This window comes from Pantoea sp. GM01 (assembly GCF_000282675.1).
Classification (GTDB): Bacteria; Pseudomonadota; Gammaproteobacteria; order Enterobacterales; family Enterobacteriaceae; genus Pantoea; species Pantoea nemavictus.
In genome coordinates this window covers 114,442-168,242 of sequence record NZ_AKIU01000029.1, presented here as the reverse complement: position 1 = coordinate 168,242, position 53,801 = coordinate 114,442, and the positions used below count along the sequence as shown (strand labels likewise).

Here is a 53,801-nt window from a genome sequence, read left to right as displayed (position 1 = left end):
CAGGAAATGCTTGTGAGATATCTTTCTCAATCTGTACATCCTTACCATTAGCAAGAACGTTCTCTATGCTATTACCATAACCATCAGGTCGACGGTCTATAGCATTAAGGTCTGATGCGAGAGTGCCTCGATGGTTTGTTCCAATTAGCGCGGAACCGGTATTCTTTGCTAACTGGATCAGAACATCAGCCGCACTTCCTGACGGAACAGGTACACCCACAGGCTTGCCACCGACAAAGCCAATTACTTTCCCCTCGAGTTCCGTGATTGAGGGAAGCGGTGCAACATAGACTTCAGGCACACGAAGAGTTTTGTTTAGGCTCGCCGTGTTGACGCTATCTGTATAGGCCTTAGTCGATGCATCCTGCGGGTTTATCGGATCTCCAAGATTAGCGATACGGTTGCCCTGAGCATCATAGTACTTCGCTATCCAAGACGGCTTACGAAGAGCTAAGCCAAACACAGATAAAGCCCGCTGCACTAGCATCGTCAGATAATCGAAGGCGTCTTCATGCGTCTCCGCAAAGAATTTACCCTGATTTCTTAGATCTGTTTCCTGTACGGCAGGCAAATCACGATCCAGGGATATTTGCCACCCAGTAGCCAGGGCGGAGTTCAGCACAACACTACCCCCACTGACCAGCCCAACACCGGTGATTGTGTAATCAGTACCCAGCACCAGCGTGGTCAGCAACCCATCCGGATTGCTCGCGGTTACTACCATGTGACTATCTTTAAGGATGCGGAACCGGTAAGGGAATACTGTGGTAGTACCATTGCCATCATATTGTTCGTGGTTAACCACTGTTGAAACGGTCATCTCGCTGACTCCTGGTGTGTGATTTATCAGCAAGTTTACAGCATTCGATCCTTATATGGATAATTGGTAATTGAACTTTTTGGCAATGGCGTCAATAATTTTCGCTTACATATGCATTCAAATTCTTGCGGAATTTACTGGATATATATACAGTTTATTCAGGAGGGCGTTTTCAATGAAACCAAACGGCACATACCATTACCCCGGCAGCGATGCCTATACGGAAAATTTGTACACGGATGATGGGCTTAGGAGACTTGCCAGTGATTCAAAAATCATCAGGCTTCTGGAAGAGTTAGAGCAGCGGGGAAACAATATTGGTGGTGCGCGGGATGAAGTTAACGCCCTACTTAACTATGTTAAGGATGCAAGAAAGATTAAGGGTGAGATGGTTACTCATCTGGAATATTTGCTGGATAGCGCAAAAAAACTTTGAAGCCTGGTAATTATCCGTCCCTGTTTACCTGCAGCGGTAATAACGCCAACAGCCTCCAAAAGACAAAGCCCGCAATGCGGGCCGTCTGTCAGTTGCAATAGGTCGTTCCACCTATCTGGTTGCAGGTCGTCGTGCCGCCGTGACCATCGTTGATGTACGTGGTACCTCCGATCTGATTCATTGTTGACCCATCGCTACCGTAAGTCGTTCCACCAATCGAGTTGTAACTTGTGCTATTCCCATTCCCATCATTGACGTACGTTGTTCCGCCAATGCTGTTCATGGTTGACCCGTCACTACCATAGGTAGTGCCTCCTATCTGGTTGTATGACGTTCCATCGCTACTGTAAGTGGTTCCGCCGATCTGGTTATACGTCGTCGAGCCCAGTGAGGAGAACGATACAGCCGCCAGTAAAACTAAAATTACTTTCTTCATTTTAATTGCCTATAGCTTTTTGCAAGTCCGGCGCGTCTCCAGGGGTAGTGTCGCCCGGTCTCCACCAGTAGGTTTGATTGAAGTTCTTTTTGGAACGCTGCTCGACCTTGCGCAGATATCCAGGGGAGAAGTATTCCTGCATCTGATTAAAGATCATATGGTCAAGCGCAGCTTTAGCGTACCAAAGATTGGCGCCGGGTATTAGCCCCTTACCTAACTTAACAAGGTCGCCTCCTGTCTGCTCTGGTTTCCCTTCCACAGCGTTTAGCGGGATGCCCTGGCCCAGCTTAACCACATCATCAATAAGCCCCGCCACCGGCCCAAGCATGGACGCCAGCGCGCCGCCGCCGTAGCGAGTGTGATCCGACAAGAGGAAATCGCCGTACAGACCAAGCCCACCGCCTTTAAGCAACGCGCCTAGCCAGAACTTACCGGCATCCTCTCCTGCCATAGCGCGAGGGTTGCGGCCTGATGCCATATCATTCAGCTGCTGCGACAGCGCACCAAGCATCGTGGTGCTGGCGATGAATGCGGCGATATAAGCTGCGCGGCCACCCGCTGACGGCATACCCATCGCGCGCGCGTAGTGGCGCATGACCACGGAGATCGGAAACGACTTGAACAGGAATACGCTGCGCGTCAGCTCGCCCTTCCACGTGCCGCGCTGTAACCCGCCACCGGTTACCATCTGCTCGCGTGCGCCTGGGGTGATCACCGCCATATCCACTTCTTCCGCCACCGCGCCAAGTAGACGGCGCATCGCATTAAATTTCACGCGTTCCGGCACGCCGAGGTGCGCGACCTGAGAATCAGGAATGCGCATGATACTTTCCGGCGTCAGCATCGTGTCATTGCCCTTGCCCCAGTCTTCGCGATCGGCAAGCTTCCACACGCTCCAGTCAGTATCTGTTACGCCTTTGCTTTTGATGATGCGGAAATCGTCCGGTGATAGCTGTGACATGTCACTATGGCGCTGCACTACTTCGCCCAGGGTGCCCATCATCGTGACGCCATATGCGCGCTTGTGTGCGTCAGACCACGCTGTCAGGCCGCTGGCACGCATTACAGCCGTTGCTGCCCAGCGCGAGTGCGATGGCCCCATGTTATCCATAGCCCAGCGGTTAACGCTTCCCAGCAGAGACTCCATAGCAAGACCAGCTCGACGCGCGCGCGCCAGCTCGGTGCGGTTTGCCGGGTTCATGGCTTCCAGCTGATTCTGGAAAAGCCGGTTCATCGGGAGATTGGTGACTTTCGCTGAAAGGTACATGGTGCCGAGATCGGAGAAAGACGCCAGAAGCGCTGAACCCAGGCGGCTCGCCACCATCCAGTTGCGGATATTGTCAGACCAGCGAGCGATGTGAGGATTGGCGATCGGCTGCGTTTTACCTGCAATGAAGTTGTACAGGTTCTCTGTGCTGTTGGATAGCCGCTTAACACGGCCGGTTCTTTCGGGATTGGCTTTGGCAGATTCAGCCGTGAACTCATCCAGCATTGAACGGAACACGTGATCCGGGTTCGGTCCATAGGTTTCAACCAACGCGATGTCTTTGCTGATGCCTTCCAGGTGACCAACCATTACTTCCCATAGTGAACGATCGCCGTATTGCTTCTGATACTCGAGGTATGCGTCACCGTCTTTAAAGTGAATCTGGCGCGATGCATTGCCGCGGTTAGCACGCGAACCTGACAGGCGCATGCCGGTATCGCTAAGCTTGTTCAGCCCGCCCGTGGCAATCGTCGTATATGCCTCGCCGAGGAATGCCATTACTTCGGCATCATTCATCATCTCGCCGTTTTCTTTGACGTAATACTTGCGATCAAGCTTGCCGATCACATCACTCGCCCACTGCTCCTGCGTTACGCGTCCGACCTTCTCCATTGAATGGTGTTGCGGCACGCCCCAGTTTTCCAGAAAACCAACATCGCCACCCGCATCATTAAAGCGCCGGCGCAGCAGCTCGGTTACATCGGCCCACGCCTTTGCACCTTTTTTCGCTTTAACGTTGCCAGTGTCCTGACCACGGATTTCATAGACCAGATCGCGCACACCAGCTTCATCTTCGAAGAGATGGAAAAAGCGCGGATCCACCGCTTCAAACGCTTCCTGAATTCGGCTCAGCGCATAATCACGGGTAGCCTTGCCGCGAGATTCCACAGACAGAAAGTTTGATCTGCCGTCAGCATGGAACGCAATTGTGCGGTTCAGCGCTTCAAGCTTTCCATCCCTGCCCTGATAGGCGTTAACGAAATCATCCAGGCGCTTGCGGGCAGCAATAGTCAGCGCTACGCGGCGCTTCTTCAGCGCGGCTTCCTGCAGTATCTCATCTGCAGCTTTCTGTCCGGACAGGCGCAGGCGCTCCGCATCGGTCATGTTTCGCCATGACGCCGGATCGTCACGGGCAATCGTGCGCATATTGCGGTAGATGCGGTCTTCGATATTCTGAACTTCCTGCGCTGTCAGCTTACGGCTGGCGGCTTTCTGCACGGCGTTGATACATTCCTGACGCATTCTTATCCCCTCAAGAAACAGTTAACGGCAACATCGTAAAGGCTGGCATCCTGCGCCGCCTGCTCACTTTCGCGGTTGGCTTCATCAAGCAATTCACGCGCGCTGCGCACCTGCGCATTTCCATCCGCATCAATGACGGTGATGTTCATATCCGGTGATGTTGCCAGGGTTTCTTCTGCATAGCGATAGTCAGGATCCTCTGCGCGTGCACCAGGTTCTGATGCATTACGCTGCGATGGCGCCGGTGCTGAGCGAGAGTTCTCCGCCAGTGGTGCTGTCTGAGCGGGTGAAGGTTCAGCACGATTAACATCAGGTGTGCGGTAATACGATAATGCCTGGGCATCGAGTTCAGCAGCTGCCTGTTCGCGTCGTGCCAACTCTGCCCGCGCTTCAAAGAAAGTGCCGCCGGGTTCATGTTCTGCCAGGGTATTGCGCGCATCGGTAAGGCGAGAGGTTGAATATTCGATGCGCTGATCAACATCACGCAGCCTCGCTTGTTTGTCAGCGCGTGCGCGCGACAAGTCTCTGCCACTTCCTGCCGGTTGCTCGCTGAGAATAGCGGCGCGCTCTGCATTCATGTTTTCCAGCAGGCGCTCACTGTTGGCAACTTCCGATTCCCACACCTTCCGATCGCCACGTGAAAGCATCTGTGAAGCCTGATCTTCAAGCATGCGGGTTTCAGCCAGGCGCGCCGTTGAGCCTTCATCAGCGCCCATCAACGCCTCATTAATCGACTGCGTGATTAAGTTACGGCGTCCGAGTATCTCATTGAATGATGCATCAGCGGTGATACTCGCCACATCCACCGGTTGCCCCTGACTCAGATCCCGCATTGCCTTCTGCAGCGCCTGAGCATGTGCATTACGTGAAAGCACGTTAACCGGTACGCCGGGAGCAATATCAACTTCAGCATGCTGAGCCGCATTCATGGACAGCGCCGCGTCAACATCGCCACGCGAGAACTCCGGAGCCGCCACCGATTCGCCGCGCGCGTTAATGAACCGGCCGATGCCGCCGAACGCGACGCCCATCACGGCATCAATCGCCAGCGCCTGACGGTCGAACACGTCGTACTGCGCCGCCATATCCTCATAGCCGCCCTTACGCAGCGTTGCCGCCGTGGTGCCGCGCAGCGCCATACCCATCGCAACGTTTGTACCCGCCGCATAAGCAACATCAGGAACGGCACGAGCGGTAGCAGCCGCGACATTACGCAGCGTGCTCTCGCCTGTTCTGGCAAGCTGCGCGCCGATACCTTCACTCAGCGCACCGCCAGCACGCAGGCCGATGCTCATTGGCAACAGCGTGCCAACCCCGGCGGTAATGCCGTGCGCCAGCGCCACTTCCTGCGCTGTCGATACATCAACGCCGTCAGCCCGGAGGCGTTCAAACTCAGAGAAACCCTGCAGCCCGCTGACCACTGCTGCGCCGCCGACTGGACCGCCCAGCAATGTGCCAGCCACCGCCTGCGAACCCATATCAAACAGCCCATAGAGGATCTGCCCAGCGGTGCCGGTAGTGCCCGCGTCGGGTGTCAGGCGTCGAACCTGCTGTTCAGCAAGCTTGCGCTGGTTTGCCGCGAAGTCGGCTGATGTGTCTTTCACGCCAAAGGTGTCGCTGACAAACTTAGCCGCCGGGCTAATAGCGGTGTCGATCGCCCCCCATAAAGCTTGATCAGGTTTTGCTACGAGACCCGAGTAAATTCCCGCGCCAGCAGCGCCAAACATGTTGTCGAGCATGCCAACATCATTACTGCCCATGCGGACCGGGTTAGACGCGGCCGTGTCCATCAACTGGTTCTGGTTCGAGGTGTTCAGTCCGAAATAACTCATTGTGGAATGTCTCCGCTGAACCGCTGACGCTTACGCTGCAGATCCAGAATCACCGGCTGCCCGGTGTTGTCCTGTAAATATCCTGCGCCCAGTTTGATCAGGTATTGGCTGTCGCCGTAGCTCTGCAAACCGTACTGGCCCGGTGGTGCTTTAATGCCGGCGCCGGTTACCTGGTCTTTCCACGCAGCATCAACAGCGCCATCAAACTCCGTTTCGCCCATGCCCCACGGAAGCATCACGCTGCCCTGCCCGTTGTAGTCATAGATTCCGCCGGTAGAAACGGCCATCGCCTGCTTAAAGCGGCTTGTGTCGTATTCGCCAGTGATATCGCCTTTGCGCTGGCTCAGGCCTGCGTAATAGTCGAGAGCGGTCTGATATGCCATCTCCGCGCCCTGCGCATCGCCTGCGAAAGCGTCACCCACGTAGCTGGCGAAGTCGGCGCGCATTTCAGTGTCTTTCGGCATTGGCAAACCTTTTACCGCCTGCTCCCCTTTAACCTTTTCACCCTTACGCGCTTTGTTGCCCTCAAGGATCGTCATTGCTGCATCAGAAGGATTCACATTCACGTCAGAGGAAAGCAGGTTTTTCTGCGCGGTGATTGCGCCTGGCTTATCCATAATTATGCCCGCCACCGCAGCGGTAGGCGCTGATTCGCTAACCTGCTGCAACGCAGCCATGTAGGTTCGCTTGTCGCCAATGCTCTGACGCATGGTGTCAAGGTATGCCACCTGCTGGCTGATCGGCGCCTCTTTGAAAATCTGCCCAAGCTGCGCGGCCTCTTCTTTGCTGAAAACCTTTAGCGGCGTGCCGTACTGCTGCGAGATTTGCGGCATCATGTTAGCGCGCTGTGCCAGCCCGGCGCCAAACTGCTGGACGTTACCAACAGAAACCGGATCAAGTATCTGCTGCTGCTGGGCATAGTTTACCGGGTCGGCCTGCCGCGCTTTATTCACATAGTCCACCGCCTGCGTCAGTGAATCGTAACGGCTGGCAGCTGCTGCATATCCTTCGCCCGGAACGGGTTGACGATCCTGCAGCAAAGCCTGCTGTGATGAGAACGGCAAATTCTGCACCGCGCCAATATCTGACCCAAGTTGCTGCGTATGGCGGAACTGGTCATAGTTCTTCATGCCATCGGAATAGCCATAAGCCTGAATGAACTCGGCCTGACCCGGTGCGTTTGGATATTCCTTGCCGCGCATGTAAGCGGCGGTGGCATCTTTCAGCACGCCTTCCAGTTGCCCGCGGTATTGCGCGCGCTGCTGGTTGCCGATCGCTTCAGCCTGACGCATGAACTTGCCCTGGTCTTCTGTGTTCAGCGCATCAAACGCGGACATCCCGGTCAGGCGCTTCATTGCGTCCTGCGCCGGAGGTAAAGAACTTACGCCCAGCGCAGCCTGCAGCCCTGATGAAATCTGCGCGTCAGTGTAATTACTCTGTCCATTCTCCTTTTTAATGATGGCTTTAGACAGGCTAGTTAGCGTGCTGATGTCGGTGAGATCAAGGCGCGTGTTTGGCGGAACGCCAAGAGCACCCGCAACATCCGCGATATATTTGTCGGTCTTGTTTTCGTTTGGCGGCGCCCAGCGGCTAATGATCTGCTCAACGGTGTTGTAACCCTGGCGATCATAGGAAAGCAGGTTGCGGCCCAGCGCGCGAATGCCGTGCTCAGGCGTGGCAAACTTCACGAAGTCGCCGTCATCGCCAGTCTGGCCTTCCCATTTAGAACCAGACATGCGGATGTTGCCGGGATTATTATTGCGAATGCCGCGCGCATCCCCGGTGCTGCCGCCGGCATCTACCGAAGGGACACGCATTGCGCCGCCCACGTCCGCCGGTTCGCCGTTCTGCTGGATGAAATCCACATAGCTTGCGCCGATCTGATTCTCGACCGCCTGCCGCGCGGTAGCCTCTTTGAACTCAATTTTCTTGGCCTGAATCTGTTCCGTGCTCCAGCCATGCGCCGAACCGTATTCATCGATCTGGCTGAATATCTGCTTATTGGCAGCGACATATGCCTGATTGTCACTGTAGAGCGATGACGCCGATTTAATGCCGGTGTTAAGCGTTGCCTGAAACTGGTCGTTCTCATACTGCTGTGTCTGACCGATTTCATAGCGCAGCGCCTGACGCTTATATCCCATGCCCATCTCGTTGATCTGCGCCATGAATTGCGGGCGCATGCCTTCCGGGATCTGCTGTGATAGCTCATCGGCTTTACTCCGCAGACTGGCGAGCATTGGCTCAGCCTGACCAATCGCATTCTTGCCGGTCTTCGTCATCAGACCGGTGTCAGTATTATTGAACTGGTCATCGGCGAAAGCCTGGAATTGCTGCATGGCTTCCTGCTGCTTAGCAACGTTAGCTCTCTGGATGCTCTCACCGAGAAGACCCGCAACCTTGTTGCCGATTTCACCGATTGCTCCACCGAAGTTAAGCGGGGTCGTCTGCACATTAACCTGCGGCGCCGGTAATCCCTGATCTGAGGTCTGGCGCTGGTTATACGTAGGAACTGTTGGCATTCATCGATCCTCAGAATGTGTAGCTGTTGCTGCCATAGCGCGAATTTTGCAGGCTGCCGAAAGCGTTCGAATTATTGCTGGCTGCACCCCCACCGCTTGACGCCATCATGCTGCTACCGCCTGCGCTGCTGTAAGCACCGAACGCGCTGATTGCACCATTGAGCAGCGTTAAACCGGCCTGCTGGTTGCCAAAGGACGTGAAGGCAGATGCCTGTGATCTGTTGCCTGCAGCCTGCGCCTGCAAACCATAAGCCTGACGCTGCGCATTGTTCACATTGGTCAGGGCATCAAGCTCGCCCTGCTGCGCTGTATCAGCAAAAATATCCACCGCCGTGCCGCCACCCAGGTCGATGCCATTAGTTGCCAGCGTGGCCGCCTGCGTTCCCTGTAATTGTCGCGCCCGTGCGCGTGCCTGCGCCGCCTGTTCGTTGCCAGCGTTGACTGCTGCGTCGGCTGATTTCTCCTGCACGTCAGCGTTATATTCCGCCAGGCGTGACTGATATTTAGAGTTCTGTCGCTGGCTGTAAGCAGACGCGGCCGCCGCCGCAAGCATGGCTACACCAACTGCAACTGGTCCGCACATTATTTTTTCTCCATGGTGAAGCGATGAAACGGGATGCTGTTCGGGCCTACGGGTGCAGGTTCATCGAGTTTGAACCCCATCCAGTGCAGCCACTGCTTGGCGGCTACGTTGCGGGAATCAACATAGTTTTCGAGGCGTGGATAGGTTTCGAGAATGCCGCGCAGCAGCGGGCGACTGTGCCGGATGAAGGCGCGGGAATATTTATCCAGGCGATCGGATGCAACCAGCCAGGGGGTGCCGTAGCCAGTCAGTATGCTGGCAGGCGTTACACCGAAGATGCTTACTACTTCGTCATTCGCAAGACCTGCCCAGCAGCCGGTCGAATAGCGCAAGCCGTAATCAAGCACCTGCTCTGGAGACAACCCCCAGCCTGATTCGAACTCAGCAATATCTGCCTGGCGGATGTGTGGCAACAACTCGGCGACATGCTCTGGTGTTGCTGGAATAACCTGAACCTTTGGCATCAGCGGCCTCCTACGGTGACGGACGGGATAACGGCCAACACTGACAGAGGTAAAGGATCTGTCTGGCGGATATAGACGCGACCGCCTTTACTCCAGTTCGCATCAATTGCCAGATCGATAACGCCGGTGGCGTCTTCTACGTGCTGATCATAAAACTCAAACTCCCGCTGTGGATATTCAAAGAGTCGCTGCCCATCGGTACCGGCAAAAACGCCGCGGCTGGCGTTCACCACCAGGCTAACCTGCGAGATGATCATTTTTTTATCCAGCAGCGTTTCCTGATTGTTGATGTTGATATCGAGCGTTTCGAACTCGGCAGTGATTGGCAGGCCAACATGCACAACGGATCCGGGAGTATCGAGCGTGATTGAACCGCCGGTGACCACTTTCTGAGGTTCAACATTTCCATCGGAAAGCACGTTCAGTGTCTTCCCCTCAAGGTGTGCAAGCCCGCTGAATTTTGCGCGAGCTAATGACCAGTTCGAAGTGGCCACGCTCTGCAATGCCAGCGGCACATCACGGTTTGGCTGCACGCTGACAGCGTTGCCACTGACGTAGCTAAGAATCTGCAGGCGCAGTGTCTTATCAATGATCGCTCCGTCTTCGGTTTCGGTGTATGGCAGATGCACGGCATCGCCCACGCTAGCGGCAGTGAATAGCGCCGCGCCCGACACTGTCAGCGTCATAGGGGTTGTCCACTTCCAGTCTCCGGTGCTGGATAGTGTCATGGTGCGCGCTGTATCAGCGTTGCGTCCGTCATAACTCAGCCCGCAATCAACAAAGAAAGCGTCCTGATCGTCGTTAAACTGGCGGCTGTTGAGGCGTTCGATGTAGCGCTTCGTCACACCGTTGACAGTGCGCTGCACGCTGAAATACACGCCGTCTTCAGTGCCTTCGCTGATGCTGCAGGTCGATTCGAACTTGCCATCTGAGGGCTGCGGCGCCCAGGCAAACACCTGCTGATCACGCAAATAAGTCAGGCATAGCAACATTCCGTCATTACGGATTGCCCAGGCGGCTGAGTACGGCACCACCGTAAACGACCAGTCCACCAGTTGATAACCCTGAAACAGGTGGTTTGACAGCACGGTCAGATCGCTACCCTGATACCCATCAACGTCAAACGAATAGGCAAGGTCGCGAACCACGCTGCCCTTGTCCTGGATGAATAGCGCAATATTGCTCACGATGATTGGTGGCGTAGAGCTGGCACCATCAGCACCCTGCGAGCTAAACGAGAATGACGCTGGTGTCAGCACCTTATTCTGATCGCCGGTAACCTGAAACTGTCCGCCGGATGTCAGCGCCATTAGTGAACCGACATCAATCAGATGTCGAATCTCATTCACCTGCCGGCCTGCATAGGTGTAGATGATGCGATCGTCATCGGTGACCGGACTGTTTTTACCAAAGTCTTTGTAGTCACCCGAGCGACTGCACCACACCGTCTGAGGAAACGCTTTAGACGCGGCGAAGATTAGACGCTGCTGATAATAAACGACCGTTCCGGGATAGCCGTTCACGCTGTTCCATGCGTAACGCGCCCACTTGTATGACGCCTTGGTGCTGCCCACGGAATTGGATGGGATGCGGGAAATTACCGTGGCGGTGGCGCTCAGTCCATTACCTGCAACAGCAGTGATGCGGCAGATGCCAAACCCTGAATGCAGGTATTCCCACTGAATGCCGGTGTCATCATCTCCTGTTCCACCCCACCCATCCCACGCCATACCTTCGGTATGAGATGGTCGTAGCGTGCCAGTTTTGCCAGCCGTGTTAGCACGGTAGTAGCTGCTGTCTGCTCGCCTCACATCGTTAATAGCGGTGGTTTTGCTGGTCTCCCATACAGGCACCGAGTCAACAGCTGGCTGCTCAAGATAGAAAAGCTTGCCCACCTGCTCAGCACCGAAGATAGCGCTACTGGCCGTCAGGGTAATCGTTCCCGTTTCACCGCTCGCGTAAACCGTTTTGGTATCATCAATGTTGATATCTTCGAAAGGCCCGCTCTTGGTCACCACCTCGACGATCGCCCAATTGTCATGCGCGAAACGCTGCAGTTCCCGCGGAGCATACGATGGGTGACAAATAGTCATCACGTCAGCTGACTGCGTGAATTTCAGGTTAAACAGGTCTGCTTCCTGATAGGGCGTTGCCAGCTCATATACAACATTGCTGCTGGTCAGCACCTGCCCGCCGTCTTTATAGACGCGCATGTACAGGTGCCCGAACTCGAGCGCGTAGGTCTGCACCGTCGAGAACTGGAAAGGGATCAGGCGACACTTACGGTTTGGATATTTGGCCTCGGCAATGAAGCGTGTGCCCGGGCGGTTCTCAATGCCGCCATACTGGCGCACGATAAAATTACGGCAGCGGCGTAGCGCCACTGAATACTTGGCGAGGTCAACGCGACCGTATACGTTTGGAGAAATCTCACCGCCGGCGAACGACGGCTGAATCAGGCTGTTAGCCATCAGCTCAACCTCGCGCTGGTAAATTCGCTTTCCGGCTCTACCGGTTCCTGGCTTTCATTCATCGAGTGGCTGCCCGCGCTGCGGATGATCTGCGCATACATGGTGAGTGCGTTCTGCACCAGCGTCGGCGCGGAGGCCAGCGGCATCCCGATTTCTGCGGCGAGCTTCCATGCAAGCGCGCTGCGGAACAGTGCATCAAACATGTTCGGATCCGTCACCTTCGCCACGTATTTCAGCCACGCATCACGCTGATCGGTGTAAATTAGGCGGCCGGTGCCATCACTGTCGCTGCCAACTTCATACTGGATTCGCATGCGCTCCGGTGCATTACGCATACCGGGCACCATAATTTCAATTATGCGCAGTCCATCAGTCGGATAACGATAGGCAAACTGCCAGTCTCCAGGCGCATCACCGGTATCTGCCAGCGCCACGCGCTTAGTGGCAAAATTCCAGTTGAAGTCAGACAGCACTTCTTCGCGCGCAGAGTCGTAATGCAGATCGCAAAGACCAGCCTCTTTACTCTGCTCGCTCAGGCTGTTGATGGTGCGACTGTTGCCGAGGCGGCTCAGCGCGATGTTGCAGATCTCGATGACGGAAGCCACAGTGATTCTCCTGAAAAAGAAGGGGCCAACCGGCCCCTTGCTTATCGCCGGTCAGAGACCGAGTTCTTTTCGCTTCTCAGCGATTTTCTCGCGGAGGGTTTCAGCTTTGGTGTTGTGATGCGGCTTATCGTTAAAGAGCGCTTCGTACTCTTCGCGGAGCTTGTCCAGATCGTCATCACCCGGATTGTCGACTTCACCTGGCTGCTGTGATGACGGGTTCGGCACAACGGCCTGCGCTGATTGCCCTTTGCCTTTGCTCTCTGCCTTCTTCTTCGCAGCTTTCGCTGCTTCGTTCAGTGGCTCCAGCGCGCTGCCCGGCTCACCGTCATATTCAACTTCTGAGCCTTCCGGCCACAGGTTGTTATTGATGTGAGAGAGGCGCAGAACGCGATACTTTGCGGTTTCCTGTGACATTTACGCGCCCCTTAACCAGTGATGCGTGAACGGATTGGATACGGTGAGTTGTTATCCACGTCCAGGTTAATGCCGGCGGTGAACGCACCAGCGGTCAGCGGGCCAGTACCAACGGCGTAATTCATGCGCAGATAGCGCTGAACACCCTGTGGTACTTTGGTGGAATACACGCGTTTACCCGCAGTCAGAGCAGACAGCGCCAGATCACCACTTGCGGTAAGCGTGGTCCATGAGCTGTTATCTGCACTCGTCTGCAGCTGGATGTTCACCGTGGCCGCACCTGCAGCGGTGGCTGTGGTGTTCACGTTGACGAACAGCTCCAGAGGATAACCAACGCCGATATCACGGCGGGTGCCGTCGATCGGACCGAGGTCGATAACATCAGTCGAAGCAGCAGTTGCGGTAACCGCCTGCGCTTCGGAGAACATCAACAGTTTGTCGAGGATCATCTTTGTTTCTCCATGCATGGGCCGTTGCCAGCCCACCAGTTAATGACAGGCGTTAAACAACGCGCGCTTCTGTTTCCAGAATTGCGTCAGTTTCACGGATTGGCACACCACGGAACGAAGTCCACCATTCGCCCTCAGTCTCTTTTACGCTCAGCGCCAACGATGCTTTGTCGAGCGACTGCAGATCCAGAGCCTGGCCAATGGTTCGGTTCATGTAGAACACAGGCTTACCCATGCCACGGTTAGGGATGCGATGCAGCGCTTTAACCATCAGGCTGACAATGTTTGCTGCAGCTGCTGGCGTTGACAGGTCGCTAACATCGATGTTTGCGATACGAACGACATAGCGCCAGTCGCGAAGAGTCAGGCCGTTATCCCATTTGTAATGGGTACGATAACCTTCATACGGGTTGTTGTTGGCGTCGCGCAGCGTCTGCTGGCCTTTGTCTTCCATGTTGAGACCAGCCTTCTGACCTTTCGGGAAGATGCCGTGAACAGTGTTCTCACCCCACACCACCAGCCAGATCGATGTGTTATCTGTGCCGGTGCCGCCTGCATCGATAATGTTCTGACCGTTGCCTGCGGTTTTGCTGGAGTAGCGAGAAGACAGGCCCATGAACTGCTGCGGGTTGACACTGGTGTCACCGTAGAACAGTGTCTGTGCCATCTGCTGGTTCATCGCTTCGATGAAAGCCCGATCCTCAGAAAGACGGAATTCAGCAGTATTGCCATTCAGATCCGCCAGGGATTTATCCACTTCCGCATAGCTTTCCAGCATGCCGATAGAGTCAGTAATCTGGACGGTGGTTGATTTGCTTGGTTGCACACCGTAGTTCAGTAGGCGCCATGTCGCGTTTGGCAAACCAGAGCGAACAGTCGTGCGGTGGCCAGTTGGCAGATTGCCTTCGACAATCAGCATGTCTTGCAGGATCGGGTTGGTCTGAGACAACAGCTCAGTAATCTTATCGATCTTGCCATTCGGATCTACGCGCTTACCCCAGTCAGCCAGCGTCAGCGCAGTTAAGCCTTTAACAGCCATGGTTTATTTCCTCAGTTTTTGCCATAAAGAACGTCGGCCGCCGAACGCTGGCCTTTCTCGTTTGACGTAACCAGGGTGTCCTCCGACATGGCCCGGCCTACGTTTACCATCAGGCGGATGAGCTCAGGGTGATTACCCAGGCCGCTCTCCTCCAGATAAGTGCGCAATTCAGGGTTGGCGAACTTGTCCATTGCCTGCTTTGCTTTTTCCAGGTTGGCCGGGAATTTCTCCCCACCAATCTCTTTGTCGTCTTTAGCTGCTACCGCCCATTCAGCGGTTTGCTTCTGCCAGCTCTCAGCCTGCTTGGCGATGAGCTTCGGCATTACTTCTTTGCCATACAGATCAACCAGCTTCTGCGCCTGCTCCTGATTCAGGTTCAGTTCGCGAGCGATTGGTTCGAAATGTTCCAGCGCTTCTTTGTCGAGCTCGCTGCCTTCGGGTGCCGCAAATTCATATTTCTCGGGCGCACCTTCTGGCTTCTTCTCATCCGGTTTCTTCTCACCGTCTGGCGCCTTCTCTTCGCCTGGCTTGCCTTCGCCTTCAGCATCAGGCTTGCTTTGTTCGCCTTCTGCGCCCGGCTGGTTTTCACCCTGTGCGCCATCGGTGGTCTGAGTCGTTGCTGATTGCTCTGCACCACCGGCTGCGCCGCCAGCATCACCGCCAGCAGGTGCCTCAGCAGAAGCAGCTTCTGACTGGTGGCGGATGAATAACTTGCGAAATAACGCGTTCATAAAACCTCTTTACACGATGGTTAAGTTGGTGAGCGCACCCGCTGCCACCGTGCTGGTGACCTTGCGATTTGTGGTGCCGATGGATAGCAAAGCGTTGTTCGTTACAGGCACGCTGTTCTGCACCTGTCCGTTGATAAGCGGCGCGACGGTCGCATCAAGTTTCAGCACCAGCGCACCGTTCACGATGGCAATTTTGTGCGTTCCCGATACGGCTGCACCGGCGCTGTTCTGCACGGTGATGGCATCGCCGTCGGTCATTAGCTTTTGATTCGCCGCCAGCACGGAGCTGTCACCCATCACCATTGCCTGGAAGAAGTCGTAGCCGCCCTGTGAGTTAGGCGAGTTACGGATCTGAACCACGCCGTAAGGCTGATATCCCTGCTTCAGCAGAGGCGGGATCATTGCTTCCAGCTCTGCAATTGAAGAGGTACGGACAAACTTGATATCGGTGTACGGCATCAGGATTTTTCCTCGTCTTCTTTGGCTTCTTTCGCCATGGTCATGTACAGATCAGGACAGTGCGCCATCACATCGGAGAACAGGCGAAGGCCTTCACTGCGGCGGCCTTCATTGAAATTGGTGGCGTTGTTGTCGCCAGTGAACGAGATGGAAAACACGCCGGCAGAATCCAGAAGTTTCCAGATAACACGGCGACCCTGTTGACTTCCCATCACGTGAATCAGGTCATCTCGGGTACGATCTGCCAGGTTCTTACGCTTCTGTTCGGCATCCTGCAGCGCCTTGTCATCGTCAAAATCGGTCATTGCTGCGCACCACCCGCCATAGCTGTCAGCGCGTTCTGCCCTTCGGTGCTGGTCTGGCTCAGGTCTTTAGCACCCTGCACCGCCATCTGCGCCATCTGCATTTGCTGCTGCTGTTGCACCTGTTCAGCGCGCTGCTTGCGGATCTGCGCGACCATTTCATCCGGAACAATCACGGTTGGAGATACGCCTGACATTTCAGAGAAGGCATCGATCGCCTGGTCAGCGTCGAGCTTGTCGAGTGCTTCGGGTTTGAACTGCGCCAGCTGGCCGATAAAGCCAACGGTTTGCGACAGGCTGGAAAGCCCAATGGATTTCTGTGCCTGCGCCATCACGGAGATGTATTCGATACGTAACGGCATGCCCTGCATTACTTCAGGCGCCGGCGGCAACATGCCTTTGCGCACCATGATGGAAAACGCGCGGTCAATCAGCGGATCAAGGAATTCATCATTCAGACGCTCGAGCACCGGGCCGAGCATCAGCAACTTCTCTTCGCGCAGCTCATTGACGGCTTCCACCGGCATGCTGCGGGTGTTGATGTTCTGCAGCATCAGGAACAGGTCGACGAAATAGGAGCTGCGGATAATCTCGCGCGTGTCCTGAATAGCGGCCATCAGCTCATTGGTTTGCGGGTTCACCTGGTAGAGCGGCTTTAATCCGTCCTGCCCGGACAGTTGATCGACGTAAGTGATTGAGCCAGGCAGCTGCGAAACACGCTGCGCTTTGAGCGAAGAAGGCCCGACCATCGGCGGGTTGGTGGCTTTGTCTATCAGCTGGTCGCGGCGCTTACCCTGAAGCTGCAGCGCTTTAACCTGACCAAGTGCAGTCATGCCAGGGCAGTTGCTGCCGTAGGCGTCCTCGCCGTTCACTTCCCAGCGCGGCGCCAGAACGGGGTGTTCGTCGTACCCAGATTCGCGGAGCACCTTGTCATCGCCAGCTTTCTCGAAATAAACGGATTTGAACCGCTTGTTCTTTGCGTCCAGCTTGCCGGTTTCGCGGTTAACGTTCGGGTAAATGGCGTGAATGACGTCGTGCCATGATTCGGTGTTCTGCGTTGTCCACTGGCCTTTAACGGTTTCGCTGACGGCATCAAGGCCGAACTGCTCCACCAGCTGGCGCGTGGTCATGCGGAATTCACGAAACACGGTGTCGATGCTCAGGCGTGAACTGTTCGAAACGTAATAGCTGCCTATCGGGAATGGGTACGTGCGGATTACGTCTTCGTCATCCTCGAGCACGGCCATTGCTGCGGTGCCATACGTGCCGATTTGCCCGTAAACAATGGGCAGCGACTGGTACAGATTCGACTTGTTGAACATGTCGTTCATGCGGTTCTGCACAGTCTCCAGCCACTGTTTGACCGGGCCGTAATCCATCATCTGCGGATCCGGCAGCGCCAGCTTGAACCACGGGCGCGCCGGGCTGGTGATGCCTGACATCATGCCACTGGCAAGCGTGCGCTCACCCAGCGTTGCCGTTGGGTCAACAATCTTGGTGTTGCGGCGGTCGTCGCGGTTGGCTTCGGAAACGAGAAAGCGACTGGAACGCGGACTGATGAAATCAGACAGGTCGCGCCAGTGCGATTCGAAAGAGGTTCTTTCCTGCTTCAGCAGCCCAAGCTGCTTGTTCAGTTTCTGTTTCAGTGTCTCGTTAGCCATGATCGCCCCGATACGTTGTTACTGGCCCAGCAGCGTTTTATTGCTGGTATTGGCCTGTGAGGTATCGCCCTGTGAACCAGTCAGCAGGGTTGAGGCACGACCGGCAGCAGCGCGGCGACGGCGTGTTTCGTCATCGCGCGCGTCAATGACGGCGCTGTCCTGCGCCTGTGGCGCGGCTTGTACTTCTGCGGCTGATGGGACGGAAGGTTTTGAACCCATGCACATGGCTGTAACTCCCTTGAAGAATTACCAAAATTAAACCATATGTGGGTTTTATTTACCAATAACTGAGAAAAAGATTTGACACGCGTTACCAATATGGTAATTATCAGGGCGTGAGGAGTGCTGACATGCGACCACAGCCCGGAGTACCGCAGCAGGATATTGGGCTTAAAAGTAAAGGCGGTGGATAAGCCGGGCATCATCCCGGCACGGTTTGATGTGGTGAATGCGGCTATGCGCTCGCGGAGAACTGGCATCAACGATTACACGATCGGTTGGTGCTCAAAGTCTAAAACCGCTCTGGAGGTTGTCAGTTCGGCCAGAGCACCGGGAGGCACCCGGCACTACTTCACATCGTTGATGGCATTCGTCGGGTGTTTTCGGACGCTTTAGAGACGATGAGTGTCATCACCGATGTACCTGTAGGACCGTTGCTGTGTTATTAGGCGGCTCAGATTTTACTCGCCAGTTTGCTGAGCCGCCCCTTTTTAGCTACAGACGGACGCCATTACGATGGTTTCTCTCTGTACCCAAAGAGGTGCAATCCTGATAGAGGTCTGGAATCTGTGTTGCCCGCGCCCTGCGGGCATTTTTTTATCTGGAGGTTTTATGTCTGACAAAGATATCGAGCAGGAGATTCAAGCCAAAGGCAAAACGGCACCGCGCGTTACGCCTGACCACATCCAGAGCGTCATTACCAGCGAGCATTACTTCACTGCAAATGATGGCGCCAATTTCGCATTCATTGAAGAGCAGCGGGAACCATCTGTGAAAATTCCGGAATGGCCTGAAGCATTGCACCTGCTTACCTTCTGCGTTTTGGTTCTGAAAAACGGCTTTACGGTAACCGGCGAAAGCGCCTGCGCCAGCCCGGAGAACTTCGACGCTGAGATCGGGCGCAAGATTGCCCGTGAAAATGCGGTGAATAAGATTTGGATGCTGGAAGGTTATCTGCTGAAACAACGCTTGAGCGAAGAATAACGCCGTGACATGTCACACTAAGCCCGCACATCGGCGGGCTTTTTGTTATCAGTCATACGGGTTGTAATCACAATCGCTGCGTCCCTGCTCCTGCCCCGGCGTGCCAAACTGCTTTTTCACCACCGGGAAGGCATACGTCAGAACATAGGCATCGGCGTTGTTTGGTGAGCGGCCCAGCGTCTCTTTGACTTCTTCCTTGTCCTGCAGCACCTTGCGGCTGTCCTTCAACCTGACTTTGTACTCCGGCGCTGACAGCTCGTCCGCCAGTTCCTGGCTGTCCAGCTGCGCGCCCTCTTTCAGCGCCTTCTTAGCTGAGTTGTACATCTCGCCGCGCTTGTTCGCCATCTCTGGATCTGTCGATCCGCCGCCGAACTGAATCAGCTGCCAGTTGCGGCCCCAGTTATCACCCACTGACTTCAGGCCCGTGCCATAGCCGTAATCGATGAACACCGCATCAGCTTTGTACTGGTCTTCGAAGTCAGCAACGGTTTTGGCAAACCACACATCATCGGTGGTGCGTGGGTACTCTCCCAGCTTCTTGCAGTGCAGCCCCTGCCGCAGATAGATAACAGCTGGGTCTTTGCCCTGATGGGATGGGTCAACGCCGATAACTGTGGCCGCGTGCGCTACCTGCGCCTCTGTAATAACGCGCCCCACGGCGGCATCGGTCAGGCCGGACGGGATAAACTGCGTTTCAGATGCAGACGGGAACTGACCGCGCACGCGAACTTTAACGAAGTCGCTATCCTCGCCGTAATCGTCCACCCACTTCTGCAGCTGCTCTTTGTTCGTGCCCTCTACGGTGCGGCTGTCGATCTGCTTTGTCTTCCAGCGGTGGCGCAGCTTGCGGAAACACTCGCGGAACCGGCCGGTGTTGCGCGTCGGGTTACCGAACGCAATCCAGATTATTTCTGTGTTCTCATCCGTCAGCGCACCCTCGGCAACTTCCCACACCAAATCGGCGATGTTTGATGCTTCGTCGAATACCAGGATGATGCGCTTGCGCTCGTTGTGCAGCCCTGCGAATGCCTCTGTGTTGTTCTCAGACCACGGAATAGCATCGGCGCGCCAGCTCTTATCCCTGCCGCTGTCGGTGCTGTACATCGCTGTGGCGGTCGGGTTGAACCAGTGGCTGTGAATCGCCAGGCGTGACCACTTGGTAATCTCTGGCCACGTTTTGGTACGCAGCTGGTTCTCGGTGTTGGCAGTCACGACAACCTTGCAGTCTTCGCAGGTCGCCATCCCCCAGTTAATCAGCATCGAGATAAACGCGGACTTGCCGATCCCGTGACCGGATGCGCGCGCCATCATCAGCGGTTGGTGTCGTGTCTCAGGGTTTTGCAGGTGCTCACCAATCTCTTTAAACGCTTCTGCCTGCCACTGCCGCGGACCTTTGGCGAAGGCCAGATCGGTACCCTCTTCACCCCATGGAAATGCATACTGCGCGTAACCGTACGGGTCGTGAGTGAACCGCGCGATGTCATCCACCAGCTGCATCTCCAGATCGACAGCGGCATTACTCATTGGCGTCATCCTGCGCCGCGCGCTTGCGTGCCGCTGCCAGGCGATCGGCCAGGCTGAAGTTCACATCCACTTCCACTTTGTCGCGGAACGCGGAAACGTCTACGTGCCGGCCAATCAGCTCCAGAATCTTCACCTTGTCCAGCAGCTTCACTTTTTTCAGCGTGGTGCGCACCTCGGTGCCGTCATCAATCTCCAGCACGTCGAAGGCGGACACGGACTTGCGCCAGACTTCCGGCCATTGCTTGATGGGCTTGATAGCGCCGTTCTCGTCGAGAATGTCTCCTACGTCAGCCTCGATCATCTCGGACAGCTTCAGCAGCACGGTATCGGCGTCAATCTTGGTGCGGCGGTTGCGTGCCTGGCGCATATCGGCAATGCGATCGAGGATGCGCTGATCGGCCATCAGTCGGCTTGCTGACTGCGCAGCAGTAGATTCGCTATAGCCTGCAGCAATGGCGCACGCGGTCTGGTCATCGGGGTTTTTGACGTACTCCTCGCAGTAGCGAACCATCTGCTCTGTGAGCTTTGTCTTGGGCTGGGGTCTCGGCACGTTCAGCACTCCTGAATAATTACCACGGCACCGGGGAATAGTTACCGTTTTGGTAATCATAACACGCAAAATAAAGCCGCCAAAAGGCGGCGGCATTAATCTCGCGGAGTAAATCTGTTCTGTGTGGCGCCGTAGTGGTCGTAAGCGAAGTTGAACGCCTCGTTCTCCGTATCGAACTGGCGATCGGTAAACTCGGTCCACTGCCCACGGTGGAATATCCGCGTGTCCCACTTGCCGTTTTTGCGCGGCCAGATGAGGTAAGCTCCGGCAACATCACGACTGCTGTATGGATCTGGCGCTCGCTCACCCCGATCCAGCATGTAGAACTTGTAACCTGCAGTTGAGAATGTGCGCATAAAAAAAGCCCCGAAACACTGTTTATGCGAACAGTATAACAGGGCTGTTTATTATCGTGACATGTCACAGCGTTAATTTGGTTTCATGCCATCCACGATTAGCCCAGCATGCTACCTCGCCTTTGCATGGGCAATCCTGCACCGGCAGCTGATCGCCACACTTGCCGCACTGGCGCTGGCTCAGTTCTTCCTGTTTTGCCAGCAGCTCGGCGTGATATTTGCGGATCATCAGCGACACCAGCTCTTCGCGGCTGTATGGCTCACGGCCCGGGCGGCGCGCGGTGCAATCATAATCGAGCATTGCCAGCTCCTGACTATCCAGAACCAGCTCCAGTTTCTGCTCACCGGCAGCGGCCTGACGTTCGCGCTGGTCCTTTTTGCGTTCTGCGGGTGACTTAGGCATCTGCTCCCCCAAATTTGATAATCAAATCGACTGGAAGCACAACAGGTATGCCACGCCTTAATCTATCCAAAATCATTGGTGAGTTGATGTCATATTTCGGTAATGCACAGTCAAAGCCGTTCAGATAAACATAGCGTGGCTTCATACTTGAACTGCGGCATATTGCGCACATGGGTATTTTGGGTATCGAACCGAACCCTGCGTAGAGAACCGGTCCACCGCAACCGTAGCAAACCTTCAACACCTTAATCATTTTTCCTCCGGCGGTGCTGGTTCATAGCCCAGCCCTTTATCGGTGAAAGTAATGATCACCTTTGTCGGATCGGCGCACTGTGGCTTCTCACCATGGCGGAACATCACGAAGCTGGTGCCATAAATTTCCGCCAAATGCTCAGCCTCTTTCACCCACTCTGCACCACCTGTGGCACATAAAGGCTCTATCTGTGCTGTGTGTGGTTCGTCATCTTCTCTTGGATACTCCGCGCGGCGCTGCAACCCCTCCAAAAGCATTCTTGTATGTATGCCCTTGCGGTAGGTAACGTTAGGCAGACGCACATCACATGGAAGTTCAGTGATTGAGTCAGGCAACTTCAAAACCGGGCTTGCAGGTTGGGTGAGTGCGGCAAGAGCCACCCTAGCCATATCCACCACCCAATCCAGATGGTCTTGCGGATTGGCGATAACGTCGCGGCAATGTGCTGCAAGTTGCTGGTTGTTAGTCATGATTTTTTAACTCCGCAATAGTGTCCGCACTGGGGTGACGATAATTGAGAAGTTCCTCCGGCATTGGCGCTAATTTCCCGTTTCTGTCGGTTGCACGAACCACGCACGACTCAACACCAAACGCCCCTGTGTCTATTGCATTCGTGTATTCGGTTAGAAGTGCAGCCATTTTTTCCTGCCATTCATTAGGCATTGCATGCATCCCGACTCTCGGCAAAACCAAAAACGCAGCTCGACTAAGCCCGAACCATAGCCATAACTTTTCCATCACTCACCCTCCACGCGCTTAAACTCAATGACCCACACCCACGGATTAGCCTGCCAGCTTTCTTCTCCGTAGATTGATTGCCAAAGTTCTTCCCATACCTGAAATCCATATGTGGCAGGTCGGAAGTCATAAAGGCCACAGCCAAACTCTTTGCAAATATCGCCTAGGGTAATGGAGTGCAACCGCTCCACACGAACGCCGGTAATCTCCAGCGTTATGCGGGAAGCCCAGCGCGGCATATGAAGGGAAGGCCGCCAGGGGAAATCGCGAGTTTCCCGATCCTCATTACCCCATGATGCTGCATATATGGGGTGCCAGTAGCTGTCTGACTCCTTGATGATGGACGGCATCCAGGTGCGCTCATCGACATTGCCATGCTCATCAGATGAATCATGGATTGCCTGCCACGTCTCACGCACCCACAGGCGATCACCTACTGCACCGAACGGGCAATTAATTGGTCGCTCACAGCCTTTGCTGTCAAATGAGCCTTCATTGAAAGTGTGCATTGGTCGCCACGAACCATCAGGCTGCTGGTGCAACTCAAATTGCGAGTCAGCGGTTCGCATGCTTGGTACGATGATCCGGCGCGTCTGCGTCTTTCTGCCTTCCAGAACTGCACGAACCATTTCGGCGTTAAAGATGATTGGACGCTCTTTCATGCTGCACCGCCTGAAGTTTTACGGTAATGACTGACCAAATTCGGATACTCACCACTTACTCGACGTTCGAGGTGACCGGTTTTTTCCAGCCGGTCAAGCCGATATTGAGCGCGATCAACTCGGCTGCTCCAGCGATCCATGAACGTGAACCAATCATTGTCAGGCATGGCTAAAAGAGCTTCACGATCAGAGGTTGTCAGGTCGTTAGCCATCACTCACCATCCTTACCGGCGCGGAGTTGTTCAGCGAACAACCGCGCATGACAGGCGGCCCAATCGTTTTGAATTGCCTGCATGGAATCAAGGTTTCGAGAATATTTCGCGCTGAGCTCAGCACGCTGCTCCGCGAACATCTCGACACCCTCAGCCCGCACCGCGTTGAGGATGGCGTCAGTGGCTGGGGTTTCAGGTTTGTTGATGCCGGCGCAGGTGTAGACGCCAATTCGCTTGCTCTCGATATAGCATTCGCCATCGATGTAATTTTTCAGCGCCACATTCTCTGCAGCCAAGACGTCAGAACACACAGTCATTACATCAAGGCGAATCGCAAGGTCAGAAACCAGTTTCGCTATCTCTGTAAGTGGCGCATCTGCGCCCTGAGCTTTAGCTAAAGCGTGACCAGCTGCCACGAGTTCTTTGTTAGTCATGCTGGTGGCCCTCAGTGAACGGTACGACTTGCGCTGTTAAGGCGCTCGGCAGCTGCCTGCGCTGCGATTGGGTTACTGATCACTGAGCCGTCAGGCATAATCCAGCCGGCTAAAATGATGCTGTAGGGCAGGGTGACGATGCCCACTACGATGTGATCATGCGGATGTTTCATTGTGCTCTCTCCACAGCTCATCAAAACGGTTGAGGAATTCCGCACGCGCTTGCTTAGGCGTCAGTGGGAAGATGGCGAAATCAGCTGGGGTAATACCCTCCAGGCATGGCCACACGGTGCCATCGTCCAGATCGAAGTCGCGGCGCTCGGTAGCCAGCATCACCATGTCAGCGTGCTTTACGCATTCAGACATGCGGACCGGAATGTTGAAGTTGTGGCGAACAGCCATCTCAACCCGGTGTTCAATCGCTTTGTAGTCGGGCAACATCGCCTTGAGTGGAGCCGCGATATCGTTGATATAAGCTTCAGCTGCGTCATGCATCAGTGCCTCGAAGGCGAACTTAGCCGGAACCAACCTGCTGCAAAGCACTGAGTGCTGAGCAACGCTATAGAACTGATCGAGGTGACCTGTGAAACGGCAGATATTCGACAATGCACAGGCAATATCTTCGATGCAGATAGCCTCACGAACCGGATCAACGAAGCTGAAGTGCTTCTGGCTGTTGGTGCAAATCCAAGTCATTAAATGACCTCCACGCTGTTTTTTGTTTGCACGAATCCCTTGCCATTGCTGGCAATAAATCATTGAGGGATTCGTTTAGTTGGCTGACAGGTTCTGCAAAACCTGTAGCCTCGTTACTCCACGTTGAAAGGTATTGCGGTGCCGGGTGCCTCCCGGTGCTCTGGACGAACTGGCAATAGCCAGAGCGGTATTAGACTTTCAGACTCAACCGATCGCGTTATCGTTTGGGCCAGTTCTCCACGAGCGCATAGCCGTATTCACCACAATGGTTGAGAGAGCTGCCCGACCGGATGGCATTACGGGTTAGCCGGTTCTCGCCTGTTGTTCAGCTCTCTCACCGTTGTGTGCTGACCTCCCAGCCAGCGCGGTTCGGGTAACTGCGCCACCACGCAGCTTACGAACTGGCAGACTTTTTCGGTGCTGCCCCCGTTTGTTGTGTTCACAGGCCTATACGATTCCCCGCCGTTCCATGGGGTCTTGTTGGCCATATTGGCGCTTAGCGCCGAACTGTTCCGTATTACCTGATCCCCCACAACGTTGAGAGCACTTAACGCCTCTGTGACGCGGCTCGGTGCGCCCGTCAAATGCTCTCAACGTTGTGAAAAAGTGGCGGTTAAACCGGTCGAACACTATCTTCCCTCTCCTGAAAGGTTGAAAGCCCCGGAGAAATCGCCCAAACACTCAAAACACAGCCTTGTATTCCACTTCTACTTCACAGCATTCAAACGTCATGACACCGGTATCTGCATCACAGATGAGTTCGGCATCAGGGAAGAGGTACAGGAAGGTGATCAAGTCCCGTAAGCTGGTGTTGGCCATGTGCTTAATCATCTTCATGACATATTCCCTGAATGTTTCTGATGGGTTCATTATGTACCTTGCAGGTACATTGTCAAGCATAAAAAAACCCGCCGAAGCAGGTTTTAGGAATTGGTCAGTACTAGCGGGAAAATCTGCGAGGCTTACCTGAGAAAATAACGGTGCCAATGATGGTGCAATTTCCGTTAATTTTCACATAAGGCTCAGGCCAGTTTTTATTCATGGCCTTCAAATACTTTGAGTTCCCATCTTCAACAAGGCGCTTAAAGGTTGTCTCTCCAGTGTCAATCATAAGGGCAATTACATCATCCCCGTGAATTGGCACCACTTCTGGATCAACAAAAATCATTTCCCCCTGGCGGTATTCTTCAACCATAGACTCGCCTACAACGCGAAGAATATAGGTCATTGGGCCGCAAGGTACTGGGCATGGGTAAGATTCTGCCACGCTCATATCAACCTCTGAATAACCGATCTCCGTCCATGCACCTGCTTGAACCCAGGATATGACGGGAACCATTTGATAATTCAGTTCAGTATCGGTTACCTCTTTGGCAGATGCAACCTCGCTTGGCTTATGCTCCTGATCAAGCCATCCCGCAGGCAGATCAAAGCAGCGCTCAATGTGGCGTGCCATATCAGGGCCGATGTTTTTGGTTGCATTGTCACCCAAAAAGCGACTGGTTTGTGTTGGCTCGCGATCAATAAGGTTAGCGAAGTAGGAATTTCCGCCCACCCCGTCCCGCAGCTTTCGAGCGTTCTCACGCCTTATTTCGTTGATTGTTTTCATAACGCCATTAAAAAGGATGTACCAAATAGGTACAAGTACCTTGTAGGTTCATTTTATATGTGTAGAATGTACTCAGGAGGTACATCATGAAACACTATTGGGATTCACTTACGCAACAAGAGCGGTCTCATTTAGCCAAGCGAGTTGGTTCAAGCGCCGGTTATTTGAGACTTGTTTTCACCGGTCACAAGAAAGCTGGTTTTACCCTGGCACAGAAGCTGGAAGAAGAAACCGCAGGTGCGGTAACTCGTTCTGAACTGAGACCAGATATTTACCCCGGAGCTGATTCTATTCGCCCGGCATCTTAAAGAGAACTACAGCAGGAATTACGAAATGGTAGACACCATGAATGTTGCTATCAACCAGATGTGCAAGGCATTACCAGGTAATCGCGCCAGCATGGCATCAGCGCTAGGGATGACCATGGATCAGTTCAATAACCGCATGTACCGCAAGTGCAATAGCCATTTTTTTACAATAGATGAGTTGCAAAAAATGGAGGACATCTCGGGTACAGCCTACTTGGCGGAATACTTTGCGAACCGCAAGGGGCTAACGCTCGTTGACATATCTACCGTTGAGAAAGTCGACAAGGTCGATCTGTTCGACATTGAAATGGAAAACAAAGCCACTGCCGGCAAATTGGCTATCGCTAAGCAAGACGCAGCAGCTGATGGTGTGATTGACCCAAAGGAGCTTAAAAAACTCTCGGGGTTATTCCATCAAAAAATGCGCGGCCAGATACATGGCTTTCTTGGCTTCCTCGCTTTGTATGGCGTAGGCGTGTCAGAACAATCCGTTGACTTGTTTATTTCTCATCGCAAAGCGGAAGCAGGAATTCAGATACAGGCTCAGGAATTATGAAATGGGTAAAGCAGAAAGGTTGAGCGCCCCAGTTTGCAGACCGGAGCGCTCGGCATCGTCAAATCAACTTGCGTGGAGAAGTAACGACATGAACAGCTTAATTCAAGTCAGACCATCAGTGCAATTCCGCTGCCGCGTGGATGCTGCAGGCTTGCGATATGAGGAGATATTACGCGTTGCTGGTGAAGCTAACAACTACCAGCCAGCTGCACCTTTGGTAGTGCAGAGCGCCTGGAATGATTTTTACCGTCAACCGGAGGCAGACCAGTGCGTGAACTTGATCGATGGTTCAAAGATCGCCGTGGTATTCCCGTTCGAGTTATCAGGTGGGAGCCGGAATCAGGCCGCGTTATCTACCTCCGGAATAATTACGAATATGGCGAGTGCTTTTGCCCTCTGCACCAGTTCCAGCGCGACTTCAGGGAAATAGAGGCTCCAGATGAGTAAAACATTCGAGGTCGTCCAGGCCATGTCTGGGCACAAAAACATGATCGTCATACCTCGCCCGTATCTCAATTTCTTTCGTGGCGAGCAACAGGCTCACGCGCTGGCAGCGGTACTGAATAATCTCGTGTTCTGGTCCGCTTTCGGCAATGAGAAAGGTTGGTTCTATAAAACCTATGAGGAGCTGGGAGAGGACGCTGGTGGACTGAGTAAAGACCAGACTGAGCGCCTCGTTAAAAAGCTCGTTAAGAACCATCTTGCGGCAGCGATACAGACATCAGTCAGGAAAGTAAACGGTACGCCAACGATGCATTACAAAGTTGATGGTGACACATTAATTTCTTTAATTTTCAATGAGGAATCAGAAACCGCGAAGTCACGACTTCAAAAGCGCGAAGTCACGGCATCCAAACCGCGAAGCCGCGAAATGGAAAACGCTAAGTCGCCGTTTCATGGAAACCGCGAAGTCGCGGAATCTTTTCTCTATACAGACATTAAAACAGACATAGACATACAGACTAATAAACCTATTAGTCCGGTTTCTTCGAAACCTGACGATTCTAGCGATCCAAATCCTGATGCTGCTGTAAGTAGCCCGTCCAAACGTCAATGGGGCTCTGCTGAAGACCTCAAATGCGCAAAATGGATTTGGTCCCGCATCGTCAGCATGTACGAAAAAGCCGCCGAAGCCGATGGAGAAGTCAGCAAGCCGAAAGAACCCAACTGGGCCGACTGGGCGAATGAAGTGCGTCTGATGTGCAGCCGAGACGGTAGAACGCATCGCCAGATTTGCGAGCTTTTTGGGCGCGTGCAGCGTGATCCTTTCTGGTGCCGCAACGTGCTCAGCCCTTCAAAACTTCGTGAGAAGTGGGACGACCTGTCTATCAAGTTGAGCTCTGCTGGTGGCCAACGCAGCATCACCGATATTCCAAGCGCTGACTACGACATTCCTGCTGGCTTCCGGGGGTAACTATGAATACTGAAACGCTGATTCTTACTCACCTGATGGCTTTCCCCGGTCAGACACCGGCGCAGATCGCCAGAGCAATCGGGCGCACCCGCAGCACCGTAGTTTCTGCACTGCCAGTGATGAGCGCTGTTGGTGATGTCTGGAGCGACGCTGAGGCGCGTTACTTCACAGCAGAACCGGCTGGCGAAGGTGACGAAAAATACATTGCCCTCTGCGACAAGGCTTACAGCCTGCAGGAACGCAACTGGTGGAACCGTGCGGCCAATGTATGGCAGCAGGCACAGCAGGCAACCCGCAAGGCTGGGCTACGTGAGAAAGCGCGAATCCGGGCAAACATGTGTGTGGCGAAGGCCAAAGAGCGCGACCCGAAGCCAGCGCCCGATCCTTTCTGTGTGCGGGGTAAACGCCAGTGAAAGCAGCCATAAAAGCGCACTACTGGCGCAATGAAGATTACTACCGCGGCATTCGCACGGCGGTCCTGATGATTACCGGTTTAGTTATTGCCCTCGTATGGGAGTTGAAAACAGCATGAGCAATTTGCTTCAGGTTTACAAAAACAAAGACAACAACGAAACCGACATCACGGTACGTAAAACTTACCTGCTGGGTGTTAGTGAGCTGTATATCGAACCTGGTTACAACGTTCGCGACATCAATCAGGTTCACGTCGAAGAATTCCGCGATGCTTACATTGCCGGTGAGAATGTTCCACCTCTGACAGTTCAGGTTACAGAGCAGGGCGTGAAAGTTATCGACGGTCACCACCGCTGGCATGGCGCGAAGTTGGCGCAGGAAGCAGGCCATGAAATCCGCCTGGAGTGCAAAGATTTCGTTGGCAACGAAGCCGAGCGCATCGCCTTCATGGTAACGAGCAGTCAGGGCCGCGCGCTTGAGCCGTTGGAACGTGCCGCCGCATATCAGCGCCTGAAAAATCAGGGTTGGGAACCGGCCGAAATCGCTAAGAAGGTTAAGCGTTCAGTTGCTGACGTCGATCAGCACCTGGCACTCCTGGCTAGCGGTGATGAGCTGATTGGCATGGTGAAGCGTAACGAAGTCGCCGCAACTACCGCCGTTGCTCTTTCGCGAGAGCATGGTGCCAAAGCAGGGACTATTGCCGCAGAAGGTCTGGCAAAGGCCAAAGCCAGCGGCAAGAAGAAACTTACCCGCGCCGCAGCGATGCCGCAATTCAGCCCCACTAAGATGCACAAACTGGTGGAGTTGATTGCAAAAAACTGTGAAGCGGAACTTGCTGAGGAAACCTTCGCCATCAGCCTCGATTTTGAAACAGACCTTCAGGCGCTGGAAGCAATGGCAATCATCAAAGAAGCCAAAGCCCACTATCTGAATGGGGAGGGCGCGTAATGCCTTTCCAGCTCATATACGCCGATCCACCGTGGCAATACAACAACAGCGCCAGCAATGGCGCTGCTGCTGACCACTACAACACCATGGCGATGACTGACCTGAAGCGCCTGCCCGTGTGGGCGCTTGCTGAGGAAAACGCCGTACTGGCTATGTGGTACACCGGCACCCATAACCAGGAGGCGCGCGAACTGGCTGAGGCTTGGGGATTCCGTGTGCGCACAATGAAGGGCTTTACCTGGGTGAAGATGAACCAGCGCGCCGAAGAGCGTTTCAACCGCGCGCTGACCGAGCAAACCATTCACGACTTCACCGACTTGCTGGACATGCTTAACGCAGAAACCCGCATGAACGGCGGCAACCACACCCGCAGCAATACAGAGGATGTGCTGATTGCAACTCGCGGCACCGGACTGGAACGCGCCAGCGCATCAGTTAAGCAGGTTGTGTATTCATGTCTGGGCGAACATAGCGCTAAGCCGTGGGAAGTGAGAAACCGTCTGGAGCAACTTTATGGTGACGTGTCACGCATTGAGCTGTTTGCGCGTACCGCCGCCGAGGGCTGGGATTGCTGGGGCAACCAGTGTGACAGCAGCGTGCAACTGATTGCCGGGAGGGTGGCATGAGAAAGCTTACAGTTGAGAAATGCCAGAGCGTTATCGAAGGTTTCAAATGGATGGCTTCCGAAGGACCCGGAATGTCGATCCGCGACGAATATGATTTACAGGCATACCAGATTGCGCTGCCAGTGCTGGAGCAGCAGGGAGAGTGGATTAGCTGTAGTGAGCGGATGCCGCCAATCAAAAAGGGTGTATTGGTTGGATGTTGGTACGGACGTGAGTGGGCAACAAAATGGGCGACACTCATTCACGGCCATCCTGATGCTAGCAATGAGGGTTGGCTTATTCCCGGCGCATCTTGGGTACCAACACATTGGCATGAGCTGCCTGCGCCACTTCAAGTGCAACCCACAACTGACACTTACCGTCAGATTGAAAATGATGGCTGGATTGAGTGGGGTGGTGGTGAGTGTCCGGTGAAAACTAATGCTCTGGTTGATTACCGCACTCGCGCTGGCAATACCGCAGATAGCATCGCATTAGCTCTGCGATGGGCTCACAAAGGTTGGGATGGCGACATCATAGCCTATCGGGTGATTGAGAATGATGGGAGGGAAGGATGAGCAAGTCATATTACATGCGAGATGACCATTCCTTTTTACTGCTTCCGGTTGATGCCGAACTAGCACTAGATGTTATTTATCATGAGTTTGAACAAGGGTTTAGCTACGGCATGCTTTGCACCAAAAACTCAAACTTAAACCGGGTAGTGCATGCAGAGGGGAATTGGGAAGACTTTCGCCATGAGGCTAAGCAATGGCTAAATGAGTTCATGGCAATCCAAACCAGCGGCGATGATTGCCGTGAAAGTGGTGAGGGAGCTGAATGAAGTTAACCCTGCCATTCCCTCCATCCGTAAACACCTACTGGAGAAATACCAGAAAGGGAGTATTAATCAGCGCCTCCGGGCGCTCTTTCCGATCCAATGCTATTGCAGCGGTATACCAGCAACTGAAGCGCCGCCCAAAGCCGATTACAGTGAATGTTGCTGTTACAGTGATGCTGTACCCGCCAGACAAGCGCCAGCGCGATTTGGACAACTACCTGAAAGCCGCGTTCGATAGCCTGTCACATGCTGGCGTATGGGTGGATGACAAGCAGATTAAGCGGTTGATAGTCGAATGGGGTCCAATTACGAAGGGAGGCAAATCAGAGGTGACGATCAGTGAATATCAGGCGGTGGCCGCATGAGAGCAATACTCACCCCTGACGTTGCGTTTAATACAGGGATTGTCCTGCTTAAGCCGGGGCGCGACCTGATACCGATGTTCCGTGAACGCGTGCTTATCTGCACAATGCCGCGTGACATGTCACACCTTCCATCGGGATTAATCAACGATAGCGCGCAACCTCTGCTTGATGAGCCGCTTCTAAAATCTTTCCTGGGTGATGAGAGAGTGATCAATGCCGCTGGTGGATGGGAGGCACACGTCACATGGGTGCAAAAAATTCGCTCCTGCCAGCATCATGAAAAAGATTCTTATCACCACCACGATTACACTACGTTGCGGACCGAACGCGGCGCGGTTTGTTTGTGCTACACGCATGATAATTTTTGCCGGGCCAACGGCGCACCGGCACCGCTGGAGGAGGTCGCAGCAGATAATCTTTCCCGCTGGATTATTGAGTCCGCATGCATCCAGATGGGGCTAGGCGCTGATCACCTTATGACGCTGCCAGAGCTGTGCTGGTGGGCATGCATCAGAGATGTCATTGACCTGATACCCGAAGCGCCGGCACGCCGCGTTATGCGTATGCCGGTGGAGAAGCCAGAAACAGGGCCAATGCCGGAAGCAGATATAAATCCAGTACGCGCCGCGCGCGAAGTTATTCAGGAAGCGTCAGAGGTGGTTAAGCAGGTGATGACCATCAAAGCCGACCCGGAGTCGCCGCAGTCGTTTATGGCGAGGCCAAAGCGGCAGCGCTGGAGCAGTGAGAAGTACACGCGGTGGGTCAAGGTGCAGCCATGCGCCTGCTGTAATAAACCAGCAGACGACCCACACCACATAATCGGACATGGTCAGGGGGGAATGGGAACGAAGGCGCATGATTTATTTGTGATACCGCTTTGCAGGGCGCATCACAATGAACTGCACCGGGACATGAGGGCATTTGAAGAGAAATACGGCAGTCAGTTAGAGCTGCTGTTCAGGTTCCTCGATCACTCGATTGCAGTCGGCGTGATCGGGTAAATTAAAAAGCGTGGAGGATTACAAATGCGTGATATTCAATTAGTACTTGAGCGCTGGGGCGCTTGGGTATCAAGCAACAAAGAAGAAGTTTACTGGTCATCAATTGCGGCCGGTTTCAGCGGTTTAATTCCTTCGAAAGTGAAATCCCGCCAGTCATGCTGTGATGATGACGCTATGTTGCTTTGCAGCTGCATAGCTAAATTAAATAAGAACAATGAAGACCTGCACGATCTGCTGTTCGATTACTACGTATTTGGAAAAACCTTTATGGAGCTTGCGAGAAAGCATCAATGCTCTGATGGCCATATTGGGAAGAAACTTCAGAAAGCTGAAGGCGTGGTTGATGGTATGCTGATGATGCTGGATATACCGCTGCAGATGGACCGTTATGTTCAGCGCGAGGATTTTAGAGCAAGTGCATAAAAAGTATTTACGTACGTAAAAAGCCTGATAATCTGATAAGGCTCGTTACTACGCAGTACTTCTTATTCTTCAAGATTCAGTTGCATAATCTGTGAGTGACATAAACGCCCGAGGCTTCACCAGCTGTCGGGCGTTTTTATTTGCACGTAATAAATTAACCCTGTGGCTGACGGGCCAGGTAACTATCGCGGAATGCGTCAGGGTTCATATTTTAGAGGGTCGCCATAGAGCGGCCTTCTTTCGTTTTTGCGCCCGCCAATCACTGTTATCCGAAATTTTCACGCTGTGGCGGCGCGCAATTTTTAATTATGACTACAGGCGGCACCAAGCGAACAGCGAGGTGTATATGAGTATCGATATGAGCAAACTGGCATCAGGCGCGGCATACGGCGCTTCTGCCGGGACAATTGCCAACGGTCTGCTGACCAGGTTAAGTCCCGATGAATGGAGTGCTGTTGGCGTCCTGGCCGGTATTCTGGTCGCGCTATTCACGCTAGGCATCAACTGGTATTACAAACGCAAGGCTACTCTGGCGCAGATCAAAGCGCTGCAACGCTGGCCTACCGCACCCGACCTTACCGAGGATTAACCCATGGCAATGTCAAATACACTGCGCAACAGGCTTATTGCAGCTGCAGGCGGCGGAGCCATGCTTATCGCTACGGTATTCCTCGGAGGAAAAGATGGTGTAGAAGGGCGTGTGTATGAGCCCTACAAAGATGTCGCCGGCGTGTTGACCGTTTGTGATGGCCACACTGGTGCCGACATTGTAAAGGGCAAGAAGTACACCGACAGGGAATGCGATCGCCTTATGTGGAATGACTTACAGCCGGTTAAGAAGGCGGTTGATTCCATGGTCAAGGTGCCGCTGGGTGAATATCCACGAGCAGCGATCTACAGCTTCACCTACAACGTCGGCACGTCTACATTTTCCAAATCAACCCTGCTGAAAAAGCTTAACGCTGGTGACCAGGTCGGTGCATGTGAAGAGTTGCGCCGGTGGGTGTATGCCGGTGGCATGAAGTGGAAAGGGTTGATGAACCGCCGGGACATGGAGCGTTCTCTTTGCTTGGCGGAAAGCGCAAATGATATCTAAGGCCACTATAGGTTTACTGCTGTTCTTGCTGGCGTGCGTGATTGCTGCAGGAAGCATGGCGCTTTATTTCCGTGGCAACGCCATCGATTACAAATCGCAACGGGATAAAGCGACAGATGCATTGCACCTCGCTAACGCCACGATTGATGACATGCAGGTGAGGCAGCGAGAAGTTGCCGCACTTGATGCGAAATATACGAAGGAGTTAGCTGATGCTAAAGCCAAGCTTGATGCTCTTCAGCAGTGCGTTAGTTCTGGCAAGTGCGGGTTGCGCATCAACGCAAAATGCCCAACGGTCAACACCTCCGGCACCGCCAGCGTGGATGATGCAGCCAGCCCCCGACTTACTGAGTCCGCTCAACGGGATTATTTCATCCTCAGAGAGCGAATCGAAATCGCCGGAAAGCAAATAGCCGGATTGCAGCAGTACATCAAAGATCAATGCAAAAATTGAATGCCTGCCTTCAACGCAGGCATTATTTAGTAAATCTAATAATGCTTAGACAGAGAGAACAGAAATGAAGGAAGGCATGGAGATGCCTACACCAAGTGACCAAGTGTTCTTTCTGGCTGGTGTGTAGATATCAAGCATATCCTGATACATGTCCGCTTTTTGTGAATGGGAGTTCCTTGTCAGATCAACATTCTGCCAAAGGCCCATAAGCTTGAATATCTCTCCAACACTTCTGTACTCCGATTCATTGTTTCCATCAAAGCCTGGGAACGTCAGTGAAGTCTTGGGATTGAAGTATGGAATAGCCGTTGCAACATGGGCTTTATCCTGAGCGGACATTTGGCTGTATGTATATTCGAGCATTTCATACATCTCAACTGTGTCTGCGAAAAGCTTCACATGAGCTGGCTTTTCTGAACCATCGTTGAGGCTCTGGTATTGCCATCCAATTGCCCAAGTGTTGTCTGTAGAAACAGCCTCATCTATCAGGTTTGGATCAAAGCTGTTCTTGATTCCAAGCGCCTTGTAAATGTCGCAAAGCATAAGCAATTGCAGTTTTTCTGCCTGTGTGTAGCTCATAGGATTTTCCTTAATTATGTTGGCGAATCATTAGCATAATTAAGCAGTTTTACAACGAAGTAAATCGGCATTTCTTAGTACAAGGTAATCTTCATCATGGAAGTTGTGATCGATGGTGTTCTTTATGTGCCAGTAACAAGCAAGGCTTCAAAAATCGGCATCGCAATAAGCACCCATAATCGCCATGACGTGTTATCCCGAGCGATTGAGCATCACCTCAAATATCTTCCATCCGGTGCGCTGGTGGTTGTAGTAGATGACGGGTCATCTAAACCGGTGACCGTACCTGATGGCGTGAAGCTTATTCGCTGTAACATGTCACGCGGCATTGTTGCCGCGAAGAACTTCAGCCTTGAGGCGTTGATTAATGCCGGGTGTGAGCATCTCTTCCTATGGGACGATGACGCATGGCCTATAGCTGGCGGATGGGAACAGCCATACATTGAATCACCCGAGCCGCATCTGGCTTTCCAATTTCAGGACTTCGCCACCGGCAAGAAGCTGAATGATATTGCCGTGCTCTACCGTGACAATAAGCATGTAGCTTATACCGGCCAGCGTGGCGTGATGTTGTACTACCACCGCAGCGCGATTGAAAAAGTTGGTGGCTTCGACTCCATCTATGAACGCGGCATGTATGAGCATTCCGATCTGGCGTTGCGCATTCATAACGCCGGGCTAACGAGCTGGGCTTTTGCTGATGTGGTCGGTTCGGAAAAGCTGATTTATTCGCTTGATGAGCATGAGGCGGTAGAGCGTTCGGTTCCAAAGACTGACCGCGAGGCGCAGGTCAAACGCAACGTCACCCTCCATAACAAGCGCCGGGATGATGGTTACACCGGCTATGCGGAGTATAGGCAGAAGCAGAACGTGGTGATTACTACGCTACTGACAAGCCAGCCGGACCCGCAGCGCGGCAGTAAAATGATTGCATCATCTGAGCTGCTGGATAAGTGGGCAATGTCAGTTAAAGGCAACCATGCAGTTGTGCTGACTGACTCCATCAGTTCGGCGGGGGTTGATGTAAGCACTGTTACCGTTCCTGACGTGAAGATGAACGTTTATTTCCGGCGCTGGCTGCACATCTGGCAGTACCTTCGCGATCACCCTGAATTTAACTTCGTGTGGTGTACCGATGGCACTGACGTTGAAATGCTGCGAGAGCCTTGGGCGTACATGGATCAGGGCAAAATTTACGTTGGCTCTGAACCAAAAACCTACTCTGATTCGTGGGCTAAGCAACATCATCCCGAGGCAATCTATCAGGCGTTTCTCGCTGAGCACCAGCACGATGTGATGCTTAATGCCGGCCTATTGGGTGGCAGTCGTGCTGACGTGATGGCTATCGCTCACGGCATTGTGCGGCTCTACTATCACATTGAATCGCTGCGCTTCTGGCAGAAGGAGAAACCCGCTGCCGCTGTCGGTGACATGATCGCTTTCGGCATAGTTACGCATCGATACGCTGACAGGCTGGTTACTGGCCCCCGGGTGCATACGGTGTTTAAGTCAAACGGTACGGGTAAAGAGTGTGCCTGGTTTCAGCATAAGTAAGGGGCTTTTACAAGCCCCTTAAAATTAATATTGAATCAGGTGATGTACTTGATTGATTGGCGAATCTGCGCTGAGTGACCCGGTGGTAATGCAAGAACAACGTTCCAAGCGCCAGTTGATGGAACTTGGATGTTGGCCGGGAACTGCTTATAGAACCCACCATAGGTGGTGCATCGATCGCCTCTCCTGTACTTATTGAAATTTACATCATCCATAACCAGTACATTTATCTGATGTGAGCACCAAACTGAAACAACAGTTCCTTTCTCTAAATGATTTCTGTCATGCAAAAACGACATTGGATTTCCTTTTCAGAGGTAATCAGCCATCCCTCATTGATGTGTGCGTCTATGCGCCAAACATGGACGGGCTGAATACTCAACATATCCTTATCAGTAAATCAGCAAAATCCTGATATTAGATCAGTGGTTCAAGGTACGTCATGTCCATAGAAACCAAATTTGTAGTTGTCGGCCATAACACGCGCCGGTATCAGGCAGAACAATTGGCGTGGTCACTACGTGCTCAGCTGCTGATTGATGAAGGCCAGCATGGCGCGAACTGGAATCACCGCCGTGCTTTAGAGTGGGTAAGTGAGCAGGATTGCAGGGTGGTTATTTTGGAAGATGATGCACTGCTGGTGCCTGGCTTTACCGAGAAGGTTGCTGGATGGCTGGAGCGGTTCCCTGATGACCTTATTAGCTTTTATCTTGGGACCGGTAGGCCTCCGCAGTATCAGCTTGAGATAGCCACAAAGCTAATAGATGCCGACAAGCGGCAAGCTGATTACATCACAATGAACCGGCTTATTCATGGCGTGTGTTATAGCGTGCCACGACACAAACTACAGCAAGTGTTAAGCCGCTGGAATCATGGTTCACCTGCTGACTATGCCGTTGGTGATGCATATGGTGGTGCAGTGGTATACCCATGCTATTCACTCGTGGACCATGCTGATATAGCAACCGTTGAGCGCCACCCCGACAACTCGCCAAGAACTGAACGCCGCAAGGCGTGGAGAATTGCGCAATGAAGAAAATACAGCTCGCCAAGATTTATAAAGGCGATTTATTTAAGGGATACGGCATAGCCGTAGACGGTGAACTGCTTGAACAGCAGGCTAGTACAACCATTGAATCGAATGGCGTTAACCTTCCAATAATCGTTCCAACGTTCATTTTGAAGAATGAACAGGTTGAAAATCCCATTCGGATTCAGGTTTAACTATGCCATCAAGGGTGCCAAGAGCGTGCCGTAAGCATGGCTGCGCTAAGACAACAACCGACCGTTCTGGATACTGTGCCGATCACCTCAATGAAGGTTGGCAGCAGCACCAGAATGGACAGAGCCGCCATCAGCGTGGTTATGGCAGTGAATGGGATATCAGGCGTGCAAGAATACTGAAGCGAGACAAACATCTCTGTCAGCAATGCATGAGAAATTCTCGCGCTTCAGCTGCAAAGACTGTTGACCATATCAAAGCTAAGGCTCATGGGGGTACCGATGATGATTCGAACCTTGAGGCCCTGTGCTGGCCATGCCACAAGAGCAAAACAGCCCGCGAAAGAATTAAATGATAATCATTCTCATAAAAATACTTGCATATGCAACTATCTACCAGTAAATGATAATCATTATCATTTGAGGGGTGGGGTGGGTCAAAAGTTCAGGGGTTTGGCCCCAAAGGACCGCCGCCTAGGTTTTTTTCACACCGCCGCAGGTTAGAAAACTTTTTTTTGGGTTACCCCAAGCAACGATTAATAGGAGTTTTCGATTATGCCAGGACCACCGAAAACCCCGACACACCTAGCTTTGGTGAAGGGTAACCCATCAAAACGGGCTTTAAATAAAAATGAGCCAAAACCCCCTTCAGGGGTTCCCCCAATTCCTAAGCATTTTGATAAGCAGGGCAAGTACTGGTTTAAACGCATTGCAGATGAGTTAGATGCAATCGGAGTGATCACCCAACTTGATGCAAGAGCGCTTGAGTTGCTGGTTGAATCTTACACCGAGTACCGACACCACTGCGAAACGCTCGACCGTGAAGGCTACACCTACGCGGTATATAGCGAAGAAGAACCTGATGAAGGAAAGGAAAGAAAAATCAGGATGATCAAACCTCACCCCGCCGCAGTTATGAAGGCCGATGCGTGGAAGCGCATCAGGTCAATGCTCGGTGAATTTGGCATGACGCCAGCCAGCCGCACTAAAGTCGGTGCCAAAGGCCCTGCTGAAGTCGATCCTCTGGATGAATTTCTTAAAAAGCGCAAATGATGAATGGCAACTGTTCAGGCTGGGATTCAGTACGCAGAAAGCGTGCTGGCTGGCGAGATCGTTGCTGGCGAACTGGTACGCCTAGCGTGTCAGCGATTCCTTAATGATTTAGAGCACGGACCGAAACGCGGTATCTACTTCAGTGAGGACCGCGCTCAGCACATTCTCGACTTTTATAACTTTGTTCCGCACGTAAAAGGTGCGCTGGCTGGCAAGCCGATTGAGCTGATGCCCTGGCACATCTTTATTCTGATAAACCTCTTTGGCTTCATCATTCCGTTAATCGATGAGATGAGCGGTGAACAGGTTCTGGATGACGAAGGCGATCCGGTTATGGTTCGCCGGTTCCGTACAGCTTATAACGAGGTGGCACGTAAAAACGCCAAATCGACCGTGTCATCTGGTATCGGGCTGTATATGACCGGCGCTGATGGTGAAGGTGGCGCAGAGGTTTATTCAGCGGCTACCACTCGCGATCAGGCCCGTATCGTTTTTGATGATGCAAAAAACATGATTAAGAAGGCACCACGTACGCTTGGACGATTGTTTGGTCACGTAAAACTGAATATTCATCAGGAAAGGTCCGCATCAAAATTTGAGCCACTTTCCAGTGACGCGAATAACCTCGACGGCCTGAATATTCACTGCGGGATAGTCGATGAGCTGCATGCTCACCGAACACGTGACGTCTGGGACGTACTTGAGACCGCAACCGGTGCGCGTCTTCAGTCCCTGCTGTTTGCTATTACCACGGCGGGAACTAACAAAGAAGGCATCTGCTTTGAACAGCGTGATTACGCCATCAAAGTGTTACGCGGTGTCGTAGATGATGATACTTACTTTGCGGTCATCTATACCCTTGATGAAGAAGACGACCCCTTTGATGAGGCCAACTGGCCTAAAGCTAACCCCGGACTCGGCGTCTGCAAGCGCTGGGACGACATGCGCCGTCTGGCGAAAAAAGCCAGAGAGCAGGTTGCCGCGCGGCCAAACTTTTTCACTAAGCATCTGAACATCTGGGTGACGGCTGAAAGTGCTTGGATGGATATGGACCGCTGGTCAAAAATGGCAGGTATTGCAGCTGCAGAAGAGCTCAAAAGCTGGCCTCTCTGGGTGGGCGTTGATTTAGCGAACAAAATCGATATCTGTGCTGCTGTAAAAGTCTGGCGTGACCCAACGGGAAAAACGCATAGCGAGCCGCGATTCTGGCTTCCTGAAGGGCGTATTGATACCGCACCCAACCATATTGCAGAGCTGTACCGCAAATGGGCGGACGCCGGGTATCTGGAGCTGACCGATGGTGATGTGATTGACCATGGCTTTATCAAAGCTGAAATCGTTGAGTGGGTTAAAGGTGAAAACCTGAAGGAGATTGCTTTCGACCCCTGGAGCGCAACGCAATTCAGCTTGGCGCTTGCTGAAGAGGGGTTACCGCTTGTTGAGGTTGCACAGACGGTTAAAAACCTGTCAGAGGCCATGAAGTCAGTTCAGGCCGAAGTCTATGGCAGCAAAATTCATCACGATGGCAATCCGGTGATGACCTGGATGATGTCTAACGTCACGGTTAAGCCAGACAAAAACGACAACATATTCCCGAATAAGTCCACGCCTGAAAACAAAATTGACGGGCCGGTAGCGCTGTTTACAGCGAAAAGCCGAATGCTGGTCAATGGCGGAAATGATGGGCTGGACCTGACAGGATTCTTAGCAAACCCAATTATGATAGGTGTCTGATGAAAGCGAATAAACAGCCCGGCAAAGTGAAAAGCGCCTTGCTGAACTGGTTGGGCGTACCAATCGGACTGACTACAGGAACATTTTGGGAAGAATGGTTTGGTACCAGCAGTAGCGGTCAGGTAGTAACAGCCGATAAAGCCATGCGACTCTCAGCTGTATGGGCGTGCGTTCGACTTCTTAGTGAGTCTGTATCAACCCTCCCATTGAAAATATATGAACGTCAGGAAGATGGATCACGAAAACCTGCAAAGAATCATCCGGCATATGCTGTTTTGTGCCGCCGTCCTAATGCCGAAATGACGCCATCGCGGTTTATGTTGATGGTGGTTGCCAGTATTTGCTTGCGTGGAAACGCATTCGTAGAAAAGAAATTTATTGGTCAAAAACTTGTCTCGTTAATTCCGTTGTTGCCGCAAAACATGGTTGTAAAGCGCCTTGATAGCGGTTCGCTGGAATACACTTATACAGATGGAAAAACTAAGCGCGTTATTCCAGTAAAGAACTTAATGCACATTCGTGGTTTTGGTCTTGACGGGGTATGCGGGCTGATGCCGATGATGACTGGCCGGGATGTTATTGGCTCAGCAATGTCCGTTGAACAATCAGCTGCAAAAATATTTGAAAACGGCCTGCAGTCCTCCGGATTTCTTTCTGCTGAACAGTCTCTGGATGAGGGGCAGCGCGAGCGGCTTCGCAGTTACCTCGCCAGATTTACTGGTTCTAAAAATGCCGGAAAGCTGATGGTGCTGGAAGGGGGCATGAAGTATCAGGGTGTCACAATGAATCCTGAAGATGCCCAGATGCTGGAAAGCCGATCTTTTAGCATTGAAGAAATCTGCCGCTTTTATCGTGTACCTCCATTTATGGTTGGTCACGCTGACAAGCAAAGCAGCTGGGCATCAAGCCTTGAAGGTATGAATATGCAGTTTCTTACTCATACACTCCGACCGATGCTAGTAAATATTGAGCAGGAGATAGCGCGTTGTCTGCTGGACGGTGATGACGATGTGTTTGCCGAATTTTCTGTTGAAGGCCTGCTTCGTGCTGACAGCGCAGGTCGATCCGCCTATTACACCAGTGCTCTGCAAAATGGCTGGATGTCACGGAATGACGTTCGTCGCCTTGAAAACCTGCCTCCAATTGATGGTGGCGATATTTACACGGTGCAGCTGAACCTGACGCCACTAAACCAGCTTGGCACGGACAATATTGGTGCGCAGGCCAGCAATATAATGAAGCTCCACGCTTTCCTTTTCCCGGACATCCCACCGGAACAGTCACCGCTTAAACGGGCGGCTTAGGAGAAACAATGAAGAAGTTGAAAAACCTTCCGGCAGCGCCGGAGGGGCGGCTTTTTGCGTCCGGAAAACGTGATTTACCCGCCGCAGCGATTGAGCGCTGGGATGGCAGCATTCGTGCCGCTTCACAGTCAGGTGAAAACACCATCACCATTTTTGATGTGATCGGTGAAGACTGGTGGGGTGATGGCGTCAGTGCTAACCGCATTTCCGCCGCTCTCCGCTCTCTGGGTGGCGGGGATGTGACGGTGCATATCAACTCGCCTGGCGGTGACATGTTTGAAGGCCTTGCCATTTATAACCTTCTGCGTGAATACGAAGGAAAAGTCACGGTGAAGGTGCTGGGTCTGGCGGCATCAGCGGCGTCAATTATTGCGATGGCCGGTGATGAGGTCCAGATTGGCCGCGGTGCTTTCCTGATGATTCATAACGCCTGGATTGTTGCCGCTGGAAACCGAAATGATTTCCGTGAATATGCGGACTATCTGGAGCCTTTTGATAAGGCCATGGCTGACATTTACGCCGCGCGGTCAGGGATGTCTGTTTCTGATGTGCAGTCACTGATGGACAAAGAGTCCTTTATTGGTGGCAGTGACTCGATTGAGAAAGGTCTCGCTGATGCTCTGCTTTCGTCGGATGAACTGACCAGCGATGAAGAGAGTCCTGCGGCAGCGATACGCAAAATTGATGCTTTTCTGGCAAAGGGTGGAATGCCCCGTTCTGAACGCCGGAAGCACCTGAAAGCTTTGGGAGGTATGCCGGGCGCTACCCCCGAAAAAGACGACAAGCCGGGCGCTGTCGATGAAGTAAATCCTGAAGTTATCAACTCCCTCAAATCTGCGCTGGCTTCGCTCGGCGAATAAGGAAAAAAAATGTCTGATGTAAATGAGCTCCTGAAGAATGTGTCAACCAAGCTTGAAAAGGTATCCGCTGACTTCAGTAAAAAGGCTGAAGATGCACTCAAAGAGGCACAAAACTCTGGTCAGCTGTCTGTTGAAACTAAAGCGGCCGTCGATAAGATTGCTACCGAACACAACGCGCTTAACGAGGCCATGAAAACCATTCAGTCTTCAATGGGTGATCTGGAGCAACATGTTGCCGGTATGAATATCAACGCTGCTAAGGACATTATTCAGTCCGTTGGCCAGCAGTTGGTTTCAGCCGAAGTAATGAAAGATATTCGCTCCAGCATGGAAGGCGGCAAGCGCATGAGCATTCCGGTCAAGGCTGAATTGACCAGCGTTGATGTACCCGGCCAGATTATCCCTCCCACGCGCCTGCCGGGTATTGATCAGACGCCAAAACAGCGCCTGTTTATTCGCGACCTGATTGCACCTGGCCGCACCCAGTCGAACACGATTTACTATGTAAAACAGACTGGTTTTACCAATAACGCCAGTGTTGTGGCTGAAAATACGACCAAACCTTACAGTGAGATCGAATTCGCTGAAGAAACCACACCTGTTCGCACCATCGCCCACATGTTCAAAGCGTCCAAACAGATTCTGGATGATTTTGCTCAGCTTCAATCAACCGTTGATGCAGAGATGCGTTACGGTCTGAAATATGTGGAAGAGCAGGAGATTCTGTTTGGTGACGGTACCGGTGCGCACCTGAAAGGTATCATCCCGCAGGCAGTCGCTTTCAATCCGGCATTCGCCGTTGAAAAGCAAACTGGTATTGACGTGCTACGTCTGGCAATGCTTCAGGCTCAGCTGGCTCGTTTCCCGGCATCTGGTCATGTTCTGCACTTCACTGACTGGGCGCGCATTGAACTGACCAAAGATGAGCTGGGCCGTTACATTCTGGCTAACCCGGCTCAGCTGACCACTCCAACACTTTGGGGACTGCCAGTTGTTGCTACCGAAGCGACTCAGTTCCTCGGCAAGTTCCTGACTGGTGCGTTTAACTCCGGTGCTCAGTTGTTTGATCGTGAAGACGCCAACGTTGTTATCTCTACCGAAAACGCCGACGACTTCGAAAAGAACATGATTTCGATTCGTTGCGAAGAGCGACTCGCGCTGGCGGTTTACCGCCCTGAAGCGTTCGTGTTTGGCTCTCTGACCGGTTCAGGCAGCTAATCAGTAACCCAGCGGCCTTCGGGCCGCCTTTGATGGTGTCAGCAATGGCGATGATTGAGTTAATTACTGTCAGGGCGCACTGCCGTATCGATGAAGATGACACCAGTGAAGATTCTTTGCTGAGCATCTATATCGGTGCCGCGAAGCGTTACGTGGAAACGTGGACCCGCAGAAAGCTGTACGAGACAAATGCCGATCCCGGGTTCGAAACTGATGAAGACAGACTGTTGCTGGATGACGATGTCAGGACGGCAATGCTTCTGCTGATTGGGCACTGGTTTGCTAATCGTGAAGCCGTGAGTGTTGGCGTCAACGCAAGCGAAGTGCCTCTAGCAGTGGAAGCGCTTCTTCAACCACATCGCATTTATGGACTTTAAGGAGGGGGAGCATGCAGGCTGGACGCTTACGCCATAAAGTCAAAATCCAGAACTTCTCATCCAGCCGCCTGCCTTCAGGCCAGCCAGACAAAGTATGGGTTGATGGCATGACGGTTTGGGCAGAAGTCAGAGGGATAAGCGGTCGTGAGCTGATGTCAGCTGGCGCTGAAAAACCGGAAGCTACGATCAGGGTCTGGATTCGTTTTCGAACGGATGTCACAGCAGCATCGCGGCTGGTCTGCATCACGGGTCCATTTAAGGGTAAGGTGCTGGAAGTTAACGGCGAGCCAATTCCTGACGCGAGAACCAGTCAGCTTGAAATCTTATGCAGGCTGGGGGTGGAAAATTGATTACCACGAATCTTGATTTCTCCGGGCTAGCTGACCTGACGCGTGATCTTGAATTACTGAGTAAAGCGGAAAACCGTCAGGTGCTGCGACAATCAGTCAGGGCTGGCGCTGAGGTTCTGGCTGATGAAGTTGAAAATAACGCACCAGAACAAACCGGAAAGCTTAAGCGGAACATTGTGGTTTTGTTCGGTAAAGGTGCCCAGGGCACCGCTGTGGCTGGGGTTCATATCCGCGGCGTTAACCCAAGAACGGGAAACAGCGACACTAAAACGAAAGCGAACTCCCCAAATAACGCATTTTACTGGCGCTTTATTGAACAAGGCACCTCTAAGATGCCAGCCAGACCGTTTGTCCGTCCGGCATATGACAGCAAGCAGGAGGAAGCAACTGCAGCGGCGTTTGCCGAAATGCTTAAAGCGATAGATGGGGTGCTAAGCAAATGACCGAGTCCGACATCTACCCGCTAATAGGCGGGCTCGCTGGTGGTCAGGTTTATCCGTACGTGGCCCCGCTCAATGCAGAGGGTGAGCCCTCGGTAAAACCGCCCTGGGTGGTATTCACGATCGTCAGCGAAACATTTGGCGATACTTTATGCGGACCGGCGGAAGAAGACGGCAATCTGCAGGTTGATGTCTATGCATTAACAACTGATGAGGCCAGAAGCATTCGGGAACAGGCTGTTGAATATTTGTCTCCCCTGAAATTCACTCAGATGCGAAAGAGAAACGGCTACGAGCCGGACACCGGCTTATACCGCGCCACGCTGGAAATTCAGAGCCAGCAATAACCAACCCCATCAATCACGACCGGCTTAAGCCGGTTTTTTTACGCCTGGAGAAAACATGAGCAGCAAATACGAAGTAACGAAGGGGATGACTTTTGCCGTCTCTGCCGCGCCAGTGACTGCCGAAGACTTTGCGGCATCAGCCTTTCCTACTGCCAGCGTTAGCTGGCTGGAAGCCGCCTGTGCCACAAAAGAGATCAGCTACACAGGTGGTCAGAAAGGTGACATTGACGTTACCACTCTCTGCTCTACCGAGCAGGAACAAACCAACGGTCTCGCCGCTCCTGCAGAGATGAGCATCACACGTAACTGGGTTGGCGATGAAGAGGCTCAGCAGGCACTGCAAACTGCCTATGAAAACGATGAGCTGCGCGCGCTGCGAGTCATTTTCGCTTCCGGCAACGGTTTCTATGTGCTGGTTGAAGTTCGCCAGAGCTCGTGGTCTGCGGCGACATCTGCAGTCGTTGGTGCCACTTACTCGCTTCGCGTGCGGGGTAAGCCAAAAAGCATCATTGCTTCAGGTTCATAAGCGGCTTCGGCCGCTTTTCTTTCTATCTGCAACAACGCAGCAATAACCCGCTTACCGAGATTATGAAATGTCCAATCCCAAAAAAAACACCGCATCACCGGCTTCACTACGCGCTCTGGCGCTTGCTCCATCGTCAGGGTTTCGCTCAAAAGTAATCACCGTGCCTGAATGGGATGACGCCAAAGTGATGCTGCGTGAGCCATCCGGCGAAGCGTGGATGCGCTTTCGCGAGATCATGTCACCAGAACTGGCGGAGGGTGAAACAGAGCCCAAGCTTACGCCGCAGGAAACATTTCTCCGCAATAAAAGCGCCGATGTTGTGATGCTCATTGATGTTCTTCTCGATGAGAACGGGGACCGTGTTTTCAGTGACGAAGACGAATCAATCGTTTCCGAAATCTATGGGCCGGTGCACACCCGCCTTCTTAATCAGGCACTAAAGCTGGGCATCTCGCAGGAAACCGCAGAGGCAAAGTAAAAGAGCCGCTGACTTTCTTCCTGATGACTCTGGCGCTGCGTCTGGGTCGAACCCTCAAAGAAATCCGCGAAACCCTCAGCGCCAGTGAAATGAAAATGTGGATCGCCTATGACCGCCTCAGCCCTATAGGGGACTTCCGGGGTGATATTCAGGCTGCGCAAATTTCAGCTGCCGTACTGAATTCGCAGGGCGCTAAAACAACCATTAGCGATCTGCAACTGAAGTGGGCTGAAGCAGAAGAAGAGAAAGAAACCAGCGGCCTTGAAACGTGGATATCAGGTCTTTAATTACCCGCGCCAGCGGGATTTACAGGGTGAACTATGGCAACGCTGCGCGAACTGATTATCAAAATCTCTGCGAACTCCAGCTCTTTTCAGTCAGAGATTGCGCGCGCCTCTCGAATGGGGGCCGATTATTACCGGACGATGGAGCAGGGAGGGCGTCGTGCCGCTGTGGCCGCGCGGGAAAGTCAGCGTGCAATTCAGGAGCTGAACGAGCAACTGGTTTCAACTAAAGAAACCGCGCTGGAGATGACGGGCGTTTTTGCCGGCGCGTTTGCTGCTGGTCACCTGATTGAACTGGCCGATAACTGGAACGCGGTAAACGCTCGACTTAAGCAGGCTTCACAGTCTACAAGTGAGTTTGCAACCGTGCAGAAATCGCTGATGGATATCAGCCAGCGCACCGGCACCGCTTTCGACGATAACGCCAATCTCTATTCGCGCTCTGCTGCATCGATGCGTGAATTTGGTTACAGCGCACAGGAAGTGCTGAAGGTTACAGAAGCGGTGTCTACCGGCCTGAAACTTTCAGGGGCAAGTGCTGAGGAAAGTAGCTCCGTTATTACTCAGTTCAGCCAGGCGCTTGCTCAGGGCGTCTTGCGCGGCGAAGAATTCAACGCGGTGAACGAATCCGGCGACCGTGTTATTCGTGCTCTTGCCGCCGGCATGGGCGTGGCGCGTAAAGACCTGAAGGCGATGGCCGATCAGGGGCAGCTCACCATTGATAAAGTGGTGCCAGCGCTGACCAGCCAGCTCGATAAGCTGCGCGGCGAATTCTCATCCCTGCCTGATTCGGTCTCAGGCTCGGTCACTAAAGTGCAGAACGCCTTCCAGCAGTGGGTGGGTGAAGCGAATACCACCTCTGGCGTAACCGCATCACTTTCTGGCGTACTGGAAGGTACAGCGAAAAATATCGATTCGGTGGCTACGGTTGCCGGTGCGCTGGTTGCCGTAGGGGCCGCTAAATTCTTTGGCGGTATGGCATCGGGCGCAATCTCAGCTTCTGCCGGTATCGTAACGGCGTACAAGAGCGAAGTCGCGCTGACGCAGGCTCAAATCCGGGGCACGCAGATTTCAACCGCGCGCGCGCGCGCAGCTGTTTACCGCGCACAGCAGGCGGTAGTAGCAGCCAGAGGAACGGCAACACAGGAAGCTGCAGAGCGCCGACTGGCAGCAACGCAGGCAGTGCTGACGCGTAATGTGAATGCGCGAGCCGCCGCGCAGGAACGACTGAACAGCATTACATCCGTTGGTTCGCGGCTTACCAGCGGCGTTCTGGGTCTGGTGGGTGGCATTCCCGGCCTGCTAATGCTGGGTGCCGGTGCCTGGTACACCATGTATCAGCGGCAGGAGCAGGCGCGGGAATCAGCGCGCGCTTACATCGAAACGCTGAATGATGTCAGAAAAGCTGCGCCGGGCATGAGCCTGCCAGAGGTTTCTGATACTCAGTCAAAAACCCGCACGTCAATGGACGAGCAGAACCGGCTGATCGACGAGCAGGCCGCGAAGGTTGATAAGCTCAAAACGCAGATACAGGGTTATCAGCAGATAATGGCAAATCCCGGCCCGTCCGTCGGCGGCTTCCTTATTAATTATCTGACGAGCGTTGAGGAAGTATCTACCGGAATGCAGCAGGCTACATCTGAACTGGCGGTCGAGCAGGCGCGACTTAACCAGATGCAGGAGAAAGCAGCAACAATTCAGCAGGTGCTGGAGTCTCTGGAGTATCGTCGGGTAACGCTGATTCGTGAGCAGGCCGCTCAGCAGAACACGGCCTATCAGTCGCTGCTGATGATGAACGGCCAGCACACGGAATTTAACCGCCTGCTGTCACTCGGTAATGAACTTCTTGCGACCCGAAGTAATCTGGCAAACGCACCCTTTCGGATTCCATCGGCTCAGCTCACTTCAAAGCAGTCTGACCTGCTGCAGAAGTCAGGGCGTGAAAACGAGCTGGCCGGTCTCTCCGGCGCTGCCCGCGTAAGGCGTCAGGCAGAATATTCCGCTGATGATGCAGGGCTGACTAATACGCCAGAGTATACCGAGGCGCGGCAGAAGTTTATCAGCAATACCGTTCAGGCATGGCAGAAGCAGGAGGACCTGAACAAGTCCCTGCGGGAAGGTAAAAAAGCCGTCAGTGAACAGGGTAAAGAGGAGCGGGCAGCGGCGCAGCAGTCAGAAAACTATGCGCGCAAAATGGCAGACCTCAGCGTTGCCATTGAAGTGCAGAAGGTTCGCGCAACTGAGGGTGAAAAGGCTTCTGAACTCTACGCCGCCTCACATCAGACGGGCGCAAAATGGACGGAAGAACAACGCAAAGCCATACGGAGTAATTCAGCGGAGCTTGCCACCTGGACCCAGCGCGCTGAAGAAAACGTGCGGAAACAGCGTGAGCAAACCGAAGCGCTTAAAGATTTGACCGATGCCGCCCGTAAATACCGGGATGATGCAGCCCAGACTACCGACACCGCAGGCATGAGCGATCGCCAGCGGAGCATGTACGACGATCGGCAGCAGGTTGAGCGCGTCTTCGATAAAACGGACAAAGGTACCGCCGCGATTGCTGCGCGCCAGCAGGCGCTGGATGCGCTGGATAAAAAGTATCAGGCGATTGAAGCTGCTGAACAGAACTGGTTATCCGGCGTCGGCAAGGGTTACAACAACTGGCTGGATGAGATGACCAACGTATCAGGCACAGTCTCAGACGGCGTCAAATCAACGATGGATAGCGCATTCAGCAATGTCACCTCCATGCTTGAAGGCAACAAAGTCAGCTGGAAATCATGGGGGATATCAATTCTCCAGATCATTGCAAAGGTTGCCACCCAAATGGCGGTTGTGAATGCGATCGGCGGCGGTTCTTCTTCCAGTGGACTCTTTGGGTCTCTGATATCCGGAGCCGCCAGCTACTTCGGTGGAACAGCTGCAAGTGCAGGCAGTGGCACGAGCACTGCATTCAACAGCGGGCGTGACTTCAGCAACCTGACGTTTAATGCGAAGGGCGGGGTTTATGACTCTCCATCGCTCAGCGCATACAGCAACAGCGTTGTCAGCTCTCCCACAATGTTTGCGTTTGCTAAGGGGGCCGGTCTGATGGGTGAGGCTGGTCCGGAGGCTATCATGCCTCTCACGCGCGCGGCGGATGGCTCTCTCGGCGTCCGGGCGGTGGGGGGTGTCAACAGCGCAACACCGGGTGGCGCACCTACGGTTATCATCAACATTGATGGAAGCGGAAACACGAATACGCAATCAACAGCAGGGCTTGAGCAATTCGGTTCTGAAATTGGCCGGTTCGTGGATCAGCGATATCAGCAACTGAAAATGCGCGATATTCGCCCTGGTGGTGACATCTGGAACATGGCTAAGAGTAGATAAATATGGCTATCGAAGTTTTTACATGGTGTCCGCGCATCAATGCTGAAGCTGAAGCTAAGTTCAGGAACCGCACTGTTCAGTTTGGTGATGGTTATACCCAGGTTGCCGGTGACGGGCTGAATCCACGCAGTCAGGAATGGACGCTCAGCTTTACCGGCAGTGAGGCTTACATCAAAGCAATAAAGGATTTTCTGGACGCACACGGTGGAACACGGGCTTTTCAGTGGAAACCTCCACTGGAAAGCATCGGTCTTTACCGCTGCGAGACTTACAAACCTACCGCGCTCGGCGGAAAGAAATATAACCTCGACGCGACGTTTTTGCAGGCGTTTAAACCATGAGTCTGAACAGCGATTATCAGAAGCTTGAGCCGGGTAACGCCGTTCGCCTGTTTGAGGTGGATGGTACCGCGTTCGACGTGGCGGAGGTCTTGCGATTTCACGCTTATAACATCCCGCACACTGAGGCGGAAATTATTGCTGCAGGCGGTGATGAAACTAAGCTTCCGGCAAAATCCATCTGGTGGCAGGGTGCCGAATATAAAGCGTGGCCATGCAAAATCGAAGGCATGGAGTCGTCCACAACCGGCAGCAGCGCCCAGCCAAAATTAACGGTGGCTAACCTCGATGGTTCAATCACCGCACTATGTCTGGCATATGACGACATGCTGCAGGCGAAGGTGTCCATTCATGACACGCTGGCGCAGTATCTTGATGCGAAAAACTTTGCTGGTGGAAATACCGCAGCTGATCCGACACAGGAAAAGCTGAAGGTGTTCTACATCGACAGCAAAAGCACCGAGACTAAAACACAGGTTGAGTTCATGCTCAGCAGCCCGATGGATTTGCAGGGGCTGATGATCCCCACGCGGCAGCTTCATTCTCTGTGCACCTGGTGTATTCGCGGCAAGTATCGCTCCGGTGATGGCTGTGATTACGCTGGCACGCGCTACTTCGACAAGTTCAACAACCCGGTAGACGATCCATCGCTTGATGAATGTAGTGGCACGCTGACGGGGTGTAAGAAGCGATACGGTGAAAACAATGAGCTGTCGTTCGGTGGCTTCCCCGGCACCTCGCTAATCCGGAGCTAATCATGCGTCAGAAAACAATTGATGCGCTTCTGGCACATGCAGAGGCGGAATACCCGCGCGAGTGCTGCGGTGTCATAGCGCAGAAAAGCCGGGTAGAGCGCTACTTTCCCTGCCGAAATATGGCACCAGAACCTACTGAGCAGTTTCATCTTTCACCAGAGGATTACGCCGAAGCGGAGGAGTGGGGAACTGTGATCGCCATTGCCCACAGCCACCCGGACGCAACCACGCGCCCCAGTCCACTGGATGAAGCGATGTGTGATGCAAGCGGCGTGCCGTGGCATATCGTGAGTTGGCCAGAAGGTGACTTACGCACGATTCAGCCGCGCGATGAACTCCCGCTGATTGGTCGCCCGTTTGTGCTGGGTCACTCCGACTGCTGGGGTCTGGTTATGAGTTATTTCAGACAGGAACATGAAATAGAGCTTCCCGATTACCGCGTCGATTACCCATGGTGGGAAGACCAGTATCCGGAAAATCTCTATCAGGATAACTGGCAAAAGGGGGGCTTTGTCGAAGTTGAGGGCGCTCCTCAGCCAAGTGATGTGATCCTGATGCAGGTTCAGTCAAATAAGTGGAATCACGCAGGCGTGATGTTGGATGGAAATATGATGCTGCACCATCTTTATGGACGGGTCAGTAACAGAATCCCTTACGGCGGCTACTGGCAGGAAAGGACGATGAAGATCGTAAGACATGTGAATTTGTCTTAACGCCATGCTACGATTTCCTCTCAATCTAAGGAGGGTTTCATGGGAAATAGTGATTTATTTTGGACAATAATTATTTGTTTGGTTTCTATTTTTATCTGGTTCTATATTAATCGGGCCAGCGTTAGAGCAAATAGGCAGGTTGAGCTGCTTGAATCTATAGATAAAAAACTCGGCAAGCTAATAGGTGAAAAAGATTACGCAAACGACAACCTGAGCGAAGCCGAAAAAATCCTCGACGAGGCAAGAAAAAAACAGGGGCTATGATGGGAATATTTAATATCAAATTAGCAATTGCGATTCTTTGTTTCTGTTTATATGGATGCTCTTCCACGTCAGTGGCACCCAACATAGCTAAAGCTGTAAAATCAGCGCCAAATTTCTCATTTCAGCAAGGACGAGTTGCTCTAACTATAGTTAGGGATAACGGATTGGTATCTGGCGGATGCTCCATAACAGTTTTAATTGATGGGGATGACGTTGCTCAATTAGGAACGGGTGAAAAAACGACAGCATATGTTAACCCTGGGAACATCACCGTTGGCGCTGGATTTATGGGGCGTGGATTTTGTAATGGTGGATCAGTTAAAGAAAGGGATTTTGTTATTGAACAAAACAAGCCTAAAAACTTAAGAATATTTATAGACCAAAGCGGGAATATAGATATCCTACCTACGACTTTAAAATAAAAACAACCCACCACTAGGTGGGTTTTTTATTGGGGCTAATTATGGAACAAAGAATGCGCACTATTAGGTTATATGGTGTCCTTGGTAATACTTTTGGCAGGGTTCATCATATGGCGGTTGAAACACCAAGAGAAGCGATAAGGGCTATGTGTGTAGTGTTTCCCGGTTTTGAATTGTTTTTGAATAACAGTAAAAAAAAAGGGTTAACATATTCTGTTTTCAGCGGAAAGAGAAATGTAAGTCAGGATGAATTGGACATGGATCGTGGGAGCGAGGATATTCGTATTGCTCCAATTTTCATAGGTTCAAAACGTGGAGGATTGTTACAGACAATTCTTGGTGCTGTGCTTGTCGTTGTTGGTGCAATAGGTGCATTTACTCCTTGGGGGCAAGCTTTAGGTGGCGGGGCTTGGGGGGTTCCGCTTATGCAAATGGGTGCTGCGATGATGGTTGGCGGTGTTATCCAGATGCTTTCACCGCAAACACCTGGTCTATCCAGTAAACAAGATGCTGACAATCAGGCGTCATATGCTTTCGGCAGTCCAACAAATACCGCCGCACAGGGCTATCCGGTTCCTCTTCTCTACGGACAGCGGCGCATAGGCGGGGCAATTATCTCTGCGGGAATTTACGTGGAGGATCAGCAGTAACTCGTTAATTCATCATTTTAAGGGTCTCTTCGGAGGCCCTTTTTTTATGGGCGCAATATGGCTACAGCTACCGCTATCAAAGGCCGCAAGGGCGGCTCTTCTTCATCCCGCACACCAACAGAACAACCCGACGACCTCCAGTCTGTAGCAAAAGCCAAAATCCT

72 protein-coding genes (2 of these 72 only partly in view) are annotated in these 53,801 nt (G+C 52.9%); 41 read left to right on the top strand and 31 right to left on the bottom strand.

Features of this window, described 5'->3' with window-relative positions; all coding sequences use genetic code 11:
* Positions 1-820, bottom strand: partial view of a hypothetical protein gene (locus tag PMI17_RS24465; protein ID WP_007888259.1) — the 5' portion only. The gene continues 1,382 nt to the left of window position 1, outside the view; only the first 820 of its 2,202 coding nucleotides appear in the window; it begins with the start codon at positions 818-820; its stop codon lies off the left edge, out of view.
* Between the two features lie 175 nt (positions 821-995).
* On the opposite strand from PMI17_RS24465, the gene PMI17_RS08490 reads away from it, so the two are divergent.
* Entirely contained in the window at positions 996-1,256 is a 261-nt protein-coding gene (locus PMI17_RS08490; protein WP_007888255.1) for a hypothetical protein, read from the top strand.
* A 437-nt stretch (positions 1,257-1,693) separates the two neighbouring features.
* Here the strand turns inward: PMI17_RS08490 and PMI17_RS08485 are convergent, their stop codons facing one another.
* From PMI17_RS08485 to PMI17_RS08415, 15 genes are read right to left on the bottom strand one after another with little or no spacing between them, the layout of a single operon-like run.
* On the bottom strand, positions 1,694-4,201 hold the full coding sequence (locus PMI17_RS08485; protein WP_007888253.1) for a hypothetical protein: 2,508 nt from the start codon (positions 4,199-4,201) through the stop codon (positions 1,694-1,696).
* 2 nt (positions 4,202-4,203) lie between these two features.
* On the bottom strand, positions 4,204-6,033 hold the full coding sequence (locus tag PMI17_RS08480) for a hypothetical protein (RefSeq protein WP_007888250.1): 1,830 nt from the start codon (positions 6,031-6,033) through the stop codon (positions 4,204-4,206).
* Positions 6,030-8,555 carry a hypothetical protein gene (locus tag PMI17_RS08475; protein ID WP_007888249.1) on the bottom strand — a complete coding sequence of 842 codons (2,526 nt, stop codon included), beginning with the start codon at positions 8,553-8,555 and terminating at the stop codon, positions 6,030-6,032. Before PMI17_RS08475 ends, PMI17_RS08480 begins: the two co-directional genes overlap by 4 nt.
* A 10-nt stretch (positions 8,556-8,565) precedes the next feature.
* Positions 8,566-9,138: a hypothetical protein gene (locus PMI17_RS08470; protein ID WP_007888248.1), complete on the bottom strand. Its 573-nt coding sequence runs from the start codon at positions 9,136-9,138 to the stop codon at positions 8,566-8,568.
* Positions 9,138-9,602 (bottom strand): hypothetical protein, encoded by a 465-nt coding sequence (locus PMI17_RS08465; protein WP_007888247.1) that lies wholly within the window; start codon positions 9,600-9,602, stop codon positions 9,138-9,140. Before PMI17_RS08465 ends, PMI17_RS08470 begins: the two co-directional genes overlap by 1 nt.
* Entirely contained in the window at positions 9,602-12,073 is a 2,472-nt protein-coding gene (locus tag PMI17_RS08460) for a hypothetical protein (RefSeq protein ID WP_007888246.1), read from the bottom strand. The genes PMI17_RS08465 and PMI17_RS08460 overlap by 1 nt, the downstream gene beginning before the upstream one ends.
* Positions 12,073-12,678, bottom strand: coding sequence for a hypothetical protein (locus PMI17_RS08455; protein WP_007888245.1), 606 nt, complete (start codon positions 12,676-12,678; stop codon positions 12,073-12,075). The genes PMI17_RS08460 and PMI17_RS08455 overlap by 1 nt, the downstream gene beginning before the upstream one ends.
* Positions 12,679-12,729: 51 nt before the next feature.
* A complete protein-coding gene (locus PMI17_RS08450; protein ID WP_007888243.1) occupies positions 12,730-13,092 on the bottom strand; it encodes a hypothetical protein in 363 nt (120 codons plus the stop codon).
* Positions 13,093-13,103: 11 nt separating this feature from the next.
* Positions 13,104-13,541: a Bbp16 family capsid cement protein gene (locus PMI17_RS08445; RefSeq protein ID WP_007888240.1), complete on the bottom strand. Its 438-nt coding sequence runs from the start codon at positions 13,539-13,541 to the stop codon at positions 13,104-13,106.
* 52 nt (positions 13,542-13,593) lie between these two features.
* Complete coding sequence (locus PMI17_RS08440) at positions 13,594-14,580, bottom strand: major capsid protein (protein ID WP_007888238.1); 987 nt, start codon at positions 14,578-14,580, stop codon at positions 13,594-13,596.
* A gap of 11 nt (positions 14,581-14,591) precedes the next feature.
* Positions 14,592-15,311: a hypothetical protein gene (locus tag PMI17_RS08435; protein ID WP_007888233.1), complete on the bottom strand. Its 720-nt coding sequence runs from the start codon at positions 15,309-15,311 to the stop codon at positions 14,592-14,594.
* 9 nt (positions 15,312-15,320) lie between these two features.
* Positions 15,321-15,770, bottom strand: a complete 450-nt coding sequence (locus PMI17_RS08430; RefSeq protein WP_007888231.1) for a hypothetical protein — start codon at positions 15,768-15,770, stop codon at positions 15,321-15,323.
* Positions 15,770-16,075, bottom strand: coding sequence for a hypothetical protein (locus PMI17_RS08425; protein WP_007888229.1), 306 nt, complete (start codon positions 16,073-16,075; stop codon positions 15,770-15,772). The genes PMI17_RS08430 and PMI17_RS08425 overlap by 1 nt, the downstream gene beginning before the upstream one ends.
* Positions 16,072-17,733 carry a portal protein gene (locus PMI17_RS08420; RefSeq protein ID WP_007888225.1) on the bottom strand — a complete coding sequence of 554 codons (1,662 nt, stop codon included), beginning with the start codon at positions 17,731-17,733 and terminating at the stop codon, positions 16,072-16,074. The genes PMI17_RS08425 and PMI17_RS08420 overlap by 4 nt, the downstream gene beginning before the upstream one ends.
* Positions 17,734-17,751: 18 nt before the next feature.
* A complete protein-coding gene (locus PMI17_RS08415; RefSeq protein ID WP_007888215.1) occupies positions 17,752-17,958 on the bottom strand; it encodes a hypothetical protein in 207 nt (68 codons plus the stop codon).
* A 606-nt stretch (positions 17,959-18,564) separates the two neighbouring features.
* Between PMI17_RS08415 and PMI17_RS08410 the strand changes: the two genes are divergently transcribed.
* Complete coding sequence (locus tag PMI17_RS08410; RefSeq protein WP_007888212.1) at positions 18,565-18,936, top strand: Gp49 family protein; 372 nt, start codon at positions 18,565-18,567, stop codon at positions 18,934-18,936.
* 48 nt (positions 18,937-18,984) lie between these two features.
* Here PMI17_RS08410 and PMI17_RS08405 read toward each other — a convergent pair whose 3' ends face one another.
* The 13 genes from PMI17_RS08405 to PMI17_RS08345 all read right to left on the bottom strand — a co-directional run bounded on the left by PMI17_RS08405 (position 18,985) and on the right by PMI17_RS08345 (position 26,373).
* Entirely contained in the window at positions 18,985-20,460 is a 1,476-nt protein-coding gene (locus PMI17_RS08405) for a hypothetical protein (RefSeq protein ID WP_007888209.1), read from the bottom strand.
* Entirely contained in the window at positions 20,453-20,971 is a 519-nt protein-coding gene (locus PMI17_RS08400) for a terminase small subunit (RefSeq protein ID WP_052013349.1), read from the bottom strand. Before PMI17_RS08400 ends, PMI17_RS08405 begins: the two co-directional genes overlap by 8 nt.
* A gap of 134 nt (positions 20,972-21,105) precedes the next feature.
* A complete protein-coding gene (locus PMI17_RS08395; protein WP_007888204.1) occupies positions 21,106-21,366 on the bottom strand; it encodes a hypothetical protein in 261 nt (86 codons plus the stop codon).
* Between the two features lie 64 nt (positions 21,367-21,430).
* The gene (locus PMI17_RS08390; protein ID WP_007888201.1) at positions 21,431-21,769 is read right to left on the bottom strand and encodes a hypothetical protein; all 339 of its coding nucleotides are present in this window, start codon (positions 21,767-21,769) and stop codon (positions 21,431-21,433) included.
* A gap of 249 nt (positions 21,770-22,018) precedes the next feature.
* The gene (locus tag PMI17_RS08380; protein ID WP_007888190.1) at positions 22,019-22,492 is read right to left on the bottom strand and encodes a hypothetical protein; all 474 of its coding nucleotides are present in this window, start codon (positions 22,490-22,492) and stop codon (positions 22,019-22,021) included.
* Complete coding sequence (locus PMI17_RS08375; RefSeq protein WP_007888188.1) at positions 22,485-22,760, bottom strand: hypothetical protein; 276 nt, start codon at positions 22,758-22,760, stop codon at positions 22,485-22,487. The genes PMI17_RS08380 and PMI17_RS08375 overlap by 8 nt, the downstream gene beginning before the upstream one ends.
* Positions 22,760-23,422: a hypothetical protein gene (locus tag PMI17_RS08370; RefSeq protein ID WP_007888186.1), complete on the bottom strand. Its 663-nt coding sequence runs from the start codon at positions 23,420-23,422 to the stop codon at positions 22,760-22,762. The genes PMI17_RS08375 and PMI17_RS08370 overlap by 1 nt, the downstream gene beginning before the upstream one ends.
* Complete coding sequence (locus PMI17_RS08365; RefSeq protein ID WP_007888183.1) at positions 23,419-23,634, bottom strand: hypothetical protein; 216 nt, start codon at positions 23,632-23,634, stop codon at positions 23,419-23,421. Before PMI17_RS08365 ends, PMI17_RS08370 begins: the two co-directional genes overlap by 4 nt.
* A complete protein-coding gene (locus PMI17_RS08360) occupies positions 23,634-24,068 on the bottom strand; it encodes a hypothetical protein (protein WP_007888181.1) in 435 nt (144 codons plus the stop codon). The genes PMI17_RS08365 and PMI17_RS08360 overlap by 1 nt, the downstream gene beginning before the upstream one ends.
* 11 nt (positions 24,069-24,079) lie before the next feature.
* Positions 24,080-24,241 (bottom strand): DUF1317 family protein, encoded by a 162-nt coding sequence (locus PMI17_RS08355; RefSeq protein ID WP_007888179.1) that lies wholly within the window; start codon positions 24,239-24,241, stop codon positions 24,080-24,082.
* On the bottom strand, positions 24,225-24,764 hold the full coding sequence (locus PMI17_RS08350; RefSeq protein WP_007888177.1) for a hypothetical protein: 540 nt from the start codon (positions 24,762-24,764) through the stop codon (positions 24,225-24,227). Before PMI17_RS08350 ends, PMI17_RS08355 begins: the two co-directional genes overlap by 17 nt.
* Before the next feature lie 681 nt (positions 24,765-25,445).
* On the bottom strand, positions 25,446-25,601 hold the full coding sequence (locus PMI17_RS25515) for a hypothetical protein (RefSeq protein WP_007888175.1): 156 nt from the start codon (positions 25,599-25,601) through the stop codon (positions 25,446-25,448).
* Positions 25,602-25,704: 103 nt separating this feature from the next.
* Positions 25,705-26,373, bottom strand: a complete 669-nt coding sequence (locus PMI17_RS08345) for a LexA family transcriptional regulator (protein WP_007888173.1) — start codon at positions 26,371-26,373, stop codon at positions 25,705-25,707.
* 86 nt (positions 26,374-26,459) lie between these two features.
* On the opposite strand from PMI17_RS08345, the gene PMI17_RS08340 reads away from it, so the two are divergent.
* The 15 genes from PMI17_RS08340 (at position 26,460) to PMI17_RS25215 (ending at position 34,798) form a co-directional block, all read left to right on the top strand.
* Entirely contained in the window at positions 26,460-26,681 is a 222-nt protein-coding gene (locus tag PMI17_RS08340) for a YdaS family helix-turn-helix protein (protein ID WP_007888172.1), read from the top strand.
* Between the two features lie 25 nt (positions 26,682-26,706).
* Positions 26,707-27,237 (top strand): YmfL family putative regulatory protein, encoded by a 531-nt coding sequence (locus PMI17_RS08335; protein ID WP_007888171.1) that lies wholly within the window; start codon positions 26,707-26,709, stop codon positions 27,235-27,237.
* Between the two features lie 267 nt (positions 27,238-27,504).
* The gene (locus tag PMI17_RS24770) at positions 27,505-27,684 is read left to right on the top strand and encodes a DUF4222 domain-containing protein (RefSeq protein WP_071531045.1); all 180 of its coding nucleotides are present in this window, start codon (positions 27,505-27,507) and stop codon (positions 27,682-27,684) included.
* Complete coding sequence (locus tag PMI17_RS25580) at positions 27,677-28,651, top strand: hypothetical protein (protein WP_007888167.1); 975 nt, start codon at positions 27,677-27,679, stop codon at positions 28,649-28,651. The genes PMI17_RS24770 and PMI17_RS25580 overlap by 8 nt, the downstream gene beginning before the upstream one ends.
* A 2-nt stretch (positions 28,652-28,653) precedes the next feature.
* Positions 28,654-29,064 (top strand): helix-turn-helix domain-containing protein, encoded by a 411-nt coding sequence (locus tag PMI17_RS08320; protein ID WP_007888165.1) that lies wholly within the window; start codon positions 28,654-28,656, stop codon positions 29,062-29,064.
* 115 nt (positions 29,065-29,179) lie between these two features.
* A complete protein-coding gene (locus PMI17_RS08315; RefSeq protein WP_007888163.1) occupies positions 29,180-30,013 on the top strand; it encodes a hypothetical protein in 834 nt (277 codons plus the stop codon).
* Positions 30,013-30,639 (top strand): MT-A70 family methyltransferase, encoded by a 627-nt coding sequence (locus tag PMI17_RS08310; protein WP_007888161.1) that lies wholly within the window; start codon positions 30,013-30,015, stop codon positions 30,637-30,639. The genes PMI17_RS08315 and PMI17_RS08310 overlap by 1 nt, the downstream gene beginning before the upstream one ends.
* Positions 30,636-31,196: a DUF551 domain-containing protein gene (locus PMI17_RS25615; RefSeq protein WP_007888159.1), complete on the top strand. Its 561-nt coding sequence runs from the start codon at positions 30,636-30,638 to the stop codon at positions 31,194-31,196. The genes PMI17_RS08310 and PMI17_RS25615 overlap by 4 nt, the downstream gene beginning before the upstream one ends.
* Positions 31,193-31,462 carry a hypothetical protein gene (locus tag PMI17_RS08300; protein ID WP_007888158.1) on the top strand — a complete coding sequence of 90 codons (270 nt, stop codon included), beginning with the start codon at positions 31,193-31,195 and terminating at the stop codon, positions 31,460-31,462. The genes PMI17_RS25615 and PMI17_RS08300 overlap by 4 nt, the downstream gene beginning before the upstream one ends.
* Positions 31,459-31,824, top strand: a complete 366-nt coding sequence (locus PMI17_RS08295) for a RusA family crossover junction endodeoxyribonuclease (protein ID WP_007888156.1) — start codon at positions 31,459-31,461, stop codon at positions 31,822-31,824. Before PMI17_RS08300 ends, PMI17_RS08295 begins: the two co-directional genes overlap by 4 nt.
* Positions 31,821-32,825: a DUF968 domain-containing protein gene (locus PMI17_RS08290; RefSeq protein WP_007888154.1), complete on the top strand. Its 1,005-nt coding sequence runs from the start codon at positions 31,821-31,823 to the stop codon at positions 32,823-32,825. Before PMI17_RS08295 ends, PMI17_RS08290 begins: the two co-directional genes overlap by 4 nt.
* Before the next feature lie 24 nt (positions 32,826-32,849).
* On the top strand, positions 32,850-33,248 hold the full coding sequence (locus PMI17_RS08285) for an antiterminator Q family protein (protein WP_007888153.1): 399 nt from the start codon (positions 32,850-32,852) through the stop codon (positions 33,246-33,248).
* A 346-nt stretch (positions 33,249-33,594) separates the two neighbouring features.
* Entirely contained in the window at positions 33,595-33,837 is a 243-nt protein-coding gene (locus PMI17_RS08280) for a phage holin (RefSeq protein WP_007888152.1), read from the top strand.
* 3 nt (positions 33,838-33,840) lie between these two features.
* Positions 33,841-34,344 (top strand): lysozyme, encoded by a 504-nt coding sequence (locus tag PMI17_RS08275; protein WP_007888151.1) that lies wholly within the window; start codon positions 33,841-33,843, stop codon positions 34,342-34,344.
* Complete coding sequence (locus tag PMI17_RS25215; RefSeq protein WP_007888150.1) at positions 34,334-34,798, top strand: lysis protein; 465 nt, start codon at positions 34,334-34,336, stop codon at positions 34,796-34,798. The genes PMI17_RS08275 and PMI17_RS25215 overlap by 11 nt, the downstream gene beginning before the upstream one ends.
* Before the next feature lie 45 nt (positions 34,799-34,843).
* On the opposite strand, the gene PMI17_RS08265 is transcribed toward PMI17_RS25215, so the two are convergent.
* Positions 34,844-35,377 carry a YfbU family protein gene (locus PMI17_RS08265; RefSeq protein WP_007888148.1) on the bottom strand — a complete coding sequence of 178 codons (534 nt, stop codon included), beginning with the start codon at positions 35,375-35,377 and terminating at the stop codon, positions 34,844-34,846.
* Positions 35,378-35,473: 96 nt separating this feature from the next.
* Here PMI17_RS08265 and PMI17_RS08260 point away from each other — a divergent pair, with 96 nt between their 5' ends.
* The gene (locus PMI17_RS08260; RefSeq protein WP_007888147.1) at positions 35,474-36,931 is read left to right on the top strand and encodes a glycosyltransferase family 2 protein; all 1,458 of its coding nucleotides are present in this window, start codon (positions 35,474-35,476) and stop codon (positions 36,929-36,931) included.
* A 35-nt stretch (positions 36,932-36,966) separates the two neighbouring features.
* On the opposite strand, the gene PMI17_RS24760 is transcribed toward PMI17_RS08260, so the two are convergent.
* The gene (locus tag PMI17_RS24760; protein WP_007888146.1) at positions 36,967-37,230 is read right to left on the bottom strand and encodes a DUF1883 domain-containing protein; all 264 of its coding nucleotides are present in this window, start codon (positions 37,228-37,230) and stop codon (positions 36,967-36,969) included.
* 143 nt (positions 37,231-37,373) lie between these two features.
* Here PMI17_RS24760 and PMI17_RS08255 point away from each other — a divergent pair, with 143 nt between their 5' ends.
* The 23 genes from PMI17_RS08255 to PMI17_RS08145 form a co-directional block, all read left to right on the top strand.
* A complete protein-coding gene (locus PMI17_RS08255) occupies positions 37,374-37,964 on the top strand; it encodes a hypothetical protein (protein WP_007888144.1) in 591 nt (196 codons plus the stop codon).
* A complete protein-coding gene (locus PMI17_RS08250; protein ID WP_007888142.1) occupies positions 37,961-38,155 on the top strand; it encodes a hypothetical protein in 195 nt (64 codons plus the stop codon). The genes PMI17_RS08255 and PMI17_RS08250 overlap by 4 nt, the downstream gene beginning before the upstream one ends.
* A 2-nt stretch (positions 38,156-38,157) precedes the next feature.
* Positions 38,158-38,508: an HNH endonuclease gene (locus PMI17_RS24755; RefSeq protein WP_036620608.1), complete on the top strand. Its 351-nt coding sequence runs from the start codon at positions 38,158-38,160 to the stop codon at positions 38,506-38,508.
* Positions 38,509-38,707: 199 nt separating this feature from the next.
* Positions 38,708-39,205, top strand: a complete 498-nt coding sequence (locus tag PMI17_RS08240; RefSeq protein WP_007888141.1) for a phage terminase small subunit P27 family — start codon at positions 38,708-38,710, stop codon at positions 39,203-39,205.
* Positions 39,206-39,208: 3 nt separating this feature from the next.
* Complete coding sequence (locus PMI17_RS08235; protein WP_007888139.1) at positions 39,209-40,939, top strand: terminase large subunit; 1,731 nt, start codon at positions 39,209-39,211, stop codon at positions 40,937-40,939.
* Complete coding sequence (locus PMI17_RS08230; protein ID WP_007888137.1) at positions 40,939-42,243, top strand: phage portal protein; 1,305 nt, start codon at positions 40,939-40,941, stop codon at positions 42,241-42,243. Before PMI17_RS08235 ends, PMI17_RS08230 begins: the two co-directional genes overlap by 1 nt.
* Before the next feature lie 8 nt (positions 42,244-42,251).
* A complete protein-coding gene (locus tag PMI17_RS08225; RefSeq protein ID WP_007888135.1) occupies positions 42,252-43,103 on the top strand; it encodes a head maturation protease, ClpP-related in 852 nt (283 codons plus the stop codon).
* Between the two features lie 9 nt (positions 43,104-43,112).
* Positions 43,113-44,321: a phage major capsid protein gene (locus PMI17_RS08220; protein WP_007888132.1), complete on the top strand. Its 1,209-nt coding sequence runs from the start codon at positions 43,113-43,115 to the stop codon at positions 44,319-44,321.
* Positions 44,322-44,371: 50 nt separating this feature from the next.
* On the top strand, positions 44,372-44,698 hold the full coding sequence (locus PMI17_RS08215; protein ID WP_036620642.1) for a head-tail connector protein: 327 nt from the start codon (positions 44,372-44,374) through the stop codon (positions 44,696-44,698).
* A gap of 11 nt (positions 44,699-44,709) precedes the next feature.
* Entirely contained in the window at positions 44,710-45,048 is a 339-nt protein-coding gene (locus PMI17_RS08210; protein ID WP_007888129.1) for a phage head closure protein, read from the top strand.
* Complete coding sequence (locus PMI17_RS08205) at positions 45,045-45,491, top strand: HK97-gp10 family putative phage morphogenesis protein (RefSeq protein WP_007888127.1); 447 nt, start codon at positions 45,045-45,047, stop codon at positions 45,489-45,491. Before PMI17_RS08210 ends, PMI17_RS08205 begins: the two co-directional genes overlap by 4 nt.
* A complete protein-coding gene (locus PMI17_RS08200; RefSeq protein WP_007888125.1) occupies positions 45,488-45,835 on the top strand; it encodes a DUF3168 domain-containing protein in 348 nt (115 codons plus the stop codon). Before PMI17_RS08205 ends, PMI17_RS08200 begins: the two co-directional genes overlap by 4 nt.
* A gap of 55 nt (positions 45,836-45,890) precedes the next feature.
* Positions 45,891-46,361, top strand: a complete 471-nt coding sequence (locus PMI17_RS08195) for a phage tail tube protein (protein WP_007888124.1) — start codon at positions 45,891-45,893, stop codon at positions 46,359-46,361.
* Between the two features lie 67 nt (positions 46,362-46,428).
* Entirely contained in the window at positions 46,429-46,839 is a 411-nt protein-coding gene (locus PMI17_RS08190) for a phage tail assembly chaperone (RefSeq protein ID WP_007888123.1), read from the top strand.
* Positions 46,840-46,862: 23 nt separating this feature from the next.
* Positions 46,863-47,126, top strand: a complete 264-nt coding sequence (locus PMI17_RS08185) for a DUF4035 domain-containing protein (RefSeq protein ID WP_007888122.1) — start codon at positions 46,863-46,865, stop codon at positions 47,124-47,126.
* Between the two features lie 33 nt (positions 47,127-47,159).
* Positions 47,160-50,495 (top strand): phage tail tape measure protein, encoded by a 3,336-nt coding sequence (locus tag PMI17_RS08180; RefSeq protein WP_007888121.1) that lies wholly within the window; start codon positions 47,160-47,162, stop codon positions 50,493-50,495.
* Positions 50,496-50,497: 2 nt separating this feature from the next.
* Positions 50,498-50,836 (top strand): phage tail protein, encoded by a 339-nt coding sequence (locus PMI17_RS08175; protein WP_007888120.1) that lies wholly within the window; start codon positions 50,498-50,500, stop codon positions 50,834-50,836.
* Positions 50,833-51,588, top strand: a complete 756-nt coding sequence (locus tag PMI17_RS08170; RefSeq protein WP_007888117.1) for a phage minor tail protein L — start codon at positions 50,833-50,835, stop codon at positions 51,586-51,588. The genes PMI17_RS08175 and PMI17_RS08170 overlap by 4 nt, the downstream gene beginning before the upstream one ends.
* A 2-nt stretch (positions 51,589-51,590) precedes the next feature.
* On the top strand, positions 51,591-52,301 hold the full coding sequence (locus tag PMI17_RS08165) for a C40 family peptidase (RefSeq protein WP_007888115.1): 711 nt from the start codon (positions 51,591-51,593) through the stop codon (positions 52,299-52,301).
* A gap of 39 nt (positions 52,302-52,340) precedes the next feature.
* Positions 52,341-52,565, top strand: a complete 225-nt coding sequence (locus PMI17_RS08160; protein WP_007888107.1) for a YebO family protein — start codon at positions 52,341-52,343, stop codon at positions 52,563-52,565.
* Positions 52,562-52,987: a hypothetical protein gene (locus PMI17_RS25360; protein WP_036620606.1), complete on the top strand. Its 426-nt coding sequence runs from the start codon at positions 52,562-52,564 to the stop codon at positions 52,985-52,987. Before PMI17_RS08160 ends, PMI17_RS25360 begins: the two co-directional genes overlap by 4 nt.
* A 41-nt stretch (positions 52,988-53,028) precedes the next feature.
* The gene (locus tag PMI17_RS08150; RefSeq protein WP_036620604.1) at positions 53,029-53,637 is read left to right on the top strand and encodes a tail assembly protein; all 609 of its coding nucleotides are present in this window, start codon (positions 53,029-53,031) and stop codon (positions 53,635-53,637) included.
* Positions 53,638-53,694: 57 nt separating this feature from the next.
* Positions 53,695-53,801: the start of a host specificity protein J gene (locus tag PMI17_RS08145; RefSeq protein WP_007888103.1), read on the top strand. Its footprint extends 3,070 nt past the window's final position; the window shows 107 of its 3,177 coding nt (coding positions 1-107); its start codon is at positions 53,695-53,697; its stop codon lies beyond the right edge, outside the window.

Bases quoted from the DNA above. Each gene is read 5' to 3' on its own strand.
- PMI17_RS08410 (WP_007888212.1), top strand. From the start codon at position 18,565: ATGTCTGACAAAGATATCGAGCAGGAGATTCAAGCCAAAGGCAAAACG.
- PMI17_RS08210 (WP_007888129.1), top strand. From the start codon at position 44,710: ATGCAGGCTGGACGCTTACGCCATAAAGTCAAAATCCAGAACTTCTCA.
- PMI17_RS08475 (WP_007888249.1), bottom strand. From the start codon at position 8,555: ATGCCAACAGTTCCTACGTATAACCAGCGCCAGACCTCAGATCAGGGA.
- PMI17_RS08470 (WP_007888248.1), bottom strand. From the start codon at position 9,138: ATGTGCGGACCAGTTGCAGTTGGTGTAGCCATGCTTGCGGCGGCGGCC.
- PMI17_RS08310 (WP_007888161.1), top strand. From the start codon at position 30,013: ATGCCTTTCCAGCTCATATACGCCGATCCACCGTGGCAATACAACAAC.
- PMI17_RS08225 (WP_007888135.1), top strand. From the start codon at position 42,252: ATGAAGAAGTTGAAAAACCTTCCGGCAGCGCCGGAGGGGCGGCTTTTT.
- PMI17_RS08260 (WP_007888147.1), top strand. From the start codon at position 35,474: ATGGAAGTTGTGATCGATGGTGTTCTTTATGTGCCAGTAACAAGCAAG.
- PMI17_RS24755 (WP_036620608.1), top strand. From the start codon at position 38,158: ATGCCATCAAGGGTGCCAAGAGCGTGCCGTAAGCATGGCTGCGCTAAG.
- PMI17_RS08360 (WP_007888181.1), bottom strand. From the start codon at position 24,068: ATGACTAACAAAGAACTCGTGGCAGCTGGTCACGCTTTAGCTAAAGCT.
- PMI17_RS08435 (WP_007888233.1), bottom strand. From the start codon at position 15,311: ATGAACGCGTTATTTCGCAAGTTATTCATCCGCCACCAGTCAGAAGCT.
- PMI17_RS08420 (WP_007888225.1), bottom strand. From the start codon at position 17,733: ATGGCTAACGAGACACTGAAACAGAAACTGAACAAGCAGCTTGGGCTG.
- PMI17_RS08335 (WP_007888171.1), top strand. From the start codon at position 26,707: ATGGTAGACACCATGAATGTTGCTATCAACCAGATGTGCAAGGCATTA.
- PMI17_RS08180 (WP_007888121.1), top strand. From the start codon at position 47,160: ATGGCAACGCTGCGCGAACTGATTATCAAAATCTCTGCGAACTCCAGC.
- PMI17_RS08350 (WP_007888177.1), bottom strand. From the start codon at position 24,764: ATGACTTGGATTTGCACCAACAGCCAGAAGCACTTCAGCTTCGTTGAT.
- PMI17_RS08355 (WP_007888179.1), bottom strand. From the start codon at position 24,241: ATGAAACATCCGCATGATCACATCGTAGTGGGCATCGTCACCCTGCCC.
- PMI17_RS08375 (WP_007888188.1), bottom strand. From the start codon at position 22,760: ATGGAAAAGTTATGGCTATGGTTCGGGCTTAGTCGAGCTGCGTTTTTG.
- PMI17_RS08365 (WP_007888183.1), bottom strand. From the start codon at position 23,634: ATGGCTAACGACCTGACAACCTCTGATCGTGAAGCTCTTTTAGCCATG.
- PMI17_RS08240 (WP_007888141.1), top strand. From the start codon at position 38,708: ATGCCAGGACCACCGAAAACCCCGACACACCTAGCTTTGGTGAAGGGT.
- PMI17_RS08220 (WP_007888132.1), top strand. From the start codon at position 43,113: ATGTCTGATGTAAATGAGCTCCTGAAGAATGTGTCAACCAAGCTTGAA.
- PMI17_RS08400 (WP_052013349.1), bottom strand. From the start codon at position 20,971: ATGGTTCGCTACTGCGAGGAGTACGTCAAAAACCCCGATGACCAGACC.
- PMI17_RS08200 (WP_007888125.1), top strand. From the start codon at position 45,488: ATGACCGAGTCCGACATCTACCCGCTAATAGGCGGGCTCGCTGGTGGT.
- PMI17_RS08345 (WP_007888173.1), bottom strand. From the start codon at position 26,373: ATGAAAACAATCAACGAAATAAGGCGTGAGAACGCTCGAAAGCTGCGG.
- PMI17_RS08250 (WP_007888142.1), top strand. From the start codon at position 37,961: ATGAAGAAAATACAGCTCGCCAAGATTTATAAAGGCGATTTATTTAAG.
- PMI17_RS08315 (WP_007888163.1), top strand. From the start codon at position 29,180: ATGAGCAATTTGCTTCAGGTTTACAAAAACAAAGACAACAACGAAACC.
- PMI17_RS08295 (WP_007888156.1), top strand. From the start codon at position 31,459: ATGAAGTTAACCCTGCCATTCCCTCCATCCGTAAACACCTACTGGAGA.
- PMI17_RS08445 (WP_007888240.1), bottom strand. From the start codon at position 13,541: ATGATCCTCGACAAACTGTTGATGTTCTCCGAAGCGCAGGCGGTTACC.
- PMI17_RS08150 (WP_036620604.1), top strand. From the start codon at position 53,029: ATGGAACAAAGAATGCGCACTATTAGGTTATATGGTGTCCTTGGTAAT.
- PMI17_RS08480 (WP_007888250.1), bottom strand. From the start codon at position 6,033: ATGAGTTATTTCGGACTGAACACCTCGAACCAGAACCAGTTGATGGAC.
- PMI17_RS08390 (WP_007888201.1), bottom strand. From the start codon at position 21,769: ATGCCTAAGTCACCCGCAGAACGCAAAAAGGACCAGCGCGAACGTCAG.
- PMI17_RS08160 (WP_007888107.1), top strand. From the start codon at position 52,341: ATGGGAAATAGTGATTTATTTTGGACAATAATTATTTGTTTGGTTTCT.
- PMI17_RS08490 (WP_007888255.1), top strand. From the start codon at position 996: ATGAAACCAAACGGCACATACCATTACCCCGGCAGCGATGCCTATACG.
- PMI17_RS08300 (WP_007888158.1), top strand. From the start codon at position 31,193: ATGAGCAAGTCATATTACATGCGAGATGACCATTCCTTTTTACTGCTT.
- PMI17_RS08255 (WP_007888144.1), top strand. From the start codon at position 37,374: ATGTCCATAGAAACCAAATTTGTAGTTGTCGGCCATAACACGCGCCGG.
- PMI17_RS08405 (WP_007888209.1), bottom strand. From the start codon at position 20,460: ATGAGTAATGCCGCTGTCGATCTGGAGATGCAGCTGGTGGATGACATC.
- PMI17_RS08465 (WP_007888247.1), bottom strand. From the start codon at position 9,602: ATGCCAAAGGTTCAGGTTATTCCAGCAACACCAGAGCATGTCGCCGAG.
- PMI17_RS08230 (WP_007888137.1), top strand. From the start codon at position 40,939: ATGAAAGCGAATAAACAGCCCGGCAAAGTGAAAAGCGCCTTGCTGAAC.
- PMI17_RS08460 (WP_007888246.1), bottom strand. From the start codon at position 12,073: ATGGCTAACAGCCTGATTCAGCCGTCGTTCGCCGGCGGTGAGATTTCT.
- PMI17_RS08235 (WP_007888139.1), top strand. From the start codon at position 39,209: ATGGCAACTGTTCAGGCTGGGATTCAGTACGCAGAAAGCGTGCTGGCT.
- PMI17_RS08440 (WP_007888238.1), bottom strand. From the start codon at position 14,580: ATGGCTGTTAAAGGCTTAACTGCGCTGACGCTGGCTGACTGGGGTAAG.
- PMI17_RS08430 (WP_007888231.1), bottom strand. From the start codon at position 15,770: ATGCCGTACACCGATATCAAGTTTGTCCGTACCTCTTCAATTGCAGAG.
- PMI17_RS08370 (WP_007888186.1), bottom strand. From the start codon at position 23,422: ATGAAAGAGCGTCCAATCATCTTTAACGCCGAAATGGTTCGTGCAGTT.
- PMI17_RS25615 (WP_007888159.1), top strand. From the start codon at position 30,636: ATGAGAAAGCTTACAGTTGAGAAATGCCAGAGCGTTATCGAAGGTTTC.
- PMI17_RS08185 (WP_007888122.1), top strand. From the start codon at position 46,863: ATGACTCTGGCGCTGCGTCTGGGTCGAACCCTCAAAGAAATCCGCGAA.
- PMI17_RS08290 (WP_007888154.1), top strand. From the start codon at position 31,821: ATGAGAGCAATACTCACCCCTGACGTTGCGTTTAATACAGGGATTGTC.
- PMI17_RS08195 (WP_007888124.1), top strand. From the start codon at position 45,891: ATGAGCAGCAAATACGAAGTAACGAAGGGGATGACTTTTGCCGTCTCT.
- PMI17_RS25215 (WP_007888150.1), top strand. From the start codon at position 34,334: ATGATATCTAAGGCCACTATAGGTTTACTGCTGTTCTTGCTGGCGTGC.
- PMI17_RS08265 (WP_007888148.1), bottom strand. From the start codon at position 35,377: ATGAGCTACACACAGGCAGAAAAACTGCAATTGCTTATGCTTTGCGAC.
- PMI17_RS25515 (WP_007888175.1), bottom strand. From the start codon at position 25,601: ATGAAGATGATTAAGCACATGGCCAACACCAGCTTACGGGACTTGATC.
- PMI17_RS08380 (WP_007888190.1), bottom strand. From the start codon at position 22,492: ATGACTAACAACCAGCAACTTGCAGCACATTGCCGCGACGTTATCGCC.
- PMI17_RS08415 (WP_007888215.1), bottom strand. From the start codon at position 17,958: ATGTGCATGGGTTCAAAACCTTCCGTCCCATCAGCCGCAGAAGTACAA.
- PMI17_RS08215 (WP_036620642.1), top strand. From the start codon at position 44,372: ATGATTGAGTTAATTACTGTCAGGGCGCACTGCCGTATCGATGAAGAT.
- PMI17_RS08450 (WP_007888243.1), bottom strand. From the start codon at position 13,092: ATGTCACAGGAAACCGCAAAGTATCGCGTTCTGCGCCTCTCTCACATC.
- PMI17_RS08175 (WP_007888120.1), top strand. From the start codon at position 50,498: ATGGCTATCGAAGTTTTTACATGGTGTCCGCGCATCAATGCTGAAGCT.
- PMI17_RS25580 (WP_007888167.1), top strand. From the start codon at position 27,677: ATGAGTAAAACATTCGAGGTCGTCCAGGCCATGTCTGGGCACAAAAAC.
- PMI17_RS08320 (WP_007888165.1), top strand. From the start codon at position 28,654: ATGAATACTGAAACGCTGATTCTTACTCACCTGATGGCTTTCCCCGGT.
- PMI17_RS24760 (WP_007888146.1), bottom strand. From the start codon at position 37,230: ATGTCGTTTTTGCATGACAGAAATCATTTAGAGAAAGGAACTGTTGTT.
- PMI17_RS08340 (WP_007888172.1), top strand. From the start codon at position 26,460: ATGAAACACTATTGGGATTCACTTACGCAACAAGAGCGGTCTCATTTA.
- PMI17_RS08395 (WP_007888204.1), bottom strand. From the start codon at position 21,366: ATGCGCACATTCTCAACTGCAGGTTACAAGTTCTACATGCTGGATCGG.
- PMI17_RS08275 (WP_007888151.1), top strand. From the start codon at position 33,841: ATGGCAATGTCAAATACACTGCGCAACAGGCTTATTGCAGCTGCAGGC.
- PMI17_RS08190 (WP_007888123.1), top strand. From the start codon at position 46,429: ATGTCCAATCCCAAAAAAAACACCGCATCACCGGCTTCACTACGCGCT.
- PMI17_RS08165 (WP_007888115.1), top strand. From the start codon at position 51,591: ATGCGTCAGAAAACAATTGATGCGCTTCTGGCACATGCAGAGGCGGAA.
- PMI17_RS08425 (WP_007888229.1), bottom strand. From the start codon at position 16,075: ATGACCGATTTTGACGATGACAAGGCGCTGCAGGATGCCGAACAGAAG.
- PMI17_RS08485 (WP_007888253.1), bottom strand. From the start codon at position 4,201: ATGCGTCAGGAATGTATCAACGCCGTGCAGAAAGCCGCCAGCCGTAAG.
- PMI17_RS25360 (WP_036620606.1), top strand. From the start codon at position 52,562: ATGATGGGAATATTTAATATCAAATTAGCAATTGCGATTCTTTGTTTC.
- PMI17_RS08285 (WP_007888153.1), top strand. From the start codon at position 32,850: ATGCGTGATATTCAATTAGTACTTGAGCGCTGGGGCGCTTGGGTATCA.
- PMI17_RS08170 (WP_007888117.1), top strand. From the start codon at position 50,833: ATGAGTCTGAACAGCGATTATCAGAAGCTTGAGCCGGGTAACGCCGTT.
- PMI17_RS08280 (WP_007888152.1), top strand. From the start codon at position 33,595: ATGAGTATCGATATGAGCAAACTGGCATCAGGCGCGGCATACGGCGCT.